The organism is Catenulispora sp. GP43 (assembly GCF_041260665.1).
GTDB lineage: Bacteria > Actinomycetota > Actinomycetes > Streptomycetales > Catenulisporaceae > Catenulispora.
In genome coordinates this window covers 57,147-113,973 of sequence record NZ_JBGCCT010000018.1, presented here as the reverse complement: position 1 = coordinate 113,973, position 56,827 = coordinate 57,147, and the positions used below count along the sequence as shown (strand labels likewise).

Annotated in this window: 49 protein-coding genes and 1 pseudogene (2 of these 50 only partly in view); 27 read left to right on the top strand and 23 right to left on the bottom strand. The window is 69.1% G+C overall.

The features are described from left to right. The 4 genes and pseudogenes from ABH926_RS31610 to ABH926_RS31595 all read left to right on the top strand — a co-directional run. Positions 1–5 (top strand): annotated as a pseudogene (locus ABH926_RS31610) (DUF1269 domain-containing protein); its annotated part reaches 481 nt to the left of the window's first position; the annotation flags it as partial. A 381-nt stretch (positions 6–386) separates the two neighbouring features. After that, positions 387–860, top strand: coding sequence for an NUDIX hydrolase (locus ABH926_RS31605; RefSeq protein ID WP_370369551.1), 474 nt, complete (start codon positions 387–389; stop codon positions 858–860). Positions 861–985: 125 nt separating this feature from the next. Continuing rightward, positions 986–2,542, top strand: a complete 1,557-nt coding sequence (locus tag ABH926_RS31600) for an NAD(P)/FAD-dependent oxidoreductase (RefSeq protein WP_370369550.1) — start codon at positions 986–988, stop codon at positions 2,540–2,542. A 336-nt stretch (positions 2,543–2,878) separates the two neighbouring features. Continuing rightward, the gene (locus ABH926_RS31595) at positions 2,879–7,213 is read left to right on the top strand and encodes a GH92 family glycosyl hydrolase (RefSeq protein ID WP_370369549.1); all 4,335 of its coding nucleotides are present in this window, start codon (positions 2,879–2,881) and stop codon (positions 7,211–7,213) included. Positions 7,214–7,303: 90 nt separating this feature from the next. Here the strand turns inward: ABH926_RS31595 and ABH926_RS31590 are convergent, their stop codons facing one another. Together ABH926_RS31590 and ABH926_RS31585 are read right to left on the bottom strand one after the other, a co-directional pair. Continuing rightward, the gene (locus ABH926_RS31590; RefSeq protein WP_370369548.1) at positions 7,304–10,477 is read right to left on the bottom strand and encodes an NACHT domain-containing NTPase; all 3,174 of its coding nucleotides are present in this window, start codon (positions 10,475–10,477) and stop codon (positions 7,304–7,306) included. A 57-nt stretch (positions 10,478–10,534) separates the two neighbouring features. Beyond that, the gene (locus ABH926_RS31585; protein ID WP_370369547.1) at positions 10,535–11,458 is read right to left on the bottom strand and encodes a helix-turn-helix transcriptional regulator; all 924 of its coding nucleotides are present in this window, start codon (positions 11,456–11,458) and stop codon (positions 10,535–10,537) included. Positions 11,459–11,593: 135 nt separating this feature from the next. Between ABH926_RS31585 and ABH926_RS31580 the strand changes: the two genes are divergently transcribed. Both ABH926_RS31580 and ABH926_RS31575 read left to right on the top strand, forming a co-directional pair. After that, complete coding sequence (locus tag ABH926_RS31580; protein ID WP_370369546.1) at positions 11,594–12,499, top strand: MBL fold metallo-hydrolase; 906 nt, start codon at positions 11,594–11,596, stop codon at positions 12,497–12,499. A gap of 33 nt (positions 12,500–12,532) precedes the next feature. Next, the gene (locus ABH926_RS31575; protein WP_370369545.1) at positions 12,533–13,972 is read left to right on the top strand and encodes a carboxylesterase/lipase family protein; all 1,440 of its coding nucleotides are present in this window, start codon (positions 12,533–12,535) and stop codon (positions 13,970–13,972) included. Between the two features lie 147 nt (positions 13,973–14,119). Here the strand turns inward: ABH926_RS31575 and ABH926_RS31570 are convergent, their stop codons facing one another. After that, positions 14,120–16,240: an alkaline phosphatase family protein gene (locus ABH926_RS31570; RefSeq protein ID WP_370369544.1), complete on the bottom strand. Its 2,121-nt coding sequence runs from the start codon at positions 16,238–16,240 to the stop codon at positions 14,120–14,122. Between the two features lie 165 nt (positions 16,241–16,405). Between ABH926_RS31570 and ABH926_RS31565 the strand changes: the two genes are divergently transcribed. Beyond that, positions 16,406–16,999: a HutD family protein gene (locus ABH926_RS31565; protein WP_370369542.1), complete on the top strand. Its 594-nt coding sequence runs from the start codon at positions 16,406–16,408 to the stop codon at positions 16,997–16,999. Between the two features lie 25 nt (positions 17,000–17,024). On the opposite strand, the gene ABH926_RS31560 is transcribed toward ABH926_RS31565, so the two are convergent. Beyond that, positions 17,025–17,630 (bottom strand): TetR/AcrR family transcriptional regulator, encoded by a 606-nt coding sequence (locus ABH926_RS31560; RefSeq protein WP_370369541.1) that lies wholly within the window; start codon positions 17,628–17,630, stop codon positions 17,025–17,027. Between the two features lie 83 nt (positions 17,631–17,713). Between ABH926_RS31560 and ABH926_RS31555 the strand changes: the two genes are divergently transcribed. Together ABH926_RS31555 and ABH926_RS31550 are read left to right on the top strand one after the other, a co-directional pair. Beyond that, positions 17,714–18,646, top strand: coding sequence for an NADP-dependent oxidoreductase (locus ABH926_RS31555; RefSeq protein ID WP_370369540.1), 933 nt, complete (start codon positions 17,714–17,716; stop codon positions 18,644–18,646). A 97-nt stretch (positions 18,647–18,743) separates the two neighbouring features. After that, positions 18,744–19,067, top strand: a complete 324-nt coding sequence (locus tag ABH926_RS31550) for a hypothetical protein (protein ID WP_370369539.1) — start codon at positions 18,744–18,746, stop codon at positions 19,065–19,067. Between the two features lie 89 nt (positions 19,068–19,156). Here ABH926_RS31550 and ABH926_RS31545 read toward each other — a convergent pair whose 3' ends face one another. Further along, positions 19,157–23,107, bottom strand: a complete 3,951-nt coding sequence (locus ABH926_RS31545) for a peptidase S8 (protein ID WP_370369538.1) — start codon at positions 23,105–23,107, stop codon at positions 19,157–19,159. A gap of 138 nt (positions 23,108–23,245) precedes the next feature. Between ABH926_RS31545 and ABH926_RS31540 the strand changes: the two genes are divergently transcribed. Continuing rightward, the gene (locus ABH926_RS31540) at positions 23,246–24,199 is read left to right on the top strand and encodes a helix-turn-helix domain-containing protein (RefSeq protein WP_370369537.1); all 954 of its coding nucleotides are present in this window, start codon (positions 23,246–23,248) and stop codon (positions 24,197–24,199) included. Positions 24,200–24,242: 43 nt separating this feature from the next. Here the strand turns inward: ABH926_RS31540 and ABH926_RS31535 are convergent, their stop codons facing one another. From ABH926_RS31535 to ABH926_RS31515, 5 genes are all read right to left on the bottom strand, one after another. Continuing rightward, positions 24,243–24,806 carry a dihydrofolate reductase family protein gene (locus ABH926_RS31535; RefSeq protein ID WP_370369536.1) on the bottom strand — a complete coding sequence of 188 codons (564 nt, stop codon included), beginning with the start codon at positions 24,804–24,806 and terminating at the stop codon, positions 24,243–24,245. After that, a complete protein-coding gene (locus ABH926_RS31530) occupies positions 24,794–25,300 on the bottom strand; it encodes an SRPBCC domain-containing protein (protein WP_370369535.1) in 507 nt (168 codons plus the stop codon). The genes ABH926_RS31535 and ABH926_RS31530 overlap by 13 nt, the downstream gene beginning before the upstream one ends. After that, positions 25,297–25,695: an ArsR/SmtB family transcription factor gene (locus tag ABH926_RS31525; protein WP_370369534.1), complete on the bottom strand. Its 399-nt coding sequence runs from the start codon at positions 25,693–25,695 to the stop codon at positions 25,297–25,299. The genes ABH926_RS31530 and ABH926_RS31525 overlap by 4 nt, the downstream gene beginning before the upstream one ends. Positions 25,696–25,917: 222 nt before the next feature. Continuing rightward, positions 25,918–26,814, bottom strand: a complete 897-nt coding sequence (locus ABH926_RS31520) for an alpha/beta fold hydrolase (RefSeq protein ID WP_370369533.1) — start codon at positions 26,812–26,814, stop codon at positions 25,918–25,920. A gap of 180 nt (positions 26,815–26,994) precedes the next feature. Continuing rightward, positions 26,995–27,951 carry a GlxA family transcriptional regulator gene (locus tag ABH926_RS31515; protein WP_370369532.1) on the bottom strand — a complete coding sequence of 319 codons (957 nt, stop codon included), beginning with the start codon at positions 27,949–27,951 and terminating at the stop codon, positions 26,995–26,997. A 109-nt stretch (positions 27,952–28,060) separates the two neighbouring features. On the opposite strand from ABH926_RS31515, the gene ABH926_RS31510 reads away from it, so the two are divergent. The 5 genes from ABH926_RS31510 (at position 28,061) to ABH926_RS31490 (ending at position 31,410) form a co-directional block, all read left to right on the top strand. Beyond that, positions 28,061–28,465: a heme-binding protein gene (locus ABH926_RS31510; RefSeq protein WP_370369531.1), complete on the top strand. Its 405-nt coding sequence runs from the start codon at positions 28,061–28,063 to the stop codon at positions 28,463–28,465. Next, a complete protein-coding gene (locus tag ABH926_RS31505) occupies positions 28,462–29,265 on the top strand; it encodes an SDR family oxidoreductase (RefSeq protein WP_370369530.1) in 804 nt (267 codons plus the stop codon). Before ABH926_RS31510 ends, ABH926_RS31505 begins: the two co-directional genes overlap by 4 nt. 31 nt (positions 29,266–29,296) lie before the next feature. After that, on the top strand, positions 29,297–30,064 hold the full coding sequence (locus ABH926_RS31500; RefSeq protein ID WP_370369529.1) for an HD domain-containing protein: 768 nt from the start codon (positions 29,297–29,299) through the stop codon (positions 30,062–30,064). A gap of 73 nt (positions 30,065–30,137) precedes the next feature. Next, on the top strand, positions 30,138–31,007 hold the full coding sequence (locus ABH926_RS31495; RefSeq protein ID WP_370369528.1) for an LLM class F420-dependent oxidoreductase: 870 nt from the start codon (positions 30,138–30,140) through the stop codon (positions 31,005–31,007). Between the two features lie 181 nt (positions 31,008–31,188). Further along, positions 31,189–31,410, top strand: a complete 222-nt coding sequence (locus tag ABH926_RS31490) for a hypothetical protein (RefSeq protein ID WP_370369527.1) — start codon at positions 31,189–31,191, stop codon at positions 31,408–31,410. A 133-nt stretch (positions 31,411–31,543) separates the two neighbouring features. Here the strand turns inward: ABH926_RS31490 and ABH926_RS31485 are convergent, their stop codons facing one another. The 4 genes from ABH926_RS31485 to ABH926_RS31470 all read right to left on the bottom strand — a co-directional run bounded on the left by ABH926_RS31485 (position 31,544) and on the right by ABH926_RS31470 (position 36,866). After that, complete coding sequence (locus ABH926_RS31485) at positions 31,544–32,689, bottom strand: hypothetical protein (RefSeq protein ID WP_370369526.1); 1,146 nt, start codon at positions 32,687–32,689, stop codon at positions 31,544–31,546. Then, positions 32,682–33,326, bottom strand: coding sequence for a SigE family RNA polymerase sigma factor (locus tag ABH926_RS31480; RefSeq protein WP_370369525.1), 645 nt, complete (start codon positions 33,324–33,326; stop codon positions 32,682–32,684). The genes ABH926_RS31485 and ABH926_RS31480 overlap by 8 nt, the downstream gene beginning before the upstream one ends. A gap of 303 nt (positions 33,327–33,629) precedes the next feature. Beyond that, positions 33,630–35,399: an MOSC domain-containing protein gene (locus tag ABH926_RS31475; protein ID WP_370369523.1), complete on the bottom strand. Its 1,770-nt coding sequence runs from the start codon at positions 35,397–35,399 to the stop codon at positions 33,630–33,632. 96 nt (positions 35,400–35,495) lie between these two features. Beyond that, positions 35,496–36,866, bottom strand: coding sequence for an NAD(P)/FAD-dependent oxidoreductase (locus ABH926_RS31470; protein WP_370369521.1), 1,371 nt, complete (start codon positions 36,864–36,866; stop codon positions 35,496–35,498). Positions 36,867–37,096: 230 nt separating this feature from the next. Between ABH926_RS31470 and ABH926_RS31465 the strand changes: the two genes are divergently transcribed. The 4 genes from ABH926_RS31465 (at position 37,097) to ABH926_RS31450 (ending at position 39,932) form a co-directional block, all read left to right on the top strand. Then, positions 37,097–37,516, top strand: a complete 420-nt coding sequence (locus ABH926_RS31465; RefSeq protein ID WP_370369695.1) for a nuclear transport factor 2 family protein — start codon at positions 37,097–37,099, stop codon at positions 37,514–37,516. Between the two features lie 9 nt (positions 37,517–37,525). Then, complete coding sequence (locus tag ABH926_RS31460; protein WP_370369520.1) at positions 37,526–38,530, top strand: alpha/beta hydrolase; 1,005 nt, start codon at positions 37,526–37,528, stop codon at positions 38,528–38,530. Positions 38,531–38,588: 58 nt separating this feature from the next. Further along, complete coding sequence (locus ABH926_RS31455; RefSeq protein WP_370369519.1) at positions 38,589–39,347, top strand: SDR family oxidoreductase; 759 nt, start codon at positions 38,589–38,591, stop codon at positions 39,345–39,347. Positions 39,348–39,488: 141 nt separating this feature from the next. Then, the gene (locus ABH926_RS31450) at positions 39,489–39,932 is read left to right on the top strand and encodes a VOC family protein (protein WP_370369518.1); all 444 of its coding nucleotides are present in this window, start codon (positions 39,489–39,491) and stop codon (positions 39,930–39,932) included. A gap of 2 nt (positions 39,933–39,934) precedes the next feature. Here ABH926_RS31450 and ABH926_RS31445 read toward each other — a convergent pair whose 3' ends face one another. Then, positions 39,935–40,342: a nuclear transport factor 2 family protein gene (locus ABH926_RS31445; RefSeq protein WP_370369517.1), complete on the bottom strand. Its 408-nt coding sequence runs from the start codon at positions 40,340–40,342 to the stop codon at positions 39,935–39,937. Positions 40,343–40,384: 42 nt separating this feature from the next. Next, positions 40,385–41,098, bottom strand: coding sequence for an SDR family NAD(P)-dependent oxidoreductase (locus ABH926_RS31440; RefSeq protein WP_370369516.1), 714 nt, complete (start codon positions 41,096–41,098; stop codon positions 40,385–40,387). Positions 41,099–41,305: 207 nt separating this feature from the next. Here ABH926_RS31440 and ABH926_RS31435 point away from each other — a divergent pair, with 207 nt between their 5' ends. Beyond that, the gene (locus ABH926_RS31435) at positions 41,306–41,920 is read left to right on the top strand and encodes a peroxiredoxin family protein (RefSeq protein WP_370369515.1); all 615 of its coding nucleotides are present in this window, start codon (positions 41,306–41,308) and stop codon (positions 41,918–41,920) included. Positions 41,921–41,925: 5 nt separating this feature from the next. Further along, positions 41,926–42,876, top strand: coding sequence for an NAD(P)H-dependent flavin oxidoreductase (locus ABH926_RS31430; protein ID WP_370369514.1), 951 nt, complete (start codon positions 41,926–41,928; stop codon positions 42,874–42,876). 56 nt (positions 42,877–42,932) lie between these two features. Here the strand turns inward: ABH926_RS31430 and zwf are convergent, their stop codons facing one another. The 4 genes from zwf to ABH926_RS31410 all read right to left on the bottom strand — a co-directional run bounded on the left by zwf (position 42,933) and on the right by ABH926_RS31410 (position 48,017). Continuing rightward, complete coding sequence (zwf, locus tag ABH926_RS31425; RefSeq protein WP_370369513.1) at positions 42,933–44,360, bottom strand: glucose-6-phosphate dehydrogenase; 1,428 nt, start codon at positions 44,358–44,360, stop codon at positions 42,933–42,935. Positions 44,361–44,530: 170 nt separating this feature from the next. Beyond that, on the bottom strand, positions 44,531–45,544 hold the full coding sequence (locus ABH926_RS31420; RefSeq protein WP_370369512.1) for a DUF4185 domain-containing protein: 1,014 nt from the start codon (positions 45,542–45,544) through the stop codon (positions 44,531–44,533). 286 nt (positions 45,545–45,830) lie between these two features. Beyond that, on the bottom strand, positions 45,831–47,192 hold the full coding sequence (locus ABH926_RS31415) for an RCC1 domain-containing protein (RefSeq protein ID WP_370369511.1): 1,362 nt from the start codon (positions 47,190–47,192) through the stop codon (positions 45,831–45,833). 225 nt (positions 47,193–47,417) lie between these two features. Beyond that, on the bottom strand, positions 47,418–48,017 hold the full coding sequence (locus tag ABH926_RS31410) for a TetR/AcrR family transcriptional regulator (protein ID WP_370369510.1): 600 nt from the start codon (positions 48,015–48,017) through the stop codon (positions 47,418–47,420). Between the two features lie 150 nt (positions 48,018–48,167). Between ABH926_RS31410 and ABH926_RS31405 the strand changes: the two genes are divergently transcribed. Together ABH926_RS31405 and ABH926_RS31400 are read left to right on the top strand one after the other, a co-directional pair. After that, positions 48,168–49,439 (top strand): alpha/beta hydrolase family protein, encoded by a 1,272-nt coding sequence (locus ABH926_RS31405; protein WP_370369508.1) that lies wholly within the window; start codon positions 48,168–48,170, stop codon positions 49,437–49,439. Between the two features lie 539 nt (positions 49,440–49,978). Beyond that, positions 49,979–50,479: a GNAT family N-acetyltransferase gene (locus tag ABH926_RS31400; RefSeq protein ID WP_370369507.1), complete on the top strand. Its 501-nt coding sequence runs from the start codon at positions 49,979–49,981 to the stop codon at positions 50,477–50,479. Here ABH926_RS31400 and ABH926_RS31395 read toward each other — a convergent pair. Further along, the gene (locus ABH926_RS31395; protein WP_370369506.1) at positions 50,476–50,985 is read right to left on the bottom strand and encodes an N-acetyltransferase family protein; all 510 of its coding nucleotides are present in this window, start codon (positions 50,983–50,985) and stop codon (positions 50,476–50,478) included. The genes ABH926_RS31400 and ABH926_RS31395 overlap by 4 nt on opposite strands. Positions 50,986–51,116: 131 nt before the next feature. Between ABH926_RS31395 and ABH926_RS31390 the strand changes: the two genes are divergently transcribed. The 4 genes from ABH926_RS31390 to ABH926_RS31375 all read left to right on the top strand — a co-directional run bounded on the left by ABH926_RS31390 (position 51,117) and on the right by ABH926_RS31375 (position 55,151). Further along, positions 51,117–51,716, top strand: coding sequence for a dihydrofolate reductase family protein (locus tag ABH926_RS31390; RefSeq protein ID WP_370369505.1), 600 nt, complete (start codon positions 51,117–51,119; stop codon positions 51,714–51,716). Next, positions 51,713–52,054 carry a YciI family protein gene (locus ABH926_RS31385; RefSeq protein WP_370369504.1) on the top strand — a complete coding sequence of 114 codons (342 nt, stop codon included), beginning with the start codon at positions 51,713–51,715 and terminating at the stop codon, positions 52,052–52,054. Before ABH926_RS31390 ends, ABH926_RS31385 begins: the two co-directional genes overlap by 4 nt. Position 52,055: 1 nt before the next feature. Beyond that, entirely contained in the window at positions 52,056–53,294 is a 1,239-nt protein-coding gene (locus ABH926_RS31380) for an RNA polymerase sigma factor (protein ID WP_370369503.1), read from the top strand. 273 nt (positions 53,295–53,567) lie between these two features. Next, positions 53,568–55,151 (top strand): MFS transporter, encoded by a 1,584-nt coding sequence (locus tag ABH926_RS31375; protein WP_370369502.1) that lies wholly within the window; start codon positions 53,568–53,570, stop codon positions 55,149–55,151. Here the strand turns inward: ABH926_RS31375 and ABH926_RS31370 are convergent. Both ABH926_RS31370 and ABH926_RS31365 read right to left on the bottom strand, forming a co-directional pair. Further along, on the bottom strand, positions 55,148–56,539 hold the full coding sequence (locus ABH926_RS31370) for an MFS transporter (RefSeq protein WP_370369694.1): 1,392 nt from the start codon (positions 56,537–56,539) through the stop codon (positions 55,148–55,150). The two genes, ABH926_RS31375 and ABH926_RS31370, sit on opposite strands and share 4 nt — an antisense overlap. Before the next feature lie 125 nt (positions 56,540–56,664). After that, on the bottom strand, positions 56,665–56,827 hold the final stretch of the coding sequence (locus tag ABH926_RS31365) for a TetR/AcrR family transcriptional regulator (protein WP_370369693.1). Its footprint extends 398 nt past the window's final position; 163 of the gene's 561 nt are visible here — the last part of the coding sequence; its start codon lies beyond the right edge, outside the window; it ends in the stop codon at positions 56,665–56,667.

Below are 56,827 nucleotides of genomic sequence, written 5' to 3'. Positions count from 1 at the left end.
AGGATGAGGAAGAGCAGACGCAGGGGAAGAAGCCGGCTGCGGCTGCGGCTACGGGCACGGCCGCGACCGGAGCGGCGGCCAAGGAGGCCGGCACCTCGGCGGCCGGCAGCGGGGGAGCGGCGCCGAAGCCCGGCCCCGCCCCGAAGCCCGGACCGGTTCCCAAGCCGGGCCCGAAGCCGGGTCCGCCGCCCTCGTCGGCGCCCTCGTCGGCGCGCGCGGCCGGAGCGGCGGCGGCCCGGGAGGGCGGCGCCGGTGCGAAGAACACGAAGTCGGACTCGGCTGCCAAGAACGGGTGAGGTTGTTTCAGGTCCGGTTCGGTCCGGTCCGGTCGCTTGGTGAGCGGCCGGGCCGGATTTTCATATGCGATCCCGTATACCGTGGCGGGAATGAGCTTCCGGCTGGCCGCCTACGCCGTCTGCGTCGTCGATGACCGAGTCCTGCTGGCCCGCTGCGTGCAGTCGGCCGGAGACAGCGTCTGGACGTTGCCCGGCGGCCGGGTGGAGCACACCGAGGACCCCATCGACGCGGTGATCCGAGAGGTCGCCGAGGAGACCGGCTGCAGCGCCGTGGTCGAGCGGCTGCTCGGGGTGGACTCGCGCGTGATCCCCAGCGCCGAAATGCGGGAGCCCGGACCGGTCCCGCACCAGAACATCGGCATCTTCTACGGCGTCCGCATCACCGGCGGCGAGCTGCGGCCCGAGCCGGACGGCGACATCGCCGAGTCGGTCTGGACCCCGATCGCCGACGTGCCCGCGCTACGCCGTTCCTCGCTGGTCGACGTCGGCCTCGCCCTGGCGCGGACCACCCCGGCCACCGGCCACGTCGCCCCGGTCCCGGTCGGCGGTCTGGTGCGGCACTGAGATCGCGGCGCGCGCCGGGCATAGGACGCGCCGCAACGGGCATGCGCGGCGGGTCGGATCGCGATTGAATCAAGAACCAGTCGGCTGGTGGGGACATCAATACAGAACGTTGCGTGAGGAGTGTCATGGAAGCCCCGGATGAGAACGTCGTGCAGGCAGCCCAGGAGATGGTGGCCGAGGGGGCGCCGATCTTCGTGCACGGGGCGGCGCCGGCCGTCGGCGACGACGGGGAGCCGGCCGACACGTTCGACCCTGCCGACGGCGAGGTGTTCGACGTCGTCGTCATCGGCGGCGGGCCGACGGGGGAGAACCTCGCGGACCGCGCGCACGCCGGCGGGCTGAGCGTGGCCGTCGTCGAGCACGAACTCGTCGGCGGCGAGTGCTCCTACTGGGCCTGCATGCCCAGCAAAGCGCTGCTGCGGCCGATCGCCGCGCTGGCCGACGCCCGGCGCCTGGACGGCGCCAAGCAGGCCGTCGCCGGGAGCGTGGACACCGCTGCGGTGCTGGCCCGCCGTGACGGATTCGCCTCGAACTGGAAGGACGACGGGCAGGTCGACTGGCTGGCCAAGGCCGGCCTGTGCCTGGTGCGCGGCCACGCCCGGCTCGACGGCGAGCGCCGCGTCGTGGTGCGCACCCCCGAGGGCACCGACCGGGTCCTGACCGCGCGGCACGCCGTCGCGGTGTGCACCGGGACCCAGGCCCTGGTGCCGGACCTGCCGGGGGTGGCCGAGGCGGAGGTGTGGACCAGCCGCGAGGCGACCAGCGCCAAGCAGGCGCCGGCGCGGCTGGCCGTGGTAGGCGGCGGGGTGGTGGCCGTGGAGATGGCCACCGCGTGGCGCGCGCTGGGCAGCGAGGTCACCATGCTCGTTCGGGACGACCGGCTGCTGAGTGCCATGGAGCCCTTCGTCGGCGAACTCGTCGCGGAGAACCTGGCCGAGGACGGCGTGGACGTGCGCTTCGGCGCGTCGGCCACCGCCGTGAAGCGCCAGGGCGACGGAACGGTGGAACTCACCATGGCCGATGGCAGCACCCTGACCGCTGACGAGGTGCTCTTCGCCACCGGCCGCCGTCCCGCCACCGCGGACCTCGGCTTGGAGAACGTCGGCCTCAAGCCCGGCAGCTGGCTCACCATCGACGACACCGGACTGGTCGAGGGCGTCGACGGCGGGTGGCTGTACTCGGCCGGCGATGTGAATCATCGCGCTCTGCTGACGCACCAGGGCAAGTATCAGGGCCGGATCTTCGGCGTTGTGATCGCCGACCGCGCCTCCGGGCGAGCGTTGGACACCGAGCCGTGGGGACGCAGCGTGGCGACGGCGGATGTACACGCCGTGACCCAGGTCGTGTTCAGCGACCCCGAGGCCGCGGCCGCCGGCATCACCCTGAAGCAGGCGCAGGACGCGGGACTGCGGGTGCGCGAGGTCGACTACGACCTCGGCTCGGTCGCCGGGGCGGCGCTGTATGCCGACGGCTATCGGGGCCGGGCGCGCGCCGTCGTGGATCTGGACCGGGAGGTGCTGGTCGGGGTCACGTTCGTCGGGCCCGGTGTGGCGGAGCTCGTGCACTCGGCGGCGATGGCGGTGGCGGCCGAGGTGCCGGTGAGCCGGCTGTGGCACGTCGTTCCGGCCTACCCGACCATCGGCGAGGTCTGGTTGCGGTTGTTGGAGACGTATCGGGGCTGATGCCCGGGGCGGTATAGCGAGTTAGTAATCACCCACAGTTGAGGCGGTCGGGGCCGATGTCGGCTCCGACCGCCTTTGTCATGTGCTCGTAACCGGGGCCGGATAACGATTTTTCGCCACCGGATCGGTCTGACCAGCATGGGAACGTTAACAGGAAAACAGGGTTCCCAGGACCCATAGTCGCAACTCAGAACGCTTGCTAACGTTACCGCCGTCACCTTCGAACCTGTTCGAGAACTGACCACTCGTGGAGGGACGGTGCCCATGGCGCGCCGTGTTAACGTTCGACAAAAGGCTGTTCGACGAAACTTGGCCAAGGCGGCTGGTGCCGCCGTTTTGACTGGAGCCTTAAGCGTTGCAGTAGGCCTGTCGGGAGCGGCGGGGACGGCTTTCGCCGCGACCGCCGGGGCCGGGGGCGTCACCCCGGTCGCGAACCCGGCGGCGGCGGTCAACCCGTTCCTGGCCACCGGAGACGGCGGGGCCGGCGGCCAGGCCGACGACTTCCCCGGCCCGGATGTGCCGTTCGGCATGATGCAGTGGGGACCGGACACCACGCCCGACCGTCCTGAGGGCGGCGGCTATTACTACGGCGACTCCAACATCTCCGGGTTCAGCATGACCCACATGTCTGGCCCGGGCTGTGGGGCGTTCGGCGACGTGCCGATCCTGCCGACGGTCGGCGCGCTGCCGGCGAACCCGTCGAGCGCCTCGGCACCGTTCAGCCACACCGCCGAGTCGGCCTCGTCCGACTACTACTCGGTGACGACCGGCACCGGCGCATCGGCGGTGAAGACCGAGCTGACCGAGACCGCGCGCTCGGGCATCGGCCGGTTCACCTTCCCGGCCGGCGCGCAGTCCAACCTGCTGTTCAAGCTGAACGGCTCGCAGAACGGCGACTCGGCGACCAGCGCCACGATCGTCGGGAACAACGAGATCAAGGGTTCTGTCACCAGCGGTCACTTCTGCGGTGCCGGCAATACCTACACGCTGAACTTCGACATGGTCTTCGACCAGCCGTTCACCGCGAACGGCACGTGGACCGGCTCGACCGTCACCCCGGGTTCGGCGCCGGCCGCGGCTAAGACACAGTCGAAGGCGACGCAGAGCACGAACACGCAGGCCCCGACGACCGCTGCGAGCCCGGCCGCGCCCAGCGCGTCCCCGAGCCCGAGCCCGAGTCCGAGCCCGAGCGCGTCTCCGAGCCCTGCCTCCGGCGGCGACAAGGCCACCGGTCCCCAGTCCAAGCCGGCCAAGCCGGGCGTGCTGCCCGCGCCGACGCTGCACGGCACGATGCCCGCCGCGCCCAAGACCGCCCAGAAGCTGACGGCGAACGCCGCGGCGGCTGGCCCCGACGGCGTGTACCTGACCTTCAACACCAGCAGCAACCAGGTGGTGCAGGCCAAGGTCGGCATCTCGTTCACCTCCGGCCCCAACGCCACGGCGAACCTGGCGGCCGAGCAGAACGGCTTCGCGTTCGACACCGTGCACGCCGCCGGCGTGAATGCCTGGAACGACGAACTGGGCAAGATCCAGATCGGCGGCGGGACCGCGGCGCGCCAGCAGGTGTTCTACACCGGGCTGTACCACGCGCTGCTGCACCCGAACACGTTCTCGGACACCAACGGCCAGTACGTCGGGTTCGACAACCAGGTGCACACCGTCCAGCCGGGGCACATCCAGGTCGCGAACTACTCCGGCTGGGACATCTACCGGTCCCAGGCGCAGCTGGAGGCGATCGTCGACCCGGCGATGGCCAGCAACGCCGCGCAGTCGATCGTCAACGACGCCTCGCAGAACAACGGCATGATGCCGAAGTGGGCGATGAACAACGGTGAGAGCTACGTCATGGTCGGCGACCCGGCCGACGGCGAACTCGCCGACTACTACGCCTTCGGGGCGCGCGACTTCGACACGGCCTCGGCGCTGAAGTACGCCTTGGCCGAGGCGAACACCCCGAACAACATCCGGCCGGACCTGGCCGACTTCGAGAAGTACGGCTACGTCCCCTCCGACGCCGCCAACACCTGCTGCAACTTCTACGGGCCGGTGTCGACGACCGAGGAGTACGGCGCCGCCGACTTCGCGCTGAGCCAGTTCGCCGGCGCGCTCGGCGACACGACCGACGCCGCCGCGCTGCAGACCCGGTCGCAGGACTGGCAGAACCTGTACGCGCCGGCCACCGGCCTGATCGAGCCGCGCACCACCAGCGGCCAGTACCTCCCGACCACCCTGAGCACCTCCGACAACTACGTCGAGGGCGACGCCTCGCAGTACCGCTGGCAGATCGGCTGGAACCTCGGCGGTCTGGTCACGGCCATGGGCGGCGGCCAGGCGGTGCAGAAGCAGCTGGACACCTTCTTCACCCAGCTCGACCAGGGCCCGCCGTCGCCGTACGCGTTCCTGGGCAACGAGCCGGACATGGGCGTGCCGTGGCTGTACGACTGGACCGGCGCGCCGTGGAAGGCGCAGAAGATCGTGAACGAGGTCCGCACCCAGATCTTCACCGACGACCCGAAGACCAGCCTGGGCGGCAACGACGACCTGGGTACGACCTCGGCGCAGGGCGTCTACTCGATGCTCGGGATGTTCCCGGAGGCCGCGGGCAGCGCCGACATGGCGTTGAACAGCCCTGAGTTCCCGCTGGAAGTCATCCACCTGGGCAACGGCAAGGCCATCACCGTCAACGCCCCCGGCGCGGACTCGGTGAAGAACTTCTACGTGCAGAGCATGAAGCTGAACGGCTCGTCGTGGCACTCGCCGTACCTGCCGGCCTCGGCGTTCACCAACGGCGCGACGCTCGACATCAAGATGGGCTCCACGCCGAACAAGGGCTGGGGCGCGGGCAAGAACGACGTGCCGCCGTCGCACGGCGCCGGCGAGCAGCCCGCCATCGGGTACCTGTCCGACCAGCAGATCCAGGTGGCCCCCGGCGGCAGCGCCAAGGTCACGGTGTCCGCGCAGGACGTCATCGGCCACTCCCAGAAGATCTCTGTGAGCGCGACCGCGCCGTCCGGCCTGAGCACCAAGCAGTCCGCACCGGACGTGCACGTCTCGCCGGCCGGCCACGGCTCGCTGACCCTGACGGTCAAGGCCGCGGCCACCACGGCGCAGACCTTCTACACGGTCCCGGTCAAGCTGACCGAGGACGGCAAGACCCTGCCGACGATGAACCTCACGGTCCTGGTCGCCACCCCGGGCAGCCTGCTGTCCACCTTCAACAACAACGGCATCGCCGACGACTCCGCGGTCAACTCCGCGAACTTCGACGGTGGCGGCTACAGCTACTCCGCACAGGCGCTGGCCGCCGCCGGGCTGAACCCCGGCAAGCCGGTGACCGTGGGCGGCATCACCTACACCTGGCCGCTGCCGGCTCCGGGCTACCCGGACAACACGGTGGCCGCCGGCCAGAAGCTGACCGTGTCGGCCCCGGCCGGGACGCAGCAGTTCGGTCTGCTGGGTTCGGCCGACGGCGGACCGAGCCAGGGCGTGATGACGCTGACCTACTCCGACGGCACCAGCACCCAGTTCTGGCTCGGCCTGTCCGACTGGACCCTGGGCGCCGGCGCCAGCAAGCCCTCGTTCGGCAACGGTGACGCGGCGACGCTGCCGTATCGGACCTGCGACAGCTGCTCGAACGGCCAGCAGTCCGTCGCGACGCACGTGTTCTCCACGGTGTTCCCGGTCGACCCGACCAAGACGCTGACCTCGGTGACCCTGCCCAACGGGGCGAACCAGGGCCGGCTGCACGTGTTCTCGGTCGGCACCTCGACCACCGCCCCGACCGGCGCGGTGACCACCGCGGTCACCCCGTCCCCGGCCGCCGCGGGCCAGCAGGTGACCATCCACGGCACCGGCTTCGGCGCCACCCAGGGCACCGGCTACGTGGCCTTCAGCGACCAGGGCATCAACTGGGGCGCGCCGGGCAACAGCGCGGCGTTCACGGTCGACTCCTGGAGTGACACGGCGGTGACCTTCACCGTCCCGACCCCCAGCGGCTCCAACGGCATGTTCCACGTCTACGCGGGCACCAACGCCGCCGTGACCGTAGTCAACGCCGCGGGCCAGGTCTCCGACAGCCAGGTGCTGCCGATGACCCCGACCAACAACCCGGCGGACTACTACAGCAACACCGGCACCTCGCCGGACGCGAACCAGAAGTGCGCCAACTTCGACGGCGACGGCTACAGCTACTCGGCCGAAGCCCTGGCCGCCAACGGCATCAAGCCCGGCGGCACGGTGACGTCCAACGGCGTGACCTACACCTGGCCGAACGTCCAGGCCTGCGGCGCGGACAACATCCTGCCCGCCGGCCAGGAGATGCTGGTGAACGGGAAGGCCGGGGCGACCAAGCTCGGCTTCCTGGGCTCCTCCACCAACGGCGGCGCCACCGGCCCGGTCACCCTCACCTACACCGACGGCACCAGCACCACCCAGACCCTGACCCTGAACGACTGGGCCAGCGGCGCGGACAGCACGGACGCCGCGATCGCCACGATGCCGTACCGGAACAGCGACTCCGGCAGCTCGCAGTCGATCACGATGTACGTGTTCTCCACCACGGTGCCGCTGGACTCGACGAAGACGCTCGCGTCGATCACGTTCCCGGACGTGGCGTCCAGTGTCAGCAGCAACACCACGGCGATGCACGTGTTCGCGGTGGCTGAGGGCTGATGCGGTGGTGATTGTTTGACCAGCTGATAGAAGGGCCGTCGACCACCCCCCGGTCGGCGGCCCTTCGGCATTTCGGCGTTCAGTCAGTGACTACGAGTATGTATTGTCTTGCCAGACCTTATAGTAGGCGGGGCTTGAGCTGCGGCCCCTGTGGAGGTCGTCATCTTCGAGGTCGGCGAATGCCTGGGCAGCCCAACCGCGTACCAGGGGATTTTCGTCGAGATAGTCTTTCCTGAGGATTGAATCCCGGAATCGGTCCCTGGCCTCGCGCAGGAACTGCATCGAGAGTCGCTCCTTATCGGCGGCCATCTGGCGTAGGACCCGCACGTAGTTCGCGTCGCGGCCGGCCGTGTCGGTCGGGGGTCGGCACCAGTCGATGACCTCAAGGCAGTTCTCATACTCGAGTTCAAGTGCTTCGGCGCCGGTCGGTCGGCTGGAGGCCAACCACAAACGAATCATGGCATGGGCATTCGAGACGGCATCGTCCTCGCTTATGCGCGCGAACTGCGTGGTGGTGGCCAGTTCGTCGGCGATGGGCTCAAGGCCGTGCCAGGCGATGTCTTCCGTCAGATCGCAGGTGAAGTAGCTTTCCCGTCGCAGATCATCTTGATTTCCACCGCCCCATCCGAAGTGAGTACTCCTGGCGGAATGGTCTCTGCGAACATGGTCGATCCAGAAACCCTCCAAGTGTGGCGGCAGCCAGGGCCGCGCAGCCAGGGTGAGTGCGATATCACGTTCGTTGCCCGCCCAAATGCGGTCGAGTTGGAGGGTTCTGGTGAGGCTGCGCCATCCTTCGACGGTGAATTGTGAGCGCCAGAGCATTGTTTGCCTGCGCCATGACTGGACGCTGTACGGCAGGTCGGGGAACAGGTCGCGGCCGGTCACCGGGCCGCCGAGCAGGACGAGCAGCACGAGGAGGTTCGCGGAGTACGCGGCGTGCATGGCGGACGCGCTGGCTCGCGACGGACGGTATGCCTCATAGCTGAGGTCCGTCGCCGGCTCGGAAGCGGTCTGAAAGGCGGCGGTCAGCAGCCCGCGTAGCCGGGCGACGTCCTGGGCCGGAAGGCGGCGCACCATGATGGTGAGGAACTCTACGACCTTTGAACGCATGGTCAACGGAGCGAAGGACAGCAGCGCGCGCAGGAACCCGTCGGTCGTCAGCGTGCGGCTGCGAGACATCGGCAGGGCGGTGACCGTGCATAGATCGCTCAGCTCGTGCGCCGTCAGGCGGGCGATCAGGTATTCACCGAACGTGGCGTGCAGGAACTCACAGGTGGTCAGACGTTTGTCGCTGCGAATGGCCTGGGCTTGGTGGATGAAGAAGAAGTGGCTGATCACGATTTGCGCGGGCGTCGCCGGTTCGTGGAACCCCATAGCGCGCGGCGGCGTGTCGGTGCCATGCAGCAATGTGCTCAGGTCGGCGGACAGCTCAACCTCCGCGGCCCATTGGCGACCGCGGTTGAACATGGAGAAGGCCACAACGGATAGTCGAAGAAACTCCGACTCAACCGCGGTGTTCAGAGGTTCTCCGTTCAAGTGCGGTCGAGTTTTGCGTACCTCACGTTGTGCGAAGCTGATCAGCAGCCGTTCGTAGAGGTCCGCCTCTTCGAGTTCCCGGACATCGTTGCGCAGCGCGTTGTCGCCGGCGTCGTAGAGGGCGAGCATCATCAGAAGCAAGGGCTGGCCGGTCAACACGGGTTGGCGCAGGACGGTCTGCGCAGCCAGCGGTAGCACTTTGCGGGCTTCGAAGTAGGCGGCGTTACTGGAGTTCCAGATCGCAAGCCAGCGGCGTACCTGTTCGTCGGCGAACGGCTCGAGTCTGACCACCATCGCCCCCTCGGAGGGGATGCGTGCGCGGTCCGCCACCGCCGTACGACTGGTCACGACGACCGCCACCGGACGGCCCTGGTCGGCTTCCCGCTCCTGGAACCGCGCGACCTGTTCGAGGTAGTCGCTCTGCCCGATGCCGGTGGCCTGGAGCAATTCGTCGAAGCCGTCAAGCAACAGGACCGGCATCGCGCCCGCGGCGCTGCGCGCCAGAGCAGGCCAGCTCAGGCTCTCCCCGGTCTCGGCTCGGATCGCGTGCTCGACCTGCGCCTGCAGATCTGTGTCGGCGAGCACCTCGCGCAACACCACGCGTACGGTCAGGAAGTCCGCTGCGGGAAGGTGTGCCGCAAGGATCTTGGTGAGGACTGACTTGCCCGAGCCTGGTTGGCCGAGAAGGATCAGCGGATGCGTGGCGGCGCCGACCGTCGTCAGGTAACTGATGAGATATTCCTGGAGATCCTCTCGGATCGGGTGCTCTTCCCAAAAGTCCTCCCGATCGATGGGTAAAGACTGGGAAATCTGAACGGCGCGGAATCGTGGGTTGATATACGCGTCAGCCAGAGAAGGGATGGCCAGTCCGTCCGGGATATCGCCCCCTTCCATAATCGGCCGCTTCAGCGCCTTGCGATACCGTCTGACCAGGGCGTCGCGCCGCACATCCGGTATTCGCTCGGAGGTGATATCCTTAAGGAACCGCTCCACGCCTGCCAGGCCGACGTCGAGCGCGGCTATCTGCTCGCTGATGGCGGCATGGTCAAGCCGCATGCTCCAGAACGCCACCTCGGGGTACTCGGCGGCCAGGCGACGTAGTAGGCCCTCGTAGTGCGAGAGCGCCGATGTCGGCACATCGTGCTCAATGACACGGCGAAAGCTCCCCTGCTCCGCTGGGTCGAGGTCGCTCCACGGCGTCGCCTCCTCGACCACGGCCATCAGCCGCATACCGATGGTTCCGTATAGCTTGCGCAGCCCCTCCGTGCCCGGATCGCCCGTCAGTCTGGGCGCATCACCGGGAATCGTGCTTTCCAGCAGGACTTCGGCCAACGCTTTCAAGCGCTCGGACTCGACTGCCTGCCCTGTCGCGAGTGAAACCTGTGCCGCGGCGGTTTGCGACAGTTCCTGAGGGCTGAACGGCAGCCTGGCCGACGACAGTGCCTCGAAATAGGCTGTGATCACGACGACCTTGTGCGCGGCGACGAGCCGCTGAGTCCGGTCGAACCGGCCGAGTCCCCGCATACGGTCGGCAAGGCCGGTGACCAGCTCGCCGCTCAACCTGGCCAACTCGCCCTTGGGTTCGAACAGATTCAGCGCGAAAGTGCTGCCGCTCACGGACGCCGCGAGCAACAAGCCGCCCGTGAGCCTGTCGAGCGCGGCCACCACCCGGCTGTCGACACCACCGAGCAGCTTGACCGCATCCGCGTAACCCAGTTCCCGCCCCACGAACCACCCTCCCGCGATAGACGCCCACTCCATCTTGCGGCACGGCGGTGCGCTACATCACGGTCTGTTCGAATTCGAGCCCTGACGGTGGCTGTTGCTCTCCGAGCTGAACGCAGCGCCGGCCTCCGGCTGCAAGACGCCCGCCTGCTGGAGCAACGCGAGAGCGGTCTCCGACGAGGAGCCGGCGCGTGCGGTGCACACGACGAGCACCTGCTCCGGCGAGCGGACGAGCGCAAGTGTCTGTTGCGTCACCGTCAGCAGTCCTACCGTCGGGTGGTGCAGGTCATATGACGCCGCGTCGCAGGGGGACACGCGGTGGTCCCGCCATAGCGCGACGAACTCCGGGCTCTGCATCGTCAACTCGCCGATCAGCTCTTTCAGCAGCAGGTCCTCCGGGTGCCGGCCCGCTGCGGCGCGCAGGTTGCCCACGACCGCGCGTGCCTTGCGGTTCCAGTCCCGGTACAGCTCGCGGCAGTGCGGGTCGAGGAACAGCATCCGGCTCATGTTCGGGCGGTGGGCCGGGTTGTGTGGGGCGAGCGGGTCCAGGTGCCCGGCGAGCAGTGCGTGGCCGAGGCTGTTCCAGGCGAGTACGTCGGTGCGGCGCCCGAGGACGAGGACCGGGACGCCGTCCATCGCGCGCATCAGGTCCCAGGTTTCGTCGGCGACCTTTTCCGGGCGGGGTCTGCGGATGCGGGTCGTGCGGCGGGACGTGTCGGCCAGGCGTGCGAGGTGGTCGCGTTCGTGGTCGCCGAGTTGCAGGGCGCGGCCGATGGCGTCCAGTACTTCCTGTGAGGCGCCGCGTGAGAGTCCTTGTTCGAGCCGGGTGTAGTAGGAGGCGCTGACGCCCGCCAGTTGCGCCAACTCCTCTCGGCGCAGTCCGGCCACCCTGCGGGGCCCGAAGGCGGGCAGTCCGATGTCCTCCGGCCGGAGCTGAGCCCGGCGCGCCTGCAGGAAGTCGCCCAGGGGGCCGGGTCCGTCCATACGTGCAGTGTGCAACGCGGCAGCCGGACGCAGCCACTCCCTGGCAGGGGTAGGACAGGGCGGGTCTGGCTGGCCGGGGCGACCCGATCCAAGCTCGGGAGCACCCGGCCATGCGCCCGATCAGCAAGGAAGACCATGGAACAGATCACCTTGGGCGACGTCACCGTCGCTCGCGTCAAGGAGTACTACGGCTCAGTCGGGATGGCTCCGTCTGAGTTCTTCCCGGACTGCTCCGACGAGGCTTGGGGGCGGCACCGCCATGATCTGGTGCCGGATTTCTGGGACCCGGCGACCAACGAGTGCAACACGGCGCTCCAGTCCTGGGTGCTGCGCAGCGAGGGACGCACGATCCTCGTCGACACCGGCGTGGGCAACCACAAGGACCGGCCCTACGCGCCGGTCTGGAGCCGCCTGGACACCGACTACCTCGCCAACCTCGCGGCGTCGGGCGTCCGGCCCGAGGACGTCGACATCGTGGTCAACACCCACCTGCACATCGACCACGTCGGCTGGAACACCTACCTGGACGGCCGCACGTGGGTACCGACCTTCCCGAACGCCACCTACCTCATGCCGCGGCGGGACTTCGACTTCTGGAACCCGGCCAACGGTCATGAGCCGCGTCTGGGCCGTGGCAACCAGAACGTGTTCGAGGACAGCGTCGCCCCGGTGTTCCAGGCCGGGCTGGCCGAACTGTGGGACGGCTCCCACCGGATCGACGGGAACCTGCGGCTGGAGTCGGCACCCGGCCACACCCCGGGCTCGTCGGTCCTGACGCTGGAGTCGGGTCGTGATCGTGCGCTGTTCGTCGGGGACATGGTGCACACCGTGGCGCAGATCATGGAGCCGGACACCAATTCCTGCTTCTGCGAGGACCCGGTCCAGGCCCGGGCGACCAGGCACAAGCTGCTCGGCCGCGCCGCCGAGAGCAACGCCCTCGTCTTCCCCGCGCATCTGGGCGGCCACGGCGCGGCCGAGGTCGACAGGGACGGCTCGAAGTTCGCGATCAGGCAGTGGGCGGGATTCTCCCGGATCGCCTGAAGCACCCGAGACCGAAAGGAAAGGTTCGTTCCCATGCCCCAGTACTCACACCCAGTGGTCGAGACGCCCGCCGGTGTCGTGCGCGGTCTGCGCGACCGGTTCGGCGAGCTGTACCGGGCCATCCCGTATGCGATGGCCCCGCAAGGTGCTCGACGTTTCGCCGCACCGGTACCGCACCCCGGCTGGTCCGGGATCAGGAACGCCGTCGAGCCCTCACCGACGGCGCCACAGCCCGCCCGCCCCTTCGGCCGCCTCGACATGACGCCCTACTTCGGACCGGGCTGGGTGCCCGGTGAGGAGTACCTGACCGTGGACGTCCGGACCCCCGCGGCCGACGGCGGGAAGCGGCCGGTCATGGTCTTCGTGCACGGTGGCGGGTTCGTCAGCGGCTCCACCCGCGCCGCGCTGTACGACGGCAAGGCCTTCGCCCGCGACGGAGTCGTGCTGGTGACGGTGAACTACCGGGTCGGCATTCCGGGCTTCCTCGACCTTCCCGGGGCTCCCGCCAACCGCGGACTGCTCGATGTGCTGGCCGCGCTGCGCTGGGTGCGGGACACCATCTCCCCGTTCGGGGGCGACCCCGGCGCCGTCACCGTCTTCGGCCAGTCGGCGGGTGCGACGCTCGTCGGCGCACTGCTGGCGACACCGGAGGCGAAGGGCCTGTTCCGCCGCGCGATCGTCCAAAGCGGCAGTGGCACGGGTGCGTTCACCCCCGAGCAGGCCGAGCGGGTGACCGCGGCGGCGGCGCACGCGCTCGGCGTCCGGGCGAGTGTCGAGCAGTTCGCCGCGATCCCGGACGAGCACCTCCTCGGCATCCTGCCGGAGCTGACCGGACTCGATCTGCGCACGGCCACGGCCAGGGACCCGCTGCTCGGGTTGAGCCCGTTCAGCCTGGTCCTGCCCGTCCAGCCCGCTGAGGCGCTGGCCGACGGGCCGGGCGCGGAGGTCTGCGTGCTCATCGGCAGCAACACCGAGGAGGGGAACCTGTACCTCGTGCCGCAGGGGAAGCTGGAGTCCTCCACCGAAGCCGATGTCCTCACCCTCGCCGCAGCGGGGTACGCCGATCCCGCCGGCGCGGTCGCGGACCTCAAAGCAGCCCGCCCGAACGCCACTGCCGGTGAACTGCGCTCAGCGCTTCTCGGCGAAGCACTGTTCGGCACCGGCACCAGGAGTATGGCCGGGGCGCACTCTCGGATCTCGGGACGCCAGACATACGTCTACTCGTTCGCACAGCGCTCGACGGCTCTCGACGGCCGACTCGGGGCCACGCACACAAGCGAGCTGCCTTACGTATTCGACCTCGCCGACGAGCCATGGCTACACGGCGACAGCGGCCTGCTCGGCCCGGACACCGCACCAGCGGGTCTCGCCGAGGAGATGCACGGAGCGTGGGTCGCGTTCGCCCGCGACGGCAACCCCGGCTGGGCCGCCCACGATCCGGAACAACCGGTGGTGAAGGTCTTCGGGGGCTGACGCGCCCAAGCCCACGAAAGCCCACCCAAGGCCACCCAAGGCGCGGCACAGCGCCGAACTGTGCCACCCAGCCGATTCCGGCCGAAGCCGCCACCACCCCGGACAGGGGTGATGGCGGCGTCGGATGGCCGCTGTCTCCAGCCCGCCCTACCGGCAGCCCCGCTCAGCCGTGGCGACCCGCCCGGCGTAGCGCTGCGTCCAGCCGGCGACGGCGTCGACGGTCAGCACCACGTCGTAGTACCCCTGCTTCGTCGGCCACGTCACCGTCGAGGTGTGCCCGGGGGCCACCGTGACGTGCCGCGTCCCGCCGAGGAAGTCGTTGGCGGCGAGCGTGTACGTGATGCGCTTGGGCCCGTCGTTGTGCAGGGTCAGCTTCACCTCGCCGTGGTGGTGCGCGCCGTCGCCCGCGACCAGTTCCGCCTGGACGCGAGGCGGGTCGCCGAGCTGGCCCGCGAAGGAGCGGACGAAGCCGTCGTTGCAGTAGATCGAGAACGCGTACTTCCCATCGTTGGCCTTCGCGTCCCACGTGTACGTGCGCGACTTCTTCTCCGTCACCGTGAACGGTGTGCTGGAGAACGCCTCGTACTTGTCCGGGAACACCTGGAAGCTCAGAGCCTTGCCAACCGGGCCGCCCGCCAGAGTCATCGTGGCGGTGACGGTTCCCGCCTTGCGGTCCTCGGCGATGGTCGCGTGCGGCTGGAAGCTCAGGGGCCGCGGCGTCATGTCGTCGGCGGTGATCGACACCGGCGTCTCAGCGAGCGGGTCCGGGAAGGTGGCCGGTCCCGGGTGCGGGTGCGCGAAGTCGATCGCGCTGGTGAGGTCGCCGGCGATGGAGCGGCGCCAGTCGCTGATGTTGGGGCAGTGGAACGGCTTGCCCACCGAGGCCGCCCAGACTTCCAGGAACTTGATGGTCGAGGTGTGGTCGAACACCTCCGAGGCGACGTGGCCGCCGCGGGTCCACGGCGACACCAGCAGCATCGGCACGCGCGGGCCGAAGCCAAGCGGGTAGTCGCCGGCGTACTCGCGGGCCGTGCCCTGCTCCGGCCACGGCGGCAGGACGTGGTCGAACTTTCCGTCGTTCTCGTCGTAGTTGAGGATGAACAGGGTGTGGTTCCAGATGTCGGGGTTGCCCTGCAGGATGTCGAGGACCTTCTTGACGTAGCGCTCGCCGTGCATCGTGTCCGCGCCGGGGTGCTCGGACCAGCCGTAGGGTGCGACGATCCACGAGACGGCGGGCAGCGGGTGTTCCGCGCCGGGCTGGCAGGCGTCGTGGAGGGTCTTCAGGACCGCGTCGAGGTTCGCGTCGGAGTCGTTGTTCGGGGTGGTGGTGCCGGCGTAGTAGGTGGCGTTGCCGCGCCAGATCAGGCCGGTGCCGGGGCGCAGGCGCGGGTCGTCGGCGCTGAGGCCGGCCGGTTCGAAGCCCTTGAAGTACTTCAGTTCGTTGTCGCCGTAGTCGCCGATCCAGCTGCTGACGTAGCCCTGGCGGCCGTCGCCGCTGTTGTCGGAGAACAGCCGCCAGTCGATGCCGGCGTCCTGGAGCTGCTCGGCGACCGTGACCCAGGGGCGGGAGTAGTTGGACTCGTCGGTGTTGCCGGTCTCGCTGTTGGCGGTGCCGCTCCACAGATACTTGCGGTTGGGGTCGGTCGGCCCGAACTCGGAGCAGAAGTTCTGGTCGGCGATGGTGTACTGGGCCGCGACCGAGTGGTAGAAGCCCATGTAGGCGTCGCTGTGGTAGTTCATGCAGCTGGCGCCGCTGTGCTGCACCCACAGGTCCCACTTGCGGTGGTTCACATCGCCCCAGGCCCCGTGGTCGTTGCCCCAGGCGCCGTCGTCGGCCTGCGGGGAGACGATCTTGCCGGTGGCGTCCTTCTGCTGGAAGACGCTGGTGCCGTCCTGGAACCGCAGCGCCTGCTTGTCGCCGAAGCCGCGCACGCCGGGGAACGCGCCGAAGTAGTGGTCCAGGGACCGGTTCTCCTGCATCAGGATGACGACGTGCTTCAGGTCGGAGATGTCGCCGTTGAACCCGCGCGGCAGGCCCCTGCGGCTGGTAGCAGCGGCACTGGTGGCGCCGGTGGGGCCGGCGGCCCCGGTGGCCGCAGTGGCGTCGGCGGCCTCGGCGGTGCCCGAGCCGGTGAACCCGCTGAGCGCGAGCGTGCCGGCGACGGCCCCGGAGCCTTGGAGGAAGCGGCGGCGGCTGGCGCCGGCGGTCGGCTCGGAGCCGTCGTCGTGCGGTGAGTCGGGGGCGGGCGTATTCGGTATGTGCGTCATGGAATCTCCTGACAAGGTGCCGCGAGATAAAGCGCCAAAGTTGACTGTACAACTTCATCCAGTAGGCGCGTTGACCAAGGCTCTTCCGTGAACCGCGGATGACCGGGAACAGGAAGCTGGCCGAACGTTCGCGGACGCGGGACAGCCAGCGCCTATGATGCGGCCATGTCGCATACCCTGGTGCGTTGGCAAGACCTGACCCCGACACCGTGGAAGAACGGCGGCGGCGTGACGCGTCGGCTCGCGGCCGCCCCGGCCAGTGCGACGTTCGAGGACATCGACTGGTCGGTGAGCATCGCCGACATCGAAAAGGACGGGCCGTTCTCCGGCTTCACCGGCATTGACCGGGTCCTGATGCTGATCGGCGGCACCGAACTGATCCTCGACGTCGACGGGGCGGTCCACGGACTCGGCGTACTGGACAGGCTCGCCTTCTCCGGAGAAGCGACGACCAGCTGCCGCGTGCCCGCCGGCCCCGCCCGGGCGCTGAACCTGATGACGCGACGCGGGCGGGCGAGCGGCACCGCGCGTGCTGTGGACGTGACCGGGGCGTGCGGCGTGACAGTGCGAGAAGGCGAGGCGGCAGTGCTGGTCGTGCTGGCCGGCGAGCTGACTCTGGGCATGGGCACATGCACAGGCGCAGAAATCGGCGCGGCCCTGAACGTCCTGGACGGGATCGTCGCGGACGTGCCCACCACGATCGAAGTCGCGGGGACCGGCCTACTCGCCGAGCTCAGAATCGAAATCGAAACTTACTAGGACGAACCCTGAGTCGCCCGCAGCCTCAAACCGGCCAAGCCGCCAGCGCCATGTCGGCGACCCGCTGCAACTCCGCCTCGCTGGCGCCGTCGCGCGCCTGCGTGGACATGCCCTGGATCACCGCCGCGTAGAACGTCGCCAAAGCCGGGGCGTCCGTCTTCGCCGGCAGCGTGCCGGCTTCGACGTCGGCCGTGATGCGGTCGGCGATGGCCTGCTTCGTGTCCTCGCGGTAGGCGCGGAGTTCCTCGGAGACGTCCTGGGAGGCCTCGGAGGTGTTGGTGGCGCCGTCGATGACCAGGCAGCCGGGCGGGTGGCCGGCGCCGGTGTACTCGGTGGCGGCCAGGCGGAGCATGGTCTCCACCACGCCGCGTGCCGTGGGCTGGTCCAGCGCGCGCGAGCCGTAGTCGCCGTGGGTCTCGGCGTAGCGCTGGACGGCGGCGCTGAACAGCTTGCGCTTGTCGCCGAAGGCCGCGTACAGGCTCGGCGGGTTGATGCCCATGGCCTTGGTCAGGGTGGCGATGGACGTGGCCTCGTAGCCGTGGCGCCAGAACTCCATCAGCGCCGCCTCCAGGGCCCGGTCGCGGTCGAAGCCGCGGGGGCGGCCCTTGGTGGCGGTGGTCGCGGTGCTCATGTCCTTCATTCTATAGCGATCGCTAGGAAACGTGGTACCGTACTTTCTGTATCGACCACTACAGAACTGTGGAGGGACCTCCCATGCGCGCTGTCACCCAGGACTCGTTCGGCGACCCGTCCGTCCTGCACACCGTCGAGATGCCCAAGCCCACCCCGCTGCCCTCCGAGGTCCTGGTCCGCGTGCACGCCACCGGCATCAACCCGGTCGACGCCATGGTCCGCTCCGGCGCGTTCCCGATGCTCGGCCAGCCGCCGTTCGTCCTCGGCTGGGACATCTCGGGAGTCGTGGAGGAGGTGGTGCCGGGCGTGACCCGCTTCCAGGCCGGGGACGAGGTATTCGGCATGCCGTTCTTCCCGCGCGCCGGCAACGGGTACGCCGAGTACGTAGCCGTCCCCTCCCGCCAACTGGCCCGCAAACCGGCCGCGATCGACCACGACCACGCCGCCGCCCTGCCACTGGCCGGCCTCACCGCCTGGCAGGCGCTCGCCGACGCCGCCGAGGTCGGCGCGGGCGACCGGGTCCTGATCCACGCCGGCGGCGGCGGGGTCGGGCACCTGGCGGTGCAGATCGCCAAGGCCCGCGGCGCACACGTGGTGGCCACCGCCAGCGCCGCCAAGCACGACTTCGTCCTCGGACTCGGCGCCGACGAGGTCGTCGACTACCGCGCCGTGGACATCACCGAGGCGGTCCGTGACATGGACGTCGTCCTGGACACCGTCGGCGGAGCCGTGGGACGCCAGTCGATCGAGGTCCTGCGTCCCGGCGGCCTACTGGTCACCATCGTGGACCGCATGGACGCCGAGCTGCGGGCCGCGACCATCGACGCCGGCCGCCGCTTCGCGGGCCTCACTGTCGAGCCGGACCACGTCGGGCTCGAAGCCCTCGCCGCGCTGGTGGAGGAGGGCAAGCTGCGGCCCTACGTCGAGCACTCCCTGCCGCTGGACGACGCCGCCAAGGCGCACGAGCTCATCGAATCCGGCCGCACGCAGGGCAAGATCGTCCTGACCGTGTGAGGTGCCGGCGCAGCGCCCTCACGGCGCCCCAGAGGGCTGAACCGCATCATCGCAGCCACGGGGGACAGGCCGGCCGGAGGGTCTGTATGCTCTGGCGATGTCCGAAACCGTGCCGTCGCGACGCCCGCGACGCCCGCGAATACGGCGGCGTTGGCTCGCGATCGGCACTGCCACGGTCGTCATCCTCGGCGTCGGCGGGTTCGGGTTCTTCGTGGTGCTCAACCACTTCGGTGCGACCGTCCAGCGCTACCTGCGTACTGTGGGCTCAGGGGACTTCGCAAAGGCCTGCGACATGCTGACAAGCTCCGGGCAGGCGAAGCTGATCGCGCAGGAGCGGGCCACCACATGCGAGTCCGCCGTCGAGCACTGGCGCGGGACTCTGAGCCGCCCGCGACCAGCTGAGTGTCGGGCTTGCGAATGACCGACGGGGTAGACGCCCAGCGGACCGGGCCCACAGGCCCGGTCCGCTGTTGTGCGTGATGTTGGCGCCCTAGGGGCGGTGTATCAGTATCAGTAGGAGAACTGCTCGATCTGGCTCCAGCCGGGCCCGTAGGTGTACCCGGTCCGGGTCTTCGGGTCGATCTGGATGTCCGGCTCGGCGGTGAAGGACAGCGGGCCGCCGAAGCCGTGGGTGAACTCGAAGGCGGACAGGGTCTTCAGGACCTTGCCGGTGTCGGTGTCCACCACGTCGATCTGGCCGCGGGAGTTGCTGTCGGTCAGGATCCCGCCGGGGTGGCCGTACACCGACAGCGGCTGCGGGCTGGCGTAGGCGATCAGCGCCACGTGGTGCGCGCTGTCCAGGGCCACGGCGCCGGCCATCTGCTGGCGCAGGGTGCCGCCGCCGGTGTCGGTCAGGGTCTTCTCGTCGATCATGTGCAGGGTGAGGTGGCTCAGGAAGTTGACGCTGAAGCTCGCGTAGTTCAGCAGCACGCTCTTGGAGCCGTCCTGCGACGAGGCGAAGTTGGTGCCGCACGACGGGTTGGACGCGGAGGACAGGCTGACCGCGCTGGTGGCCTCGCTGATGTCGATCACCGCGTTCGCCGCGGCGCCGAAGCACAGCGAGCTGTCGGCCAGGTGCGCGAGCTGGACGGTGCCGGTGCCGGCGTCCACGTCGATGCCGTCGTAGTAGGCCCGGCCGGCCTTCGCGGTGGCGTCCGGCTCGACCGGGGTGCCCGGCTTGCCGGTGGTGACGTCGAGGTTGAGCAGCTCGTCGTGGTAGTCGGACTTGACCCACTGGAGCACCCACGCCTTGTGCGTGGCGGCGTCCACCCGGCCGCCGATCACCAGGCCCGGGGTGTTCTGCACGGCCTGCGGCGTGCCGACCAGGCTGCCGTCGGTCAGGTTGCGCACTTCGAGCTGGTAGGAGTCCTGGTTCAGGGTGTGCATCAGGACCACGCGGTGCGCCGAGTCGTCCACGCCGATGAGCGCGTACGGTCCGGCCTGGGTGGTGTCGGAGGTGATCACCGATCCGTACGTCCCGGTGGCCGGGTCGTAGTGCCGGACGGACTCGCCGGCGTCGGCGGCGTCGGTCACCACGGCGACCGAGTCCGCGCCCTTGGCGGCGAAGTCCACGACCGCGCCGCCGGCCGGCGGCACGCCGTCGTCCACGACCAGGGTCGAGGACGGCGAGGCCTGGCCCGCGGCCTTGCCGTCGCGGCCCACCGGCACCACCCGCACGTTGTACTGCGAGGCGGTGGCCAGGCCGAGCTTGAGCGCGTCCAGCGTCACCACCCCGGAGCTCCACGGGAGCCGCTGGTAGAGCACCGAGCCGGCGTCGAAGCCGTCGCCGTCCCGGGCGGTGCCGTTCTGCGCGGTGAAGGTGTTCAGCGAGTTCCACAGCGTCGGCGCGCCGGCGGAGATCTCCAGCATCGCGCCGTCGGCGCCGGGCACCGAGTCCACCGAGTAGCGCACGCTGAACGTCGACGCCTTGCGCGAGACCTCGGCCTGGTGGCCGAACGCGGCGGAGTCGCCGTGGCGCGCGGCGCCGGCAGCCAGGGTCGGCGCGTCGGCGCGGCGGTCGGCGGTGAAGCCGGAGACGCGGATCGGCGCGGACTCGCTGTAGACCGGGAACTGCGGGTTGGAGTTGTCCTGGATGATCGTGATGCCGTAGATGCCGCCGCCGGAGGCGAACGCCGAGGCGGGGATCTTCACGTCGCCGGAGGTGCCGGTGAGCGGTGTGGTCCAGGCGTTGTTGTAGAGCGGCGCGAGCAGCGGGCTCCAGTGGCCGACGGTCGAGACCGTGAGGGTCGGCTTCTTGACGGTGCGCACGCCGGTCAGGTCGTAGTGCACGGTCACGTCCTGGCCCGCGGCGACGGTCGCCGGGGCGGTCGGCGCCTGGCCTTCCATGTAGGTGCCGTCGGTCGCGCTGAGGGTGATGGACTGGGTGATCGAGGCGGTGGACCGGCCGTGGTTCAGGACGTCGAAGCGGACTGAGACCGTGCGCGGGGTCGTGGAGACCACGGGAAGCCCGGCGGCGGTCAGCAGCTGCGTCGGGGTGAGGCGGATCGCCGGGGTGTCGGAGTCGAAGGTCTTCGAACCGACGGTCAGCCGGTAGCGCGCGCCGTGTCCGGCGTTGACCACATCGGCGGCGAAGGTGATCGGGCCGACCAGTCCCTCGCCGGTCTTCTCGTTGCGGCCGTCGGTCGGGCCGGCCAGGTCGATGGAGGTCGGGTCGGTGTTCTCCAGGAACTCCCCGCCCTCCTCGCCCAGCAGCTGGTGGTGCTGGACGCCGAGGCGGACGATCTTCGTCGGGCCGCTCTTGGCGTCGGTGGCGTCGGTGGTGGCGGTGGCGTCAGTGGTCGCGGTGCTGTTGACCACGGCGTCGGTGGCGTCCTCGTGGCGCGCCGACAGCAGCCGCTCGACCGCGGCGGTGACGTCCACCTGCGGGCCGACGTTCAGGCTCCGGTCGATCTGAGACGGCGTGGCCACCGGGCGCGCGGTGTGCACCAGCAGGTCCCTGATCTGCTCCGGCGTCAGGGCCCGGCCGGTCAGCTTCGCGGCGGCGTCGACCACGGCCGCCGAGGCCGCGATCTCCGGGGCCGCGGCCGAGGTGCCGCCGGTCAGGCTGACGGCGACGTTCGTCGCCGTCATGCCCTCGCCGTGGTAGAACGCCGGGATGTTGTCGCTGGGCGCCGACAGGTTGATGCGCGAGCCCATCCCGGAGGAGAAGTCGCCGCTGCCGCTGATCCGGGTCTCCGCGACGGTCGCCGGGCCCGCGGTGCCGGCGGCCAGCGTGTCGTCGGTGGTGGTGCCGCCGGCGGCGATGGCGCCGCTGTCCTGGACCTTCGAGGGGGTCGTGGACATCGAGTCGTCGTCGATGGTGGTCGCCTGGTGCGCGGAGTGCGCCAGGTCGGTCGGCGTGCTGCCGCCGTCCGGGCCGACCGCGGTCGGGGTGTACAGGCGGGTGCCGTCGTTGGCCGCGATGGAGACGGTGATGCCGTACTGGTGCACGATCTGGGCGACGGTGGCCTCGATCGTCGGGTCGTCCTCCAGGTAGCGCCCGGGGAAGCCCTGGCTGTCGGTCCCGAAGCCGAGGCTGGCGTTGATCACGTTCGGCCGCGGGTTCTGGCGCGCGGCGGCCAGCAGCGCGACCCGGATCTGGTCCGGCGTCGGGGCCGAGGGCACGACCAGCCGGTACTGCGCGCCGGGGGCCACGCCGAGCAGGTCGGTGAAGCCGCTGCCGGTGTTGGACGGGCGCTGGCTCTGGTGCGGCAGCGGGGCCATCACGCTGAAGTCGAGCATGATCTCGCCGTTGGACGGGTCCTGGTTCTCCGTGGAGCCCAGCGGGTTCAGGTGCCCGGAGGTGTCGGCGACGTAGGTGGGGATCAGCGGCATGGACGGCATGTCCAGGTAGCGCTGGCCGCCCTGGACGACGGTGGTCGGACCGTACTGCTGGACGTACCCGTCGCCGGCGTCGGCCATCGACTGGTCGGTGAGGTCGCCGACGCAGACGTTGGTGATGATCTCGCCCTGCCCCGGCAGCTTGCCGTAGCGGGTGGCCAGGTCGCTGTAGGCGCCGAGGGCGTCGACGCCGCCGGAGTTCATCCAGCTCTCCAGCGAGGAGGAGATGCCGTAGTTGTCCGGCAGGCCCGACGTGTTCGCCGCGTTGAGACGCTTGGTGACGGTGGCGGCGTCGGACTTGGCGGCGGCGACCAGCGAGGCGGGGATCTGGGTGCGGTCGCTGATCATGCTGCTGACGGTGTGGCCGGGGGCGGCCGCGGTGCCGGCCTTGGCACCGGCGGTGGAGCCGGCGGGGACCGGGTGGTCGGCGCTGTTCCAGCTCTCGCCGAAGACCGAGGCCCCGCCGGACCCGAAGGCGTAGGTGGGCCGGCTCGGGACGGTCGGGGCGCCGGGGGTGGTGGCACCGGTGGCGGCGCTGGCGGTGCCGAGCGTGCCGGCGGCCAGCGTGGTGCCTGCTATCAGGGCCGTGACCAGGCGTATTCGCCTTCTTGCACTGTGCATTTGGTCCTCACGCGCTTCAGTATATGAACGGTGGGGAACAACCTGGCAGCGGGGCGGGGGATGGCACAAGATGGCCAGCGGGGCGTATTCTCGCCACTCGGCGTACTTACGCCAGCGGTCTTGAATAAGGGGGCTGACGTGCTGGAATCGGTCGGTCTGCCGGAGCCGTGCGGCACCGTGTACTCAGCACTCGTTGAGCATCCGGAGTCCGGCGCGGCGCGTTTGGCGGAGGTCACGGGCCTGCCGCTGACCAAGGTACGCGGCGCACTTGATCGCTTGACCGCCGAGGGGATGGCCAGCCGGGCCCCCGGCCGCGCGGCGGTGTGGTTCGCCTCGGCACCGGACGTCGCGATCGGCTCGCTGGTCGGCCGCGCGGAGCAGGAGCTGGTGCGCGTCAGGTCCTTGATGAACGAGCTCATGGACAGCTACCGCGAGGCGGCCCGCTACACCGACCCCTCGCTGTCGGTCGAGGTGGTCCGCGGCCACGAGGAGATCAGCCGCCGCTTCGAGCACCTGCAGACCGAGGCCCGCCACCAGATCCGCGGCTTCGACCGACCGCCCTACCTCGACGCCCCCGGCACCAACCACGACCGGGAAGCGGGCCGCGCCCGCTCCGGCCTGAACTACCGCGTCATCTACACCCGCGCCGCCCTGGCCTGGCCCGGCCGCCTCAGCCAGGACATCAGGCCCTCGCAGACCTTCGAGCACGCCCGCACCCGCCCCACGCTGCCGATCAAGATGGTGATCAGCGACGACCGCCAGGCCCTGATCCCGATCAGGGACCCGGAGGAGGCGCTGACCACCGCGTACGTGATCCACCCCTCCTCGCTCCTGGACGCGCTGATCGCGCTGTTCGAGGCCGAGTGGCGGCTGGCCCTGCCGATCCCGCAGGCCGCCGGGGCCGGACCGGACGAGGAGACCCGCTCGCTGCTGTTGCTGCTGGCCTCCGGGCAGACCGACGAGGCCATCGCCCGCGCTCTGGGCTGGAGCTTCCGCACCACGCAGCGGCGGGTCCAGGCCCTGATGCGCAGCCTGGACGCGACCACGCGGTTCCAGGCCGGGATGGAGGCGCGGGGGCGGGGGTGGGTGTGAGGGGGGCCGGTTCCGGTTCCACCATCTCGGAAAGGGCTGTCGTTCACTGCCCGAGAAGGCGGTAGCGGAGGTGTACGACCCCGTTTCGGAACCGGCGCTCGTCGAGGAGCTCGAGGTCGGCGCGCACGCCGGTCGGCAGCCCCGGCTTGCCCCCGCCGACGACGATGGGCAGGACGAGCAACCGGCACTCGTCGACGAGCCCGGCCTTGAAGGCCTGGGTCGCGAGGTTGGCGCCTCCCACGAGGAGATCGCTGCCGGCCGTGGCCTTCAGTTCGCGTACTGCGGCGGGGTCGAATCGGCGTTCCAGCCGGGTGTCGGCGGTTGGCACCGCGTCGAGGGTCGTGGAGTACACGACTTTGCTCGCCGCCTGCCAGGCGCTCGCGAAGTCGGCCATGAGGCCGGACTTGGCGGCCAGGGCGGGGTCGGTCTCCCAGACGGCCATCGCCTCGTACAGGCGCCGTCCGTAGAGAAACGTGCCCGCAGACCGCAGGAGGTCGGTGGTGAACGCGAAGACCTCGTCGTCGACGGGGAACCAGTCGAACGCGCCGTGTTCGTCCTCGATGTAGCCGTCGAGCGACATGTTCGTCACGTAAATCAGCTTTGCCATGCCTCTGCCTCTCGGTGATGGGCTTCAGCAGCCTGGATGTTCATCAGCGCGGCGTCCAGCTTGGTGAACGCTTGGCGCCAACCCTCCTCGCTGGGGTGCGCCAGATGTTCGGGGAGCCACTGGCGGATCTCCAGGCGCGTCCGTCCGTCAGCCTCGTCGTGGAACTCGACCCGCAGCCTCGTCGCGAACGGCTCGATGCCCTCCGGCAGCCGGCCGCTGACGTGCATGACGCCTTCGAGCAGTTCGCCGTCGGCGACGTCGGTGAGGTCGACGTGGACGTGCACGCGAAGCTCGGGTTCGGCCGCGTTGACCTCCGTCCACCGTTGAAAGCCGCCGGGGCGCACGTCGAACTCGATCTCATCGCGCGGCAGCGAGTTGCCGATCGGGCCCCACCACGCCGCCAGGTGGTCGGGATCGGTGAAGGCCCGGTAGACGAGCTGACGCGGCGCGTCGAACACGCGGGAGATGGCGAGCTGCGGGGTTTCGGTGTTCATTCGAGCTCCTTGGAGTCCTCGGCAATCCGGCCTGTCGCCTGTTCGGCGGCCTGTTCGGCGGCCTGTTCGGCGGCCTGCACCGCGGCGAGGTGGGCGTCGAGGCGGGTGAGGGACGAGTCCCAGAACTGCCGGTAGCGTTCGATCCAGTCGGCCGCCTCGCGCAGCGGGGCAGCCTCGAGGCGGCTCGCGCGCCACTTGCCCGACCGCGACCGCGAGATGAGCGCGGCGCGCTCGAGCACTTTCAGGTGCCGCGACACCGCCGGCATCGAGATCGACAGGGGAGCGGTGAGCTCGGTGACCGTGGCGTCGCGAGTGGCCAACTCGGCGATGATCGCCCGCCGAGTCGGGTCGGACAGCGCCGAGAACACCGCGCTGAGCTGATCGGTGGCAGCCACTGGGAGCCCCCTTTCACTTAACCAATATGTTAAGCGTATGCAGGTGCGAGTGACGGTGTCAACGGATGAGTGGCCGGGCAGGGATCACGGTGGCGGACGTGGACGCCTCTCACCTGCGGGCGATGAAGGGCCGACCGGCCACCGGCCCGTCCCCGGTCGACCTGATTCCAGTCCTAAGCCGGGCAGGTGCTGCCTAGGAAGGCGGGCTTAAGAGTTGCCGCATCAGGCTTCATCCATTCGCGTCAGAAAGCTCAGAATCGCCTCTGCCGCCGCCTGCGGCTGATCCTGCACCAGGAAGTGCTTCGCCTCCGCGATGGTCTGCCGCTCGACGTGGTCGGCGACCTGCGTGATCGAGGCATGGGAGAGGTCACCGAACCCCTTCTCGGCTGCGAGCGAGAGCACCGGGAGGGTGAGCGCTTGCACGGCGAGCTTCTCGCGATTGACTTTCGCGTCGTCGAAAAGCGTCCGGTAATACTTGAAGCTCGCCACGAGACCGCCCGCCTCGTAGCTGCGCGCGTATTCGTCGATATCGGTCTGCGTCAGCGCGTCCCGGTGCAGCGTGCCGCGACGGTAGAAGTACTCGATGAAGGCTCGCTCTCGCCCGGCGACCAGCATCTCGCTGATCCCCTCCGCCATGTTGAACCCCACGTGCCAACTGCCGCCGTGAGCCACGTCCATCGACGCTTCGAGGCCGAACCCCGGAACTGCACTCTCAATGAAGGTGAAGTCGCGCACATCCGCCGGAAAGCTCGCCGCATAGGCAAAGCCCACGGGCCCGCCCATGTCCTGGGTGACGAGGTGAATGCGGCCGAATCCCAGCGAACGCATCAGCTCGTGCAGATCGGTTGCGACCGTCACCTTGTCGTAGCCGCCGACGGGACGCTCCGAATCGCCGTAGCCGCGCATGTCAGGCGCGACCACCGTGTACCGGGCCGCCAGCACCGGAATGACCTTGCGCCACGCGTACCAGGTCTCGGGCCAGCCATGCAGGAGGAGCACCGGATCGCCGCTGCCGGCGATCACGTAGTGGAGCCGCACACCGTTGACCGTCGCAGAGCGCGACGTCGCCCCATCCGGCATCGGCGCGCGCGTGCCGGGCCGGCCGCTACCGGGCTGCACGGGTATTCCCGGACAGCGTCACCATCATGTCGGCTGCAACTGTGCGGCACGTCATCAGCATGTCAGCACTACCCCCCCATGGCACGTCGATGCATGAAATCATCGTCGCCGAGCATAGTAGAGCCGGCCGGGCTCGGTTTCTCTGCCGCAGAGGCTGGACTCGAAGCTGGGCTCTGTGTGTCATCTGGCGTTGAAGGTCTCGCGGTAGGTCCGTGGGGGTACTCCGACGTGTGCTTTGAAAAGCGTTCGGAAGTTGGCCGGGGTACCCAGCCCGCAGCGCCGTGCGATGGCTTCAATGGTCAGGTCGGCGGCTTCCAGGAGTTCGCGGGCGAGGGCGAGCCTTGCGTCGAGCAGCCAGCGCATGGGCGGTTGGCCGGTGTCGGTGTGGAAGCGGCGGATCAGGGTGCGGCGTGACATGCCGGCCTGCCGTGCCAGCTGGTCGACGGTGAGCGGCTGGTTCAGGTTCTCCAGGGCCCATTGGTAGATCGGCGCCGGTCCGTCGGGGTGGTCGGGGAGCACTGGCAGGTCGATGAACTGTGCCTGGCCGCCCGGGCGGTGTGGGGCCGCAACCAGCAGGCGGGCCCGCTGGTTCGCCAGGCGGGCGCCGTGATCGCGCCGGACGACGTGCAGGCACAGATCCAGGCCCGCACTGACTCCGCCGGAGGTCAGCACGTCCCCGTCATCGATGTACAGCTCCCGCGGCTGCACGATCACCTGCGGGTACTGCTGGGCGAGCTTCGCGGCGTACCGCCAGTGCGTGGTGGCCCGGCGGCCGTCGAGCAGGCCGGCGGCGGCGAGGGCGAATGCGCCCGAGCAGATGGAGATCATCCGGGTTCCCCGGGCCGCCGCTTGCGCGAGCGCTGTGGTGACCGCGGCGGAGGGGGTGTCGGGTTCCAGGTAGCCCGGGACGATGACGGTGTCCGCGGTCGCGAGGGCGTCCAGCCCTTCAACGACGGACATCACGTGGCCGCCATGCATCGGGACGGGGCCGGGCTTCTCCGTGCACAGCGTCAGCGTGTACGGCCCGTCCCGCCAGCTGCCGAAGACCTGCAGCGGGATTCCGATGTCGAGCGCGAGGACGTTCTCGAGCGCCACGACGACCACGTGGTGGGTGCCACCTGACGCCTGACTGCCCATGGCACGATTCTATCGCTACATGGCATCCATGCCACTCACCGCCTCATCCGGGCCGTGCCTAAGGTCGACTCAAGGCCGAGCACACCGCTACCGAAAAGGGGCAGATGGCATGAGCATCAACCTGGATACGGCCCAAGCCGTGATCGATAAGGCACGGGCCCACTCGGCGGCGATCGGCGTGCCGATGAACATCGCCGTGGTCGACGCCGGCGGGCACCTGCTCGCCTTCGCCCGCATGGACGGGGCGATCCTCGGCTCGATCGACATCGCCCTGGCCAAGGCGAAGACCTCGATCCTGTTCAACGGCCCCAGCGAGAACCTGTGGGAGTTCTGCAAGCCCGGCGGCCCGGCTCCCGCCACCGAACTCACCAACGGCGGCCTGATCCCCTACGCGGGCGGACTGCCCGTGCGTGATCAGAACGGCACGTTGATCGGCGCCGTCGGCGTGTCGGGCGGCATGCCCGCCCAGGACGGCGAGGTCGTCCGCATCGCACTCGGAGAGGACGCACGATGAAGAAGATCCTGATCACCGGAGCGGGCACCGGCCTGGGCCGCGGCACCGCCATCGGCCTGGCCCGGGCCGGGCACCGGGTCATCGCCGCCACGGAGCTGTGGTCGCAGGTGAGCGAACTGCGAAGGCACGTGGAGGACCTCGGCCTGCAGGACCGGGTCACGGTCGACAAGCTCGATGTCCTGGACGCCCGCGACATCGCGGCCGTCGGCGACTGGGACTTCGACACCTTCGTCAGCAACGCCGGGATCGGCGAGTGCGGACCGATGGCGGAGATCCCCGTCGACCTGGTCCGGCGCACCTTCGAGACGAACGTCTTCGCGAACCTGGAACTTACTCAGCGGATCGTCCGCAAGTGGGTGGACGCCGGCACCGCGGGCCGCATCCTGATCGTCAGCTCGATGGGCGGCATGCTGACCGCCTTCGGCCTGGGCGCCTACTGCGCGAGCAAGCACGCGCTCGAGGCGATCGCGGCGAGCCTGCGCGACGAGCTCGCGCCGAACGGGATCACCGTGCAGACCATCAACCCCGGTGCGTATCGGACCGGGTTCAACGACCGCATCGCGGATACGACCTTCCGCTGGCTGGACGACACGGTCAACTTCAACCGGACCAAGGACGTCAAGGCCGGCTTCGCGGAGATCCTGGCCGACCAGTACGACCCGCAGGACATGATCGACAAGATGGTCGAGATCATCGGCGCCGACCGCGGCAAGTACCGGAACGTCTGGCCGCCGGCGACCGAGGAGCTGATCAAGCAGGTCCAGGAAGCGGCTTGGACTCGCACGGTGCCAACCACGTGAACTCCGCCGAGGCCAGGAACAAGGAAACATCATGAGCACCGACGCAGCGCGGTCCGTCTTCGAGCGGCTCGACCTGCCCGACACGCCTCTAGCCTGGGACGCCTATCTCCATGCGGCCCAGGAAACGGCCGCCTTCGTCCACCACCACAGCGTGCGCAGCTACGTCTTCGCCCGAGCCCACGCCCGGAACCGAGACCTGCGCCCGGGCAGCGACTACGACGACGAACTGCTGTTCGCCAGCTGCATGCTGCACGACATCGGGCTGAGCGAACAGGGCAACGGAGATCAGCGCTTTGAAGTCGACGGTGCCGACGTCGCAGCAGCCTTCCTGCGCGAGCGCGGCGTCGAGGAACACCGCATCGCCATCGCCTGGGACGCCATCGCCCTGCACACCTCGGAAGGCATCGCCTCGCGAAAATGCACAGTGGTGGCGCTGACCCAGGCCGGCATCGCCACCGACATCCTCGGCGCCCAGCGTGAGAGCCTTCCGGCCGGCCTCGCCGACGAAGTACACGCCCTGCTCCCGCGCATGGATCTGGCCTACGCCCTCAGCGACGCCATCCTCAACCAAGCCAAGGCGAACCCACAGAAGGCGTCGCCGATGACCTTCCCCGGCGAGCTCCTTCGCAGCCATCTGCCTTACGGCGCACACCCGGCCGACACCATCAACACCCTCGCCTCCCACCGTGCCGCCGACGGCATCGAGTTGAACCAGGACCAGCTCACGCGGCACGGCGACCTGACACCGGCCGTAGGAGCGCGACACGATGAGACGAACATGGCCTTCATCGACCGCTGACCAAGCTCTCGACACGCGACAGACCCCGCCGGACAGCCCCGCGACGGCGGCGGCACGACTGAAAGAAGGCACGATGCAGATCGGCGCCGTCTACCCGCAGATCGAACTGCGCGGAGACCCGAACGCGGTTCGCCTGATCGGGCGAGCGGTCGAGGACTTGGGCTTCGACTACCTGCTTGCCTACGACCACGTGCTCGGCGCCGTACACACCGACCGGAGCCCGGTGCTCACCGGCCCGTATACCGAGCGCGACCCGTTCCACGACCCGCTGGTCATGTTCGCTCATCTGGCCGCCATCACCGAACGCATCGGGTTCGCCACCGGGGTCCTGATCCTGCCCCAGCGCCAAACCGCGCTGGTGGCACGGCAGGCCGCCGACGTCGACCTGCTCTCCGGCGGCCGACTGCGCCTGGGCGTGGGGGTCGGCTGGAACCACGTCGAGTACCAGGCCCTCGGGCAGGACTTCCGCACCCGCGGCGCGAGGCAGGAAGAGCAGATCGGCCTGCTGCGCCGGTTGTTCACGGAACCCGTGGTCGACTACTCGGGGCGTTTCGACCGGATCGATCGCGCCGCACTCGTGCCCAAGCCGACCCGGCCCGTTCCGATCTGGCTCGGCGGATCCAGCGAAGCCGCGTTCGAGCGAGCCGCGCGGCTCGCGGACGGCTTCATCTTCTTCGGCGCCGGCGGCATCGAGCACGCCATCGACGCCTGGAGCCGACTGCGCGACCGCCTCGACGCCCTCGACAGGTCGGTACACGACTTCGGCGCGGAGCTCGTGGCACTTCCCGGCAATGATCCAACCGACCTGCCCGCTCAGCTCGACGCCTGGCGCGAGGCAGGCGGCACCCACGCCTCGATCGCCACGATGGGCCTCGGCCTGGACAACGCGAAAGCCCATGTCGACCACCTCGCCTCGGTCGCGCACACGCTCAACCTCACGTGACTACAGCGCACCGGGGGCTTGTCTCTGGAGCAGGGACACTGAAGATCCACCATCTTGTAGTGGCTGCTCAGCGTGCTGGTGTGGCAGGGTTCGTGGGTGCTCGCGCTGGTGGTGGGCGGGTGTCTGTGAGTACTTGTCGCTCGCACCTGCGCCTCCGGAGGCGCAGGTGGGCGGCCGGTCGGTGCTGCTGATTCCGGCCCGTGCCGGCGATCTCGACGCCGAGGCGCTCCCGCCGGACTACCAGCGGATCTTGGCTATTGTGCGCGAGGCGGCCGGGCCGGTGAAGATCAAGCAGGTCGGCGAGGTGCTCGGCCTGCCGGTGGAGGTTCGGGGCACTGGAGCCGCTGCGCGCGAAGCTGACCAAGCTCGCCGATCGTGGCTGGCTGCGCTGGCATCCCGGTGAGTCCGCGTCCCACCCGCCACAGCATTACCATAGGCGTCAGAGACGGCTCCGATCCTGTGAGAGTGGATCGGAGCCGTCCTCGTCAGGCGGTCAAGGGGTCACGGCTGGACGTCGCTGGTCGAAGCGGCGTAGCTCATCCGATGAAGCTCATCCAGAGACCGGGGTCCGTGCCGGGGCCGGTGAGCGTCCGCGGGTCCTTGTAGCTGGACCACTCGTTGCCTTCAGCCTTGGGGTACGAGAACCCAGTTCCAGTCATGCCCTGGCGCAGCGGAGCGACTTTGGCGACGTCTCCGCCGATCGCGGCGGCGTACGCTGCGGCATCGCCCTTGGCGGCGACGAACATCAGCGGGCTGCCGGCCGTACCACCCGGGACCGTGCCCAGGCTCGGGACATCGATGAACATCGGCAGCGTGGCGCCGGCCGGCAGCGTCACCAGCAGTTCGCCATTGTTCGTCTTGTGCGAGACCTGCGCGTTCGAGTCCATGCTCAGCAGCGATCCGTCGAACGACACAGTGTTGTCGGCCTCCGGGTAGACGACCGCGATCGACTCCGAACCGTCGGCGTTGCGCTCGGCCCAGTTGAAGCCGTAGTCGGGACCGTAGGAGACGGCGCCGGCCTGCGCCAGCAGATCGTCGACCGAGGCACCACTGGGGCCGTGGAACACTACAGCCTCCATCCCCTTGTCGCAGGGGCCAGTGGATTTGGCGGCCTTCGGGTTCAGATAGACCACGGCTACGCGGCTGCGGCCGTCGTCGTCGGCCATCTCGACCTTGGCGGCGTTTGCCGGGACCAGCGCCTCGGCGCGCGCGAGGACCGCGCCGACGAAGTCGTTGTCGCCCGCCAGGCTGCCGCGCGGCGACATCGGCACCCGGTTGACGTCGCCAATGAACGTCTTGCCGTTGTCGGTGGCGCAGTCCGCGTTGAGGTGCGGCGCCGGCGGTGTCGGGACCGGGAGCGGCTGGAGCAAGGGCTTGGGAGTCGGAGTCGGTGCGGTCGTGGTCACGGCCCTCGGCGCCGCGCCCCCTATGCCGGCAGCAGGGCCGATCGACCCTTCTTTTCCGGTCGAACCGCCGTTCCCGCCGGCGCCGAACGCCACGCCGAGCGTCACCCCGCCGGTCAACGCCAGCGCGGTGGTCGTGGTCACGACCCGTCGCCGCCGAGCGGCCGCCGCGCGGAAGTCCTGCCGCATCCGCCCGACAGGGGTGCCGGCGCCGAATTCTGCTTCGGCTAGCCCGGACAGCAACCCTTTGATCTCTTCTTCGAATCTGTTCTCAGACATGCGCGTTCCCCAATCGCCCCGCCACACTGACGGGATCGGTCTGCTTGCCTTGGGCCGGCGCCCCCAGCACCTCGCGCAACCGGGCCAGCCCCCGTGACGACTGGCTTTTGACGGTCCCGACGGACTTGCCGAGGACGGCTGCGGTCTCGGCCTCGCTGAGCTCCTCGTAGAAGCGCAGGACGATGACCGTCCGCATGCCGGTCGGCAGCGTCGCCAGCGCCCGCCACACCTCGTCCGAGCGGTCGACGTCCGCATGCGCGTCACGCGTCGTCGGCCGATCCGGGACGTTGCTGTAGAACGAGACATTGCGGTCCTTCAGCCGCCGCCACCGAGAGTTCGCCAGGTTCACGATGATCTTGCGGACGTAGGCCTCCGGCTGCTCGCGCCGCTCAATCCGCCGCCAGTTGCGATAGGCCTGGAACAGCGCGTCCTGGACGAAATCCTCTGCCAGCCCGTGGTCGCCGGTGAGCAGGAAGGCGACCCGGAGCAGACCGCGCCGTCGACCCGTCACAAACTCCCAGAACTGCGCTTCCTCGTGCTCCGTCAAAGCCATGCCGCCCCCGGCCTCCTTGTCGTCCCGTCCGAACGCGAGCGCGCTGCGCGCGATCCGGCCGTGCCCGAGATCGGCCGGGCACATCCCTTAGAGGTCGGTTCCCAGCGAAAGGTTGAGACCCAGTTCCGCCAACCGATGGACGTCAGACGGAACCACCACGACCCGCCCTGACGAACGATCGAGACCGCAGCCAGCCGCCCACGACCAGCACGAGCAACGACGAACGCTGTCACACATGCTCTTGAACAGCCGTTTCAGGACTGGTCGCAGTGATAGTAACCGAGCAGCGTCAGGGGACCTGCCGTAGAGGTACAAGCCACGCTCGTCGAGGATGTCCGGATCCAGCCGCCCGACGGCTCTCGCGGGTGGTGGGGTGCGCGATCTCCTTCACATGTCCAGGCCGATGTCAGCAGTGGGCGTCGAGCAGCAGATGAGGGCGCTTCCCGCGGCTGGGGGTTCCACCGGCTCCGGCGAGTAGTCGACGCGGCCCATGACGAGTGCGGTTTCACAGGTGTGGCACACGCCCGTGCGGCAGGACCAGCGCACGGGCACGTCGCAGGCTTCTGCGAGTTCGAGCAGGGTCCCGTACTCCGGGTGCCAGGGGATGGTCAGGCCGCTGCGGACGAAGGACACCGATGGCCCCGGTCGTCCGCCGGGAACACGCGGCGGCTGGTGGGGCGCCGGGACGGGTCCGGCCACGACGCCGGGAGTGATGGCGGACTCGGCCCCGAAGATCTCGGTGCGGATCCGCGAGGCCGACAGGCCGCAGGCCCGCAGCGCTTCGGCCATGTCCGCCATAAAGGATCCCGGACCGCAAAGATAGGCATCAGCGTCCTGGGGCGGCCTCAGGTCGCGGATCCGCTTGAGATCGAATCGTCCGGCGAACGTGTAGTCGACGCCTGGGCGATCGGTGTTGCGCGGAGTGCTGTAGGAGACGATTGATCGGCTGGCGGGAAGCCGGGTGAGCAGCGTGCGCACTTCCTCGGCGAACGGATGGTTCTCGCCGTCTCGGGCCGCGTGCAGCCACCAGACTGCGCGCGGCGAATGCCGTGCGGCCAGGGCTTGGAGCATCGCCAGGACCGGGGTGGCGCCGACACCGGCGGACAGCAGCAGAACCGGGGTATCAGCATCCTTCAGGAGGAACGTGCCCCGTGGAGCGGCCACATCGAGAGTGTCGCCGACTTTTGCGTGCTGACGCAGGTAAGTACTGGCGACGCCGTGCGGCTCCTGCTTGACGCTGATGCGGTACGTCTCGGCGCCCGGCCGGCCGGAGAGTGAGTAGTTGCGGATGACCGGTGGTCCGTGCGGGTCCGGCTGCAAGCGGATCCCGAGGTACTGGCCGGGCAGCGCGGCCGGGAGCGGCTTGTGGTCGGCCGAGGCCAGGGTGAGTGAGAAGATGCTCGCGCTCTCCGTTTCGATGCCGACGATCGACTGCGGACGGAACCCGGGCCAGGCCGGTGGGGGAGTGGTGGTCGTCAGACCGCTGTTACCGCTCTGGGCCCCGGAGCCGCGGTCCGCGTCGTCGAGCAGGGCCCGAAACGATGTCTGCCAGCCAGGGCTCAGTGCGGGGACACGCAGGGCCCTTTCGAGTTCCGGCTTGGGGTGGCCTGGCAGGTAGAGCAGGGCGTCGGTCTCCGCGACGGTCATCGCCTCGGGGCCGGAGGCGATCTTCACGATCTCATCCCCGGCCCGCACTCGCCCCTCCGTCAACACGCGCATGTAGAAGCCCGGGCGGTGGTGGGACACGAGCAGCGCGGCCATCTGCGGCTCCCCGAGCCGCAGGCCCACGCGATAGCACGTCACGCGGGGCTGGGTGACCTCGAACACCGCGTCCCCGATCCGGTAGCGGTCGCCGATGCAGACCTCGTCGTCGGCCAGTCCGTCCACGGTGAAGTTCTCGCCGAACTGCCCGTGGACGAAGTCGTCCCGCTTCATGTACCGCTGCCAGTGGCGGTAGGAATCCAGCTGGTAGACCAGGACGGCACGCTGTTCGCCGCCGTGTCCGGCGAGGTCGCCCTGTCCGTCGCCGTCCAGGTTGAGCCGCCGCACCCGCACCGGCCCGGTGACGGGCTGCTTCCAGATGCCCGTGTGAACGGTCGTGCCGCGCCAGGCGATGTCCTTGGGCAGGCCGACGTTCACCGAGATCAGCGTGGCCATACGCCATCCTCCTCGCGAAAGCAGCCGCCATTCGGGTGAAGTCGATACGCTCTTCGTCGTCTCGCCCGACGTGCGGGAACCATTCGCCACACCGGATCAGCGCGCCGCATGCGTCGGCGGCTTCACCGCATCGCGTGCGCTGACAATCTGGCTGCGCAGCGCGCCCAGAGCATCGTTGTAGATCTCTGAGAAGGTCGGGAACGGCTGGATCACATCGCGCAGCACGTCGATCGGGACCCGGGCGCGGATGGCGAGCGTGGCTTGCTGGAGCCATTCGCCGGCCTCCGGACCGAGCGCGTAAGCGCCGGTCAACACCTCGCCATCGCTGAGCAGCGTCAGGAAGCCGTTCGACTTCGCGTAAGCGTGCGTGTACGTGGCCGTCTTGGCCACCTCGGACACCGGCGCCGTCGCGCTGAACCGATCCTCGTGCACGCCCACCGAGGCCGCCTGCGGGTCGGTGTAGACGGCGTCCGGGATGGCCTCGTAGTGCGCTTCCCGCGTCTCACCCAGGAGGTTCGAGGCGATCACCTCGGCCTGGTACTTGCCGACATGGGTGAGCATCCGCACGCCTGTGACGTCGCCCAGCGCCCACAACCGCTCCCCGGCACGCAGGCGCGCGTCCACCTCGATGCCATGCCGGCCTGCCTTGACGCCGGCCGTGTCCAGGCCCTCAGGCAGCCGCGGACGACGCCCGGTGGCCACCAGGAGATGGTCACCGCGCAGTTCACGGCCGTCTTCAAGAGACAACACGTAGTCCTCGCCCTGCCGCCTCGCGCCGGTCGCGTGCACGCCGAGATGCAACTCGATGCCGTCCTCCCGCAGGACGTCGCCGAGTGCCTCGCCCAACGGCTCGGGCTCGTGGGACAGCAGGTGGGAAGCTCCCTCGACGAGCGCCACCTCGCCGCCGAGCCGGCGTACGGCCTGGGCCATCTCGACGCCGACGGGTCCGCCGCCGAGTATCAGCAGGCGCCGCGGAACGGTCTTCATGCCGGTGACCTCGCGGTTCGTCCAGATGCCCGGGAGCTCGCGCAGGCCCGGGACCGGCGGGACCACGGCGTCCGAACCTGTGGCCACGACCACGTCGTGGGCAGTGTGGCGCCGGCCATCTACCTCCACCACACCCGTTCCTGCGAGGCGGCCGGTACCGCGCAGCAGGTCCACGCCCTTGTTCGCCAGCCAGTCGGCCTGCCCGCCGTCGGAATAGCCGGAGACGATGAAATCGCGCCAATCAAGCGCTGCCTGCACGTCGACCTCCGCGGTCGCGCCCGCGTCCCGCGCGTGCCGCACCGCCTCGCCCGGACGCAGTAGCGACTTGGACGGGATGCACGCGTAGTAGGAGCACTCGCCGCCAACAAGGTCCCGCTCGACCAGGGCGACGTGCAGGCCTCCGTCGGCAAGGGCTCCCACGCAGTGCTCTCCCGGCGCACCGCCGCCTATCACGATGACGTCGTACGAAAGGTCCGCCATGATCTGCCTCCCGCCCGGCTCGGGCCCGGCGCCCAGATCGTCGTCGATCACCGAGGAGTGCCCTTGAACACAACTCACCATATGCCGGGCTTCAGATCGGGCAACTTGTGGCGCCGAATGTTCTGACGCGGCCACGGACGACTGTCCCGATGCGCACGATCGTGCGTGCGTCTACGGTGGAATCCGGCAAACAACATAAAGCCACAGAACTAGTAAGAAAGGGCGGCTCAATGGATCGGGATGTCCGCATCAGGGCCGCTATCGAGGAACACTGGCGAGCATCAGAACTCGGGGATATCGAGGCCGAACACGCGGTCTACGCCCCGGACGCGGTTCTCGACTACCCGCAGTCAGGTGAGCGTTTCCATGGCCGCGAGGCGATCGCGGCGCAACGCGGTGGACACCCGGCAAACCGCCATTTCACAGTCCTGCGAATCACCGGCGTCGGGGATCTGTGGGTGAGCGAGTGTGTCATCACGTACGACGGCGTGCCCAGCTACTCGGTGAGCGTCATGGAATTCGGCGATGAGCACGTGGCCCACGAGACACAGTACTTCGCCGACCCCTTCGGTGCGCCTGAATGGCGAACCGAACTCGCGGAGCCGATGCCAGGCAGAACCATCACGAAGGCCTCGGTCCGGCGCACGTGAGGAGACCCGATGACGGCCACGACCACACTCGCTCCGGCCGCACCCGTTCTGGAGCCGGCCGCGAAGCGGCTGGCCGAGGAGACCGACCCGCATCCGCGCATCTACGAGATGGCGTTGGACCAGGCCAGGGCCATGTTCGATCAGCTGCAGTCGGGCGCCGGCGTGGCGAAGCCCGAGATCGACGAGGAGTGGGTGGAGGTGGACGCCGGCGAGTGGGGGACCGTCCGTGCCCGCGTCGTCCGGCCGAAGAACGCGACCGGCACGCTGCCGGTGTTCATGTACATCCACGGGGGCGGTTGGGTACTCGGTGACAGCCGCACCCACGACCGGCTGGTGCGCGAGTTGGCAGTCGGCTCCGGCGCGGCGGCGGTGTTCCCCGCCTACGACCTGGCGCCCGAGGCGAAGTACCCGACCCAGGTCGAGCAGAACTACGCGGTCGCCCGATGGATCATGCGCGAAGGCGCCAGGCACAGGCTGGACGCCTCCCGGTTCGCGGTGTGCGGGGACTCCTCCGGCGGCGGTATGGCCGCGGTGCTTGCTCTGATGGCCAAGGAGCGCGGTGACGTGCGCCTCGCAGCCCAGGTCCTGCTCTACCCGACGGTGGACGCGAATTTCGAGACCGCCTCGTACCAGCAGTTCGCCGACCACTACTACAACACGCGCGAGGCGATGATGTGGTTCTGGGATCAGTACACGAGCGATCCCGCACAGCGCGCCGAGCCGTACGCCTCCCCGCTGCGCGCCGGCCTTGAGCAGATGCGCGGCCTGCCGACGACCCTCGTGATCACCGACGAGGCCGACCCGCTGCGCGACGAGGGCGAAGCGTATGCGGCCAAGCTGCGTGAAGCCGGAGTGGATGTCACCGCGGTGCGGGTCCTCGGGATGGTGCACGACTTCCTGATGCTCGACAGCCTGCGCGACTCCAACGCCACCACCCTCGCCCGCCGCCTGGCCGTCGACGCACTCAAGACCGCACTGCGCGATCCACCTCGAGCCGACGACCCGGAGCGCTGACAAGCGGCGCGCCACCCCAGACCGGCACACGAACCGTGACGATCCACCAGGAGCGAGAATGACCGGCACGACCGACACCGCTTCCGCCCAGCACGACCCGGTACTTCTCGGCCAGACCGTCGTCCTGATCGGCGGCAGCTCCGGGATCGGTTTCCAGACCGCTCGGCGCGCCCGAGCCGAGGGCGCCGAAGTCATCCTCACCGGCCGCGACCCGGACCGGCTCAAGCAGGCGGCGGACGAAGTCGGCGCGCGAAAGACGGCAGCCTTCGACGCCACCGACACCGCGGCCCTGAAGATGTTCTTCCAAGACCTGCCGGGATCGATCGACCATGTGATGGTGACGGCCGGGGGCCCGCACTACGGCCCGCTGTTCGAGATGGACTCGGAGCAGCTGCGGGACTCTCTCGCCGGCCACGTGGAGCTGGGACTCGAGGTCGCACGCAACGCGGTCGGCAGGATGCGGCCCGGGGGCACGCTGATCTTCATGGGCGACTCCGGCTCGCGCCGCGTCGCACCCGGCGTCGGTATCGCCTCCGCCGTCAGCGCCGTGATGCCCCCGTTCGTCGCCGCGCTCGCCCTGGAGATCGCACCGGCCCGCGTCAACGCCATCGCCCCGGGCTTTGTCGACACGCCGCTGTCAGCGTCAGTACTCGCAGACCACCTCGACGCGCGCCGGACCGAACTCACCGCGAAGCTCCCGATCGGCCGCGTCGTGACCCCCGCCGACGTCGCCGCCCTCGCAGTCCACCTCATGGCCAACACCGCGCTCACCGGAGCCACCTACGACATCGACGGCGGCCAGCAGCTCGTGTTCTGACGTCCGCGCCACTACGTCGGCGCGACAGCCCGTTCTTTCAGAGATCGCGGCGTTTTCACGGCTATTCTGCGTATACGGGCGGTAATATCTGTCTCAAGCTGCGGTCGCCAGCCGGATGAGACAAGCCAGTGGAGGTGTCAGATGGTCGAGCTCCCGCCGCCCCTCGATGGGATTCTGCTGGGACACTTCATCGTCTCGGACGACATCGAGCGCTCTCGGCGCTTCTACACCGAGGTGCTCGGCGGCACCACGATCTTCGACGGAGTGCCGACCGTCGTCGCCCTGTCCAACACCTGGATCGTCATCAACACCGGTGGCGGTCCGACCGACGACAAGCCGACGGTCACCCTGGAGACCCCGCGCGACCCCGACCGGGTCAGCAGCTTCCTGAATTTCCGGGTCAAGGACATCGAGGCCGTGTACGCCGAGTGGAGCGCCCGCGGTGGTCAGTTCCTGACGCCGCCGAAGCAGCACCCGTACGAGACCCGCTGCTACATCCGCGATCCCGACGGCCACCTGATCGAGGTGGGGCAGACCACCGACCCGAAGGGGGACTGGTCGCCCGCTTTCCCCTCGCCGGCCTAGCACTACTGGTCCAGCGCAGTCGTCTGGACGGTCGTGCTGAGTTTGGAGACCTGGTAGTGCGCGATTCTGTTGCCCTCGGATGAGCTGACCGCGATCACAGCGAGGAACACCGGCAACGGCGACCGGTCGGTGAAGGAGAATTCGACGCTGAGATAGCCCAGGACCAGGTCGGGAGCGAGGTTGCGGGTCTGGAGGATGTGGTAGTCGGCTGTCATCCCGAGCGGCTGCGAGGCGTAGTAGTCGGCGACACCTTGCCGCCCGACGGTGTAGGGGTGCAGGCCCTGGAAGATGGCGTCGTCGGTGAAGACGTCGGCGACCTGCTGGGGTTCGTGCGCGTCCACCGCGGCCTTCCACCGCTCCAGGACGTCGCGCAGTATCAGTTCGTCACCGGCTTTGCTGCTGTCGTCCATGGATCCTCCTGTGCGCCTGTCGCGAATCGCGTCCGCGGTGTATCAGAAACCGGCGCTCTGGCCGCCGTCGACGTGCAGGATCTCGCCGGTGACGAACGAGGCCTGTTCCAGGTACATGACCGCCTCGACGACGTCGTCGATCTCACCCATCCGTCCCAAGGGGTGCAGTGCGGCCAGTTTGCCGCCCGGGTCGTCGGGATTCATCGGGGTGCGGATGACGCCGAGCGAGACGGCGTTGGCGCGGATGCCGCGGGCCGCGTATTCGATGGCCAGTTCCCTGGTGACCGCGACGAGGCCGCCCTTGGTCAGCGAGGCGAGTGCTGTGGGGATGCGCGCGTTGGCGCGGTCGACCAGCGACGTGGAAACGCAAAGCACGTGCCCGCCGTCACCGCCGGCGAGCATCGCGGGGATGGCACTGCGCGTGATGTCGAAGAAGCCGCGCAGATTGACGCCGGTCACCAGGTCGTAGTCGGCGTCGGTGTAGTCGGCGAACGGCTTCTCGATGTACACGCCGGCGTTGTTCACCAGTGAGTCGATCCGGCCGAACCGATCCATCGCCTTCTCGACGATCCCGGCACCGGTCCCGGGCTGCGACAGGTCGCCGGAAATCGTGAGGACGTCCGGATCCTCGGACGCCGCGATGGATCGGGCGACGGCGGCGAGCGCGTACCCCCGTTTGCGGTACGCATCTGCGATGGCCGCACCAATGCCACGCGATGCACCGGTGACGATGACGACCTTCTTCGTCATGCTCATGTGGTTGTCCAAACTCGAAGCCGGGGACGGTGTCTCAGGCGGAGCGAGCCGCCTGATCAACGCTGATACGCCAGCTTGGTGGACCGGTTCCTCCACGTTACGTCCCGGTTGCCTGCGGCGCCGCCCGGACGCCCTCCGGATGCGGTCGGCGGCGCTCCGTACCAGGCTGGGCTGAAGGGCGGGAGTCTGAGGAGAGGCGGCAATCCCGTGCGTTCCGACATCGTCCCCGGTGGGACGTTCCCCGATTATGCGCTGCCCGACCACACCGGCACCGTCCGCACGCTGAGCGAGCTCCAAGGCCGGGACCCGTTGATCCTGACGCTCGCACGCGGCAACTACTGTCCCAAAGAGCACCGGCAGCACCTTGAGCTGGCCGAGAACTACGCGAAGATCGCGGTGGCGTATACCCAGATGGCCACCATAGCCACCGACGACCATCACACATTGCAAGAGTTCCGCGCCTCTGTGGGTGCCCAGTGGCCTTTCCTGTCCGACCCCGAGCGGACCGTCCAGCAGGATCTGGACATACAGGAGTACACCGACCCCGAGCACAACCCGATGATTCCGCACACGCTTGTGCTCAAGCCGGGGCTGGTCATCCACAGCGTCTACAACGGCTACTGGTTCTGGGGGCGCCCGTCGTTCGACGAACTGTGGCAGGACCTGCGTACGGCGACTGCCGAGATCCGCCCGGACTGGGATCTGAGCACCCCGGGGCTGCGCGAGGCCTGGGACGCCGGAGACTACTCGAAATTCCACGGGTGGGACCGGCGGTCCCCTGACTCGGCGCCGACCTCGTACGTCGAGGCGAGCAAGGGGTGAGCGCGATGCCCACACCGGTGTGCGAGTTACTGGGGATCGAGCAGCCGATCGTTCTGGCGCCCATGGTCGCCGTTCCGCCACTGGCCGCGGCGGTATCGAACGCCGGCGGGCTCGGCATGGTGACGCTGACGTGGTCGGAAGACGTCGGAGCCGTCGTTCGTGCGACGGCGGCGCTGACCGAGCGCCCGTTTTGCGGCAACCTTGTGCTCACCGAAGATCGTCACCATCGCCTCGACCAGGCTCTGGAGGCCGGTTTGCGGATCGTGTCGTTCTTCTTGGGCGATCCCGGCGGCTACGTCGAGCAGGTCCACGACGCCGGGGGGATCGTCATGCACACGGTCGGCACGGCTGAGGAGGCGCGGCGGGCAGTCGCGTCCGGCGTGGACGTGGTCGTCGCGCAGGGCTGGGAGGCCGGCGGGCACGTGTGGGGCAGCGTCGCGACGCTGCCGCTGGTGCCGGCTGTGGTGGACGCGGTGGCGCCGGTTCCGGTGATCGCGGCCGGCGGGATCGGTGACGCCCGGGGTGTCGCGGCGGTGCTGGCACTGGGTGCCCAGGCCGCGTGGCTGGGCACCCGGTTCCTGCTGGCTGAGGAGATGCCGATCCACGAGGACTACCGGCGCCGGCTGATCGCCGCTTCCGAGACCGATCCGCAGCGGTACGCCAACCTGTACTCGGTCGGCTGGCCCGACTCTCCTCACCGTGCGCTCCGCAACTCGACCTCCGACACGTGGCAGGCCGCTGGCCGCCCGCCGCTCGCGCAGCGGCCAGGAGTGGGTGACGTGATCGCACACTTGGCCTCCGGCGAACCGATCGTGCGCTACGAGCCGGCACCGCCGATGGCCGGGACCACCGGTGACATCGAAGCTCTCTCGATGTGGGCCGGACAGAGCGTCGCCCTCGCGAAGAGATCACAGCCGGCGGCGGAGATCGTGGCCGAGCTCTCCTCTCACCTGTAGGACCGCTGCAACTCGGCCAAGACGTTTGACCTGGTAATTCAGGTCGTTCTGGTTTGTCAGCGCCAGCCGTCTTCGGTCAAATCAACGGCTTCGACGGGCCCCCAGCTGCCTTGCTGGTAGATGGTGGGAGCGCCCTTGGGATCGAGGAGATCGCCGACGATGCGCCAGGACTCCTCGACCATGTCCATCCGGGTGAAGCGTCGCGGGTCGCCGCTGACCGCATCGGCGAGTACGAGTTCGTAGGCCGCCGTGCCGCTTCCGGTCAGGTGGGTGAAGTCGACCGCGGCCGAGACGTGATCGACGATCTCCGCGTCGCCCTCGTGTTGGGCGAGCAGATCGAAGATGACGCCGGCGTCGGGGCTGATCCGCAGGCGGATGAGGTTCGGCCCCGTCGCCTGCGCGCAGGCCGTGTGAAAGTAGCCGAACGGAGCTCTGCGCAGTTCGACGACGATCTCGGTCGTCGAGGCGGGCAGAGCTTTGCCGGTCCGCAGGGTGAACGGCACGCCGGCCCAGCGGTCGGTGTCGACGAAGGTGCGCAGCGCGGCGTACGTCTCGGTGGTCGACCCCGGCCGGACGCCATGGACGTCCGTGTAGCCCTCGTACTGGCCGCGCACGTACTCGTCGGGTTGAACGGTGCGCACGGCCTTGAGAGCACGGACACGCTCATCGAGGATGTCGGCGGCCGCGCCGGTGCGAGGGGCTTCCATGATCAGGTAGGCGAGCATCTGGAGCATGTGGTTCTGTACGACGTCGCGCACCGCACCGGCGCCGTCGTAGAAGCCGCCACGGTCGGCCACGTCGAAGTCCTCGGCCATGGTGATCTGCACGCCGCGCACGTGGTGCCGGTGCATGATCTCGCTGAGCAGGGTGTTGGCGAAGCGGATCGTCAGCAGGTCCTCGATGGCGTCCTTCCCGAGATAGTGGTCGACACGACGGAGCCGTTCCTCGGGGAAGTGCTCGCTGAGCTCCACTTGCAGCGTGCGCGCAGACTCGAGGTCACGGCCGAACGGCTTCTCCACGATCAATCTGGCCTGGTCGGCGAGTCCCGCTTCCGCGAGGCGTGCGGCGACCTTGGCGTACAGGCCAGGCGGGATGGCCAGGTAGTGCGCGAGGAAACGGCTTCCGCGAGTCTGCTCGGCAATCGAGCGGAAGCTGACGGGGTCGTCGTAGTCGACGCGCGCCACGCGCAGTAGATCGCCGAAGCGTGAGAAGGCGTCCTCGTCGACCTCGCCGTGAGCCGCGACGGCGTCGTGCGCGTGTTCGCGCAGACGCCCGATGGTCCAGTCGCCGCGGGTGACGCCGACGACGGGCACGTCCAGCGATTGCTTGCGGACGAGTTCGTAGAGCGCGGGCAGCAGCATCTTCTTGGCGAGATCGCCGGTGATGCCGAACAGCACGAGCGCGTCGGCGGCCCGCGTGGCGTTCGCTACGGGCTGGGTCGGTCCGCTGTCCTGCTCCGCCGAGTCTCGCGTGGATCCGCTCATGTTTCAAAGCTATTCGGCGGATCGGGGCGCGAACCTGATATCGGTGTCCGGCTGCGGCATCCGGGTGATATCGCACGTTCGGCGGTCACGAGGGGCGGACGAGACGGCGCGAGAGCAGCCATGTTCTTCGACGCCGAGGGCCCCATATGCTGTTGACCAGCACAGACGAGTCAGCGGGACACTCGCAGGTTCGCGTAGAACAAGTACGTCTCGTACGTATCCCAGATCGAACCACAGAAAAACACATCGGTACCAGACGACCGCGGGTGAATCATCGGCGCATAGATATTGAACTGACGGTCCGGCATGATCGGCAATTTGACCGACCACGGGCCGGTTGGCCTTGCCGCGTACTGGAACACCGTGGTTCTCCGCGAGTCGTCGTGGTACATGATGTAGAACAAGTCCAGCAGGTCGTCGTACCGTGCCGACATTTCGCCGACAGGGCCCTGAATCAGAACCCCGACCTGTGTCTCGTCAGAGACCCACGCCGTACCGGTCCAGTACTGATATTGTGCCTTGTCGATGATGCCGGCCTCAGGAACACGCAGCAGATGAATGTTCCCGGCGCGGTCCGACTCCGTGGTGAACCGATACACATAGCCGTCGCCGCATGAAGCGAAAGTCGACTGCTGGAATGGGTCGGTCAGTCGAGCGTTCTGGTTCCAGGAACACCCGTACTCGCGAGTCCACGTCTTACCGCCGTCCGTGGACATCGCAGTGCCGCCGGCGTTCGTCTGCGACTGATCTGTGTGATTCTTCGCGAACGCCACATAAGACAGGTAGTCGTTGCCGTTGACGTTGATACCGCCCGTGGGCACCAAGCCGTCTTCGCTGTCGGAGAACAATGGGATGATCGGAGTACGATCACCGTTCGAGTCGACATTGAAGTCATCGAACCTGATTCCGTTGATCAGGTCGATGTTCGACGAGCGGCCGAGCGCGTTCGGCCGCCAATCCGTACCCGTTGGTCCGGCAAAAGCGGGCGTACAAGTCTTGAAATTGTCCCCGAACACGTGAAACGTGGTGCCCTCGCGGTTGTCCCACATGCAGCCGAGGTCGGCAGCACCCATGCCGTACTTCGCGGTATTCGTGCCGTACCTGGCATGACCGGATGGGGCGAACCCGGGATTCGGGCCGGTCACCTGCTGGATCCGAACCGGGGGCTTGAAGCCCAGCTTCACAGCTCTATCCGTTCGTGCGCATTCAACAACACATCGGTGGCATCCACCACGACGTCGAACCGTGGATGGACCCCGCGGGCTCGAAAATACGAAGGTGTCTTTGACCATGGGTTTGCCGATTCCGATCGTTGCACCGAGATCATTGCCTGATACGGATGGTCTGCAACGTTACCCGCCACGTCTTGACGGCGACGTCGAGTTCGAGGCTGTGAGAGGGCTACCGTGAGGATCACTGCAGCCCTCTGCGAGGCCATGGGATTTCCACAGACTGTCGGTCGGTGACCGGCTACTGGAGCCTGTCGTTGCTGATCACCGCACGGGGGTTCACGAGGGGAGCGAGCTGAGTGGCAGCCGTGTCGGCGGACGCGTCAGTCGCCTGGGCCCCACGAGGCGCAGCGGTCCGGTGCGGGTGTCCCGCGTCGCGCGCGCACCCCTGGCGCAGGCTGATGGCCACGTCGAAGTTGGTCCCGGAGATGTCGCGGGCGCCGCCGACAATGTACACCGGTGCGGGCGCATCGGTCTGGGTGCCATTCCCCACCTGCCCGACCAGGTTGTAGCCCCAGGCGTAGACGTCCCCTCCCCTGGTGATGCCGTATGACGTCGCACCGCTGGTGGCGATCTTCGTGAATCGCAGGCCGGCGGGCAGCGGGACACGCACGGGCGAGGGCTGGTTGTCCGTGGTTCCGGTGCCGAGCTGGTAGTTGCTTCCATCGCCCCAGGCGTAGAGGTCGCCGCGGTCGAGCAGGGCGAGGGTCTGGCCGTTGCCCGGCAGTGATCCGCCCTGGAACACCTCGCGAACGCGGCCGGGCAGCGTGACCTTGAGCGGGACGTTGGAGGACCCGCCGGTCGTGCCCTGACCGAGCTGGCCCTGGACGTTGTAGCCCCAGTTGTAGTAGCTGCCGTCGGCCAGCAGGGCGCCGGAGTTGGTCCAGGCCGCGACCAGCCGGGTGACCTTCGCGCCGGCGGGCAGTTTGACCGCCACAGGGGTGGAGCTCGCCGTATTGGTCCCGTCGCCGAGCTCGCCGAAGAGGTTGGCACCGCACGCGACCGCGTGCCCGTGGGAAAGGTAGGTCGCGTGTCCGGCCGCTCCGGCCACGTCGGTGACGTCGGTGAGCGGGAGCTTGACCGGGACGAGCTGCGGGGCCTGGGTCCCGAGGCAGAGCGCGTCGCCGAAGGGGTTGGTGCCCCAGCCCCAGACGTTGCCGTCGGTGTCGATGGCCAGGCCCTCGTTATACGGATCGACGTCGTCTGGGATCGAGGCGATCTTCACGCCGGGCGGGAAGTCGACCTTCACCGCCGTGTCCACCGAGTCCGAGGTTCCGCCGTTGCCGAGCTGGCCGTCCGCGCCCCTACCCCACGCGTACACGCTTCCGTCGGTCAACAACGCGTACACGGCCGAGTTGGACGTCCCGATCTGCTTGACCGGCCCAGGCAGGTAAACCGGGAACGGCGTGGTTTGCGCCGGACTGCTGCCCGACGTATCGGCGAACGAGCCCCAGTACTTGACGGTTGAGGAGGGCGAGCTTGCGGCATCAGCAGCGGCCGACACGGCCGACGCAGTAAGCACGGCCAGCGAGCACAACCCCAGCAGTGCCGGATGCGACACCCATCGCGAACAGCTGGCGACCTTCCGAAGTCCATGTTTCATGGCGCCAGATTAGAGACGGCGCGCACCGCGCCCAGGTACCCCGACCTCGGCGTTTGAGTGAATCCCTAAGTCATCTGATACCCCTGGCTCGAGCCCGCCACCAGGACCGCCGCCTTCCTGGTCACAGACCTGCGGCGACCGCAGCTCAGCAGTTGTTGATCACCCATGTGGATCTGGTGGCCGTACGGCAACCCCGCATCCGACCGCTTTCCGAGCCCGCTGTCGTCAGCGTTCGGTGCGGACCAGGGGGAGGAAGATGTCATCGACGATCTCCTCGATGCCGTCGTCGGGCATCGGCTGGAACGTCGTGAAGACGTGGTGGCGTAGGAGATCCACCGGGAGCGAGCGCACCCGCGGCGTGAGCCGTGCCGCGTCGGCTTCGCCGCGGGCGACGGCCGCGTCGAGGATGTGGTCGAGCGTGGAGTCCTCGCCGCTCAACAACACGTCGCGCAGGTCGGCCAGGGTGTTGCCGGTCTCCTGGTAGTAGCCGCCGAGCTGGACGCCCAGGACGGTTGCGACGTCCAGGCGGGAGTTGTTGAGGCCGTGCATCAGGGCCGTGAGATCTCCGCGCAGACTTCCGGTGTCGGGTTGCGGGGAGGGCTGGGCCGAGCCGATGAACGCGATGGTCGCGAGCACCAGGTCGTGCCGGCTGGGCCAGCGTCGGGCGAGGACCGGACGGCTGGTGCCGGCCCGGCTGGCCACGGCCCCCAGGGTGAATCCGGCGTAGCCGTTCTCGCGTAACACAGTCCACGACGCTTCGAGTACTGCGTCTTCCAGTGCGGCGCCGTGCCGACGCCGTGCCGGATGGGCTTCCTCGGCGATCACACACGGAGTCTAACAGCGCCGGTCGCGCCGGTTTCCTCAACACCTAAGATGCGGACCCGCATCTTATGGGAGTAGCGTCCGGACCTGTTCGGTTGTTCGGCTGTTCGTCGGCGGGGCGCGGGCGCTCCGCGAAGCAGGAAGGCCTGATTGATGACCACAAACAACTCCACGACCGGTACCCCGGCCGCCACAGTGCAGCGGGAGACGACGGTCTTCACGGCGACCGCCGGCATGCCGGGGCGGTTCGCGTCCAACTTCGACTTCCAGTTGGCGCTGGCGCTCGGGACCGCGGACACCGGAGGTTCGGCGGCGGGGGAATGCTTCGCGAGCATCTCGAAGGTCCCGGATGCCGACCTGCGGGCGTGGCAGAGGGCATGGACGGAAACCGCGAAGCGGGTGGAGGACCTGGCCGAGCAGTGCCTTTTCCGCGGCCACAGGGTCAGCGCGGGCGAGGCGTTCATGCGCGCGTCGACCTACTGGCGCTCGGCCGGGTTCTTCCTTGAGCGGCACGACGAGGACCGGATCCCGAACTGGAAGCGCAACCGTGCCTGCTTCCAGTCGGGCATGGAACTCCTCGAGGTCCCCTTCGAGGTGGTTCAGGTTCCTTACGAGGCGGGCAAGTCCCTGCCCGGATACTTCGTGAAGCCCCACACCACGACGAGGCCGAGGGCCACGGCGATCATCATCGGGGGAGGGGACATGACCGCCGAGGAGCTCTACTTCACCACGGGCGCCGCGGCCGTTCGCCGTGGCTACAACGCCTTCCTCGTCGAGCTCCCGGGGCAGCGCGGCGCGTACTACGCCGACCCCGACCTGACGTTCCGTCCCGACACGGACGTCCAACTGGGCTACATCGTCGACTGGGTCCTGAACCGCACCGACGTCGACGCCGAACGCCTTTCGCTGACCGGGTACAGCATGGGCGGCCTGTTCGGTCCTCGAGCGGTCGCCGGCGAGAAGCGGATCAAGGCGGTCGTCGCCAGCTCGCTGACACCGTCCTTCGTGCCGTCGATCCTCAGCCTCATCGGACTCGACCCGCGGGAGCCGTACGCCGCGATCAAGGATCTCGACTCGCGCGTCAACCTGTCCTCCCCGATGGCCAGGCTGCTGCTCGGGGATGTGCGGGAGCGGTTCGGCATGCTCGACCGGCCGGTCAAGGACTACATCGACTACCTCGCCGAGTTCGACCTCGCCGGGCTGGAGGACGAGATCACCTGCCCGCTGCTGAACATCGCCGGCGCCGGCGAAGGCTCGATGGCGAGCCAGGCCCAGAAGTTCTTCGAGCGACTGTCCTGCCCGAAGACCGAGCGGTTCATCCAGGAGTTCGAGGGCGGCGAGGCGCACTGCGCGGTGAACAACCGCAGCCTCGCCAACCAGATCGAGTTCGACTTCCTGGACGAGGTCTTCGCCACCAACGAGTAGCTCCAACGCAAAGCTGTTCGCCGGTTCGACCGGCTGCGGTCGGTCCCGGTTCGGGGGTATATCAGGCTCCGCATAGGACAGACCATGCGGAGCCTGAGGTTCATCTGAACCCCATCACGGGGTGTCGCCAGCCTTCGATTCCCAGCACCCTGTTTTGTCCGGCTGGTCAAGTCCCCGTCGTTGTGTCAGCGACGGCCGTGGTTTTCGTACCGCCGGGACAGGCCAGGTTCAAAGGGCGTCGCGATTCACGGCGCGCTGCTCGACGTGGACATGGAGGTGGTCGAACGCGTGGACATCGCTGGACAACCCAGTCGGCTGTGGGATGGAAGGTGGCACCCAGCGCGCGGACCCGACGAGTCACGTGCTCGATGGGTCATAGTGGATACGGAAGGCTTGACGCCTTCGACGTTCCCGAGTGTCGAACAGGCCCCTTGCACGTTGGTTGCGATCCCATTGCACAGGATGTGACCCGCCGGTTCGCCGTCGGCCAGGCGAAAAATGCCCGCGCCAGGCGGCGCGCGATGTGCTGGACTATCGGTATGACCGGCGAAGTAGTGGTGCCCGTCCATGTCCGGGACCTGACTCACGCCGACCTGCCGCACTGCGGCTGGTCGGGCTCCGCGCTGCACCTGCGCAGCGTGGCGATCGAGCTGGAGCGGGTGGCGGCCGGTGATGCGGAGTACCTCGCGGTGTGCGCCGCCGGGAGTGATCTCCCGCTGGCGATCGGCGGCGTCGACTATGAGCAGACGCCTACCGCCGGAATGATCCACCAGCTCGCGACCATGCCCGCGTTGCAGTCCTGCGGCCTGGGCACGGTGCTGATCGCCGCCGCCGAGGAGCGCATCCGGCGGCGTGGCCTGCTCCGTGCCGAGCTCGGGGTCGAGCACGACAACCCGCGGGCGCGTGCGCTGTACGAGCGGCTGGGCTATGTCGCGTTCGAGGATCGGCCCGATGCGTGGGACGAGGAAGCGCCGGACGGGACGATCCGGCGCTACGAGACCATGTGCGCGATGATGGCCAAGGACCTGCGGCCGGCCTAGGCAGTCGCCTTGCCGCCCCCGGCCCCGCCCCGGCCCCCGCCGCCGAACGCCGCCAGCGCATCCCCGGTCAGCCGCATCGTCGTCCACTCGTCCATCGGCACCGCGCCGAGCGCCTTGTAGAACCCGATGGACGGCTCGTTCCAGTCCAGCACGCTCCACTCCACCCGGCTGTAGCCGCGCTCGACCGCGATGCGCGCCAGCTCGCGCAGCAGGGCGCTGCCGTGGCCGCCGCCGCGGGCCTCGGGGCGGACGAACAGGTCCTCCAGGTAGATGCCGTGGACGCCGTTCCAGGTGGAGAAGTTCAGGAAGTACAGCGCGAAGCCGACCGGGGTGCCGGCGTCGTCCTCGGCGATCAGGGCGAAGACCGCCGGGTGCTCGGCGAACAGGGCGGCCTGCAGCTGCTCCTCGGTGGCCTTGGCGGCCTCCGGCTCGCGCTCGTACTCGGCGAGGGCGGCGACCAGGGCGTGGATGGTCGGGACGTCGGCGGGGACGGCGGCGCGGATCATGGGGCCAGCCTAGTGCCGCGCGGCCTTGGGGGCCGCGTTCCCCTCATTCGGCCGAGCGGGCTGTCTGTTTCGGCCCTCGTGGTTCGTGTAGAGGGTGAGACCGATCTGCACGGAGCATGAAGGAGAACATCATGGGCGAGATCGTGGTGACCGAGAGCCTGACCCTGGACGGCGTGATGCAGGCGCCCGGCCGGGCCGACGAGGACCCGCGCGGCGGGTTCGTCCACGGCGGCTGGGCCGCGCCCTACGCCGACGCGGTCATGGGCGCGGAGATGGCCAAGGGCATGACGCGCCCCGGGGTGATGCTGTTCGGGCGGCGGACGTATGAGGCGCTGGCCGAGTACTGGCCGAAGCAGACCGACGGCAACCCCTACACCGAGAAGCTGAACAAGGTGCGGAAGTACGTGGTGTCCTCGACGCTGGTCGAGCCGCTGCCGTGGATGAACTCGACGGTGGTGCCCGGCGGCGGGGACGTCCCGGCGGCCGTCGCCGCGCTCCGGGACGCCACCGACGGCGACATCGCGGTGCTCGGCAGCGGGCAGCTGGTCCGCACGCTCGCCGCCGCGGGCCTGGTCGACCGGTACGTGCTGCTGATCCATCCGCTGGTCCTGGGCACCGGCCTGCGGCTGTTCGACGGCGCGGAGCTCGGCGAACTGCGGCTCACCGGCTCCGTCACCACCGGCACCGGTGTGATCATCGCGACCTATGAGGCCTCCAGGAGGACATCGTGACCCGCTACCTGCTCTCCATCTACCAGCCCGACGGCCCGGTCCCGCCGGCCGAACGCCTCGCCGAGATCGGCCGCGACCTCGAAGCGCTCAACGTCGAGCTCAGGGCGGCCGGCTCCTGGGTGTTCGACGGCGGACTGCACCCGGCGAGCACCGCGACCGTGCTGCGGCCCGGCACCGGGGAGGTGCTGATCACCGACGGGCCCTTCGTCGACAGCAAGGAACACCTCGGCGGCATCAAGATCATCGACGCCCCCGACCTGGACGCCGCGCTGGGCTGGGCCGCGAAGCTGACGCGCGCGGTCGGGCTGCCGGTCGAGGTGCGGCCGTTCCAGGGCTGACATGGGGGAGTCCAGACACGCCGTCGAAGCCGTCTTCCGCGCCGAGTACGGCCGCGCGGTCGCCGTCCTGGTCCGTGCTTTCGGCGACATCGACCTCGCCGAGGAGGCGGTCCAGGAGGCCTTCACCACCGCCTTGCAGCGCTGGCCGGTCGACGGCCCGCCGCCGTCCCCGGCCGGCTGGATCATCACCACCGCCCGCAACCGCGCCATCGACCGGCTGCGGCGGGAGGCCCGGCGCGAGGACCACTACGCCCAGGCGGCGCTGTTGCAAGCCGCCGATTCTGACTCCGATCCCGATCCGGAGGACCCGGTGCGCGACGATCGCCTGCGTCTGATCTTCACCTGCTGCCATCCGGCGCTGGCCGCCCCGGCGCGCGTGGCCCTGACCCTGCGCCTGCTCGGCGGCCTGACCACCGCGGAGATCGCGCGGGCGTTCCTGGTCAGCGAGGCGACCATGTCCCAGCGGCTGGTGCGGGCCAAGGGCAAGATCCGGGACGCGCGGATCCCGTACCGCATTCCCTCGGAGGCCGAGTTGCCGGACCGGCTGCGGGCAGTCCTGGCCGTGGTCTACCTGATCTTCACCGAGGGCCATTCGGCCACCTCCGGTGCCGATCTGGTCCGAGCCGACCTGTGTGCCGAGGCGATCCGCCTGGCCCGGCTGCTCACCGAGCTGATGCCCGACGAGCCCGAGGCCGCGGGCCTGCTCGCGCTGCTGCTGCTCACCGAGGCGCGGCGGCCCGCGCGGGTCGGGCCCGGCGGGGAGCTGGTCCTGCTGGCCGACCAGGACCGGGGCCGGTGGGACCGGGCCCTGGTCGCCGAGGGCCAGGATCTGGTGCGGGCCTGCCTGCGCCGCGGTCAGCCCGGGCCCTACCAGCTCCAGGCCGCCATCAATGCCGTGCACTGCGACGCGGCGCGTGCCGAGGACACCGACTGGAGCCAGATCCTTGCCTTGTACGACCGGCTCCTGGCCCTGGAACCGACTCCCGTCGTCGCCCTGAACCGGGCTGTCGCGCTGGCCGAGGCGCACGGCGTCGCCGCGGCGCTGGAGGTGGCCGACGAGCTCGCCGCCCCGCTCGCCGAGTACGGGCCCTACCACGCCGTCCGCGCCGACCTGCTGCGCCGCGCCGGACGCCGGGCCGAGGCCGTCGCCGAATACGAACAAGCCGCCGCGTACGCCGGTAACGCCGCTGAGCGGACATTCCTGCTATCCCGGCGGAATGAGCTCGAAAAAGCGCCCTGACAAACCCCGGACTGAAACCCCCGCACTGAACCCCGGACTGAAACCGCAGACTGATGGTCATCTCGCGGACATCGCGCCGGCTTGGCAGTTCAGGCAGGCATGCACCATGATGGCCTCCGGTTACCCGCTGATGGGGGATATCAGCTGGGGGGCGTTCCGCGTATTCGGCACAGAACGCGGGAATCGGTGATCGGGGGCGTGCCGGAGATCTCATCCGTTTCGGCGCCCCTGTTTGCCGTCCTTGTCATGAGTGGGTTCACAGGGGAGGGGAACATGTCCGAAGCCGTACCGGTCCACGGGCGGTCGAAGAATCTGGTCCTGGCCGCGATGATCTTCGCGGTCGCGATGACCTTCATCGACCAGACCATCGTGTCCATCGCGGTCCCGGAGATCCAGACCAAGCTGGGGCTGTCGGCGACCGGCGTGCAGTGGGCGGTCAACGCCTACCTGCTGGCCCTGGCCTCGATGTTCGCCTTCGGCGGCCGGCTGGCCGACACGCTGGGCCACCGCAAGATGGTGACGGTCGGCGTCATCATCTTCGCCGGCGCCTCGGCGATGTGCGGCGCCACGCCCAAGGGCTCGCTGGCCGAGGCCTGGCTGATCACCTTCCGGGCGCTGCAGGGCGTGGGCGGCGCGCTCATGTTCCCGGCGGCGCTGGCCATCGTCGTGCAGACCTACGAGGTGCGCGAGCGCGGCAAGGCGCTGGCCACGTTCTTCGGCATCTCCGGCGCGCTGACCGCGATCGGCCCGATCATGGGCGGCTTCCTGACACAGTGGACGTGGCGCGCGATCTTCTGGGTCAACCTGCCGGTCGCCGCGGTCGCGCTGGTGCTGATCGTGCTGGCCAAGCCGGTCACCGACTTCCGCCCGGCCAGGATGGACTACCGCGGCCTGGCCCTGATCACCGGCGGCATCGTGCTGGGTGTCTTCGGCTTCCAGCAGGCCCCGCTGTGGGGCTGGAGCAACCCGGCGATCGGCATCTGCATCGCCGCCGGCCTGGTCCTGCTGATCGTGTTCTACCGCGTCGAGCGCAAGACCGACTCGCCGCTGATCGACATGGACATCTTCAAGAACCGGACGTTCCTGGTCGAGAACCTGGTCCTGGGCATCTCGATGCTGGTGTTCGTCCCGCTGTTCCTGTTCTCCAGCGAGTACGCGCAGATCTCCCTGGGCAAGCAGGCCAAGGACGCCGGCGTCTTCCTGCTCTACTTCTTCATCGGCTTCGCGATCGCCACCCAGATCGGCGGCCGCATGCTGGACCGCATCGGCGCCAAGCGCCCGGTCACCATGGGCTGCGCGCTGGCCGCGGCCGGGTTCTTCCTGTGGGCCCAGAAAGTCACCACGCTCGACTTCGGCAAGCAGCAGTGGTTCATCGTCCTGGCCGGCGCCGGCATGGGCTTCATGCTCTCCCCGGCCAGCACCGACGCGGTGAACCAGGCGGGCCGCTACTCCTACGGCGAGGCCACCGGCATCACCCAGACCATCCGCAACTACGCGGCCAGCCTGGGCCTGGCGGTGCTCGGCACGACCCTGGTGTCCCGGATGCGCACCAACGTCGCCAACCAGCTGGTCACCGAAGAGCACGTCCCGCGCGCGGCGGCCGACAAGGCGGCGGCGAGCCTGGCACAGATGCAGAACAGCGGCTCCTCGGGCAGCGGCTCCTCGAGCAGCGGTACGCCGGACCTGTCGCAGATCCCGCACTTCTACAAGGTGGCCTTCGCACAGTCCACCGCGACGATCTTCTACGCGATGGCCGGGATCATGGCGGTGGCCGCGATCGTGGCGTTCGTCGGGCTCAAGCGCGGCGTCGCGCCCGAGGCCGTTGATGCCGTCGAATCCGAGGAAGCGGCGGTCTAAGTACCCTCCGGTTCTGCCGATTCCGCCGATTCGGCCGATTCATTTGGCGCCGTCGTCGCCGATGCTCGCGGGCGCAGCGTGAAGCTGATGCCCAAAGCGAGCGCGGTGACGGCGGCGCCGATCCATGCCGCCGCCGTGAAGCCCTCGTCGGTCGGGAACAGGGCCCCGGCCGGTGTGTGCGCCGCGAGCAGCAACGCGCTCAGCGTGCTGCCGAGCGAGAAGCCGATGCTGCGCACCACCTGGTTGACGCCCATGGCGCTCGCCGTCTCCCGGGCCGGCGTCACCTCCAGGATCACCGCCGGCATCGCCGCCGAGAACGCCCCGACGCCCAGCCCCAGCAGCGTCATCGCCACCAGCGGACCGGCGATCGTGCTGCGCGCCACAGCGAACACCGCGAACGCGGCGATCACCACCACGGTCGCCGCGGTGACCAGCGCCGCCGCCGACAGATACCGGCGCACCCACGGGCTGATCCGGCCCGCGACGAACCCGACGACCGAGAACGGCACCAGGAACAGCCCGGCCGTGAACGTGCTCAAGCCGAAGCCGTAGCCGGCCACGCTCGGAGTCTGCACGTACCGGGTGATGCACGACAGCAGCAGATACATCCCGACCCCGGCCACCAGCATCGCGGCGTTCGCCCCGGCCACCGCCCGGTGACGCAGCAGACGCAGATCGACCAGCGGGTTCGCCAGCGTGCGCTCGCGCAGCATCCACGCGGCGAGCACGAGCAGCCCCAGCACGACGCCGCCGACCGCCAGCGGCAGATGGTCCTGCCACACACTGGCCTCGCCCAGGACCAGCAGCAGCACCAGCACCCCCGCGGTGAGCAGCACGCTGGCCGCCGCGTCCGGGGCCGGCGCGACAGGCTGCCGCGAAGCGGGGAAGAAACGGAGCGCCACCAGCAGGGCCACCACCGAGAGCCCCAGCGCCGCCGTGTAAGCCAGCCGGATACCGCCCACATCGGTGAGGTAGCCCGCCAACGGGTATCCGAAGCCCACACCGGCCGTGGACGCGACCGAGATCATCGCGATCGTCGACGCCGCCCGATCCCGGTCCAGGTGCTCGCGCGCCGAGGCCATCATCAGCGGCCCCAGCGCCAACCCGCACCCCTGCGCCGCCCGCCCCACCAGCAGCGGCACAAGCGGCAGCGGCAGCACGGTCAGGACACTGCCGGCCACGATGACCCCGAGCGTGCCCAGCACCACCGGCCGCCGGCGAGCGCCGGACCCCAGCCGCCCGAGCACCGGGGTCGCCACGGCGCCGGTGAGCAGGGAGACGGTGAGCGTCCACTGCGCCGCCGCGAGCGAGACGTGCAGCGTGGTCGCCACGCTGGTGATCAGCGGGCCGCCGACGCTGCCGACGACCGCCATGACCACGCCGATCATCAGCAGGGCGCGGGGGAGGGGGGTGGCGGGGGACTGCGGCTCGGCGGCCCGGGGCTCGGCGGTCGGGGGCTCAGCGGCTGAGGGTTCGGCGGCCGGCGGCTCCGATCCCGTCGCGCCGGCGGCGGTCATCGGTTGGTCTCGCCGGTGACGTGCGTGAACAACCCCGGCTGGATCCGGGTGCGCACCCCGTGCGCCCACGGCTCGTCCACCTCGCGCACCTCCAACGCGGCCCCGTTGTTCAGCAGCATCCCGAACGCCAGGAACGTCTTGACCGTCACCGGATCCAGC

What these genes read in the sequence shown, in the direction of transcription:
- ABH926_RS31405 (WP_370369508.1), top strand. Translation starts at nt 48,168, where the DNA reads ATGACCACAAACAACTCCACGACCGGTACCCCGGCCGCCACAGTGCAG.
- ABH926_RS31395 (WP_370369506.1), bottom strand. Translation starts at nt 50,985, where the DNA reads ATGATCCGCGCCGCCGTCCCCGCCGACGTCCCGACCATCCACGCCCTG.
- ABH926_RS31455 (WP_370369519.1), top strand. Translation starts at nt 38,589, where the DNA reads ATGACCGGCACGACCGACACCGCTTCCGCCCAGCACGACCCGGTACTT.
- ABH926_RS31555 (WP_370369540.1), top strand. Translation starts at nt 17,714, where the DNA reads ATGCGCGCTGTCACCCAGGACTCGTTCGGCGACCCGTCCGTCCTGCAC.
- ABH926_RS31505 (WP_370369530.1), top strand. Translation starts at nt 28,462, where the DNA reads ATGAAGAAGATCCTGATCACCGGAGCGGGCACCGGCCTGGGCCGCGGC.
- ABH926_RS31400 (WP_370369507.1), top strand. Translation starts at nt 49,979, where the DNA reads ATGACCGGCGAAGTAGTGGTGCCCGTCCATGTCCGGGACCTGACTCAC.
- zwf (WP_370369513.1), bottom strand. Translation starts at nt 44,360, where the DNA reads ATGAGCGGATCCACGCGAGACTCGGCGGAGCAGGACAGCGGACCGACC.
- ABH926_RS31510 (WP_370369531.1), top strand. Translation starts at nt 28,061, where the DNA reads ATGAGCATCAACCTGGATACGGCCCAAGCCGTGATCGATAAGGCACGG.
- ABH926_RS31485 (WP_370369526.1), bottom strand. Translation starts at nt 32,689, where the DNA reads ATGTCTGAGAACAGATTCGAAGAAGAGATCAAAGGGTTGCTGTCCGGG.
- ABH926_RS31530 (WP_370369535.1), bottom strand. Translation starts at nt 25,300, where the DNA reads ATGAACACCGAAACCCCGCAGCTCGCCATCTCCCGCGTGTTCGACGCG.
- ABH926_RS31480 (WP_370369525.1), bottom strand. Translation starts at nt 33,326, where the DNA reads ATGTGCCCGGCCGATCTCGGGCACGGCCGGATCGCGCGCAGCGCGCTC.
- ABH926_RS31560 (WP_370369541.1), bottom strand. Translation starts at nt 17,630, where the DNA reads ATGAGCACCGCGACCACCGCCACCAAGGGCCGCCCCCGCGGCTTCGAC.
- ABH926_RS31445 (WP_370369517.1), bottom strand. Translation starts at nt 40,342, where the DNA reads ATGGACGACAGCAGCAAAGCCGGTGACGAACTGATACTGCGCGACGTC.
- ABH926_RS31585 (WP_370369547.1), bottom strand. Translation starts at nt 11,458, where the DNA reads ATGGACGGACCCGGCCCCCTGGGCGACTTCCTGCAGGCGCGCCGGGCT.
- ABH926_RS31440 (WP_370369516.1), bottom strand. Translation starts at nt 41,098, where the DNA reads ATGAGCATGACGAAGAAGGTCGTCATCGTCACCGGTGCATCGCGTGGC.
- ABH926_RS31390 (WP_370369505.1), top strand. Translation starts at nt 51,117, where the DNA reads ATGGGCGAGATCGTGGTGACCGAGAGCCTGACCCTGGACGGCGTGATG.
- ABH926_RS31515 (WP_370369532.1), bottom strand. Translation starts at nt 27,951, where the DNA reads ATGGGCAGTCAGGCGTCAGGTGGCACCCACCACGTGGTCGTCGTGGCG.
- ABH926_RS31570 (WP_370369544.1), bottom strand. Translation starts at nt 16,240, where the DNA reads ATGACGCACATACCGAATACGCCCGCCCCCGACTCACCGCACGACGAC.
- ABH926_RS31450 (WP_370369518.1), top strand. Translation starts at nt 39,489, where the DNA reads ATGGTCGAGCTCCCGCCGCCCCTCGATGGGATTCTGCTGGGACACTTC.
- ABH926_RS31545 (WP_370369538.1), bottom strand. Translation starts at nt 23,107, where the DNA reads ATGCACAGTGCAAGAAGGCGAATACGCCTGGTCACGGCCCTGATAGCA.
- ABH926_RS31370 (WP_370369694.1), bottom strand. Translation starts at nt 56,539, where the DNA reads ATGATCGGCGTGGTCATGGCGGTCGTCGGCAGCGTCGGCGGCCCGCTG.
- ABH926_RS31500 (WP_370369529.1), top strand. Translation starts at nt 29,297, where the DNA reads ATGAGCACCGACGCAGCGCGGTCCGTCTTCGAGCGGCTCGACCTGCCC.
- ABH926_RS31375 (WP_370369502.1), top strand. Translation starts at nt 53,568, where the DNA reads ATGTCCGAAGCCGTACCGGTCCACGGGCGGTCGAAGAATCTGGTCCTG.
- ABH926_RS31470 (WP_370369521.1), bottom strand. Translation starts at nt 36,866, where the DNA reads ATGGCGGACCTTTCGTACGACGTCATCGTGATAGGCGGCGGTGCGCCG.
- ABH926_RS31380 (WP_370369503.1), top strand. Translation starts at nt 52,056, where the DNA reads ATGGGGGAGTCCAGACACGCCGTCGAAGCCGTCTTCCGCGCCGAGTAC.
- ABH926_RS31415 (WP_370369511.1), bottom strand. Translation starts at nt 47,192, where the DNA reads ATGAAACATGGACTTCGGAAGGTCGCCAGCTGTTCGCGATGGGTGTCG.
- ABH926_RS31460 (WP_370369520.1), top strand. Translation starts at nt 37,526, where the DNA reads ATGACGGCCACGACCACACTCGCTCCGGCCGCACCCGTTCTGGAGCCG.
- ABH926_RS31430 (WP_370369514.1), top strand. Translation starts at nt 41,926, where the DNA reads ATGCCCACACCGGTGTGCGAGTTACTGGGGATCGAGCAGCCGATCGTT.
- ABH926_RS31600 (WP_370369550.1), top strand. Translation starts at nt 986, where the DNA reads ATGGAAGCCCCGGATGAGAACGTCGTGCAGGCAGCCCAGGAGATGGTG.
- ABH926_RS31495 (WP_370369528.1), top strand. Translation starts at nt 30,138, where the DNA reads ATGCAGATCGGCGCCGTCTACCCGCAGATCGAACTGCGCGGAGACCCG.
- ABH926_RS31580 (WP_370369546.1), top strand. Translation starts at nt 11,594, where the DNA reads ATGGAACAGATCACCTTGGGCGACGTCACCGTCGCTCGCGTCAAGGAG.
- ABH926_RS31535 (WP_370369536.1), bottom strand. Translation starts at nt 24,806, where the DNA reads ATGGCAAAGCTGATTTACGTGACGAACATGTCGCTCGACGGCTACATC.
- ABH926_RS31575 (WP_370369545.1), top strand. Translation starts at nt 12,533, where the DNA reads ATGCCCCAGTACTCACACCCAGTGGTCGAGACGCCCGCCGGTGTCGTG.
- ABH926_RS31605 (WP_370369551.1), top strand. Translation starts at nt 387, where the DNA reads ATGAGCTTCCGGCTGGCCGCCTACGCCGTCTGCGTCGTCGATGACCGA.
- ABH926_RS31565 (WP_370369542.1), top strand. Translation starts at nt 16,406, where the DNA reads ATGTCGCATACCCTGGTGCGTTGGCAAGACCTGACCCCGACACCGTGG.
- ABH926_RS31550 (WP_370369539.1), top strand. Translation starts at nt 18,744, where the DNA reads ATGTCCGAAACCGTGCCGTCGCGACGCCCGCGACGCCCGCGAATACGG.
- ABH926_RS31465 (WP_370369695.1), top strand. Translation starts at nt 37,097, where the DNA reads ATGGATCGGGATGTCCGCATCAGGGCCGCTATCGAGGAACACTGGCGA.
- ABH926_RS31475 (WP_370369523.1), bottom strand. Translation starts at nt 35,399, where the DNA reads ATGGCCACGCTGATCTCGGTGAACGTCGGCCTGCCCAAGGACATCGCC.